General features: G+C 59.1%; 54 protein-coding genes and 1 pseudogene (1 of these 55 cut by a window edge). 23 read left to right on the top strand and 32 right to left on the bottom strand.

What is annotated here, in order from left to right; all coding sequences use genetic code 11:
• On the top strand, nt 1–165 hold the 3' end of the coding sequence (locus VB780_RS19855) for a helix-turn-helix domain-containing protein (RefSeq protein ID WP_323352911.1). Its footprint begins 480 nt before the window's first position; the window shows 165 of its 645 coding nt (coding positions 481–645); the start codon falls outside the window, past its left edge; its stop codon occupies nt 163–165.
• Nucleotides 166–169: 4 nt separating this feature from the next.
• Here the strand turns inward: VB780_RS19855 and arsS are convergent, their stop codons facing one another.
• The 3 genes from arsS to VB780_RS19840 all read right to left on the bottom strand — a co-directional run bounded on the left by arsS (nt 170) and on the right by VB780_RS19840 (nt 3,489).
• Nucleotides 170–1,174, bottom strand: coding sequence for an arsenosugar biosynthesis radical SAM (seleno)protein ArsS (gene arsS, locus VB780_RS19850; protein ID WP_323352910.1), 1,005 nt, complete (start codon nt 1,172–1,174; stop codon nt 170–172).
• A gap of 334 nt (nt 1,175–1,508) precedes the next feature.
• Nucleotides 1,509–3,059: a diguanylate cyclase domain-containing protein gene (locus tag VB780_RS19845; protein ID WP_323352909.1), complete on the bottom strand. Its 1,551-nt coding sequence runs from the start codon at nt 3,057–3,059 to the stop codon at nt 1,509–1,511.
• 22 nt (nt 3,060–3,081) lie between these two features.
• Nucleotides 3,082–3,489, bottom strand: coding sequence for a hypothetical protein (locus tag VB780_RS19840; protein WP_323352908.1), 408 nt, complete (start codon nt 3,487–3,489; stop codon nt 3,082–3,084).
• Between the two features lie 345 nt (nt 3,490–3,834).
• Between VB780_RS19840 and VB780_RS19835 the strand changes: the two genes are divergently transcribed.
• Nucleotides 3,835–6,330: an endonuclease MutS2 gene (locus tag VB780_RS19835; protein ID WP_323352907.1), complete on the top strand. Its 2,496-nt coding sequence runs from the start codon at nt 3,835–3,837 to the stop codon at nt 6,328–6,330.
• Between the two features lie 52 nt (nt 6,331–6,382).
• Here VB780_RS19835 and VB780_RS19830 read toward each other — a convergent pair whose 3' ends face one another.
• Entirely contained in the window at nt 6,383–6,754 is a 372-nt protein-coding gene (locus VB780_RS19830) for a DUF86 domain-containing protein (protein ID WP_323352906.1), read from the bottom strand.
• On the bottom strand, nt 6,747–7,058 hold the full coding sequence (locus VB780_RS19825; protein WP_323352905.1) for a nucleotidyltransferase family protein: 312 nt from the start codon (nt 7,056–7,058) through the stop codon (nt 6,747–6,749). Before VB780_RS19825 ends, VB780_RS19830 begins: the two co-directional genes overlap by 8 nt.
• A 199-nt stretch (nt 7,059–7,257) precedes the next feature.
• Here VB780_RS19825 and VB780_RS19820 point away from each other — a divergent pair, with 199 nt between their 5' ends.
• The gene (locus tag VB780_RS19820) at nt 7,258–7,995 is read left to right on the top strand and encodes an SIMPL domain-containing protein (protein WP_323352904.1); all 738 of its coding nucleotides are present in this window, start codon (nt 7,258–7,260) and stop codon (nt 7,993–7,995) included.
• Nucleotides 7,996–8,130: 135 nt separating this feature from the next.
• Here VB780_RS19820 and VB780_RS19815 read toward each other — a convergent pair.
• Nucleotides 8,131–8,342, bottom strand: a pseudogene (locus VB780_RS19815) (Tn3 family transposase); the annotation flags it as partial.
• 273 nt (nt 8,343–8,615) lie between these two features.
• Here VB780_RS19815 and VB780_RS19810 point away from each other — a divergent pair.
• Together VB780_RS19810 and VB780_RS19805 are read left to right on the top strand one after the other, a co-directional pair.
• On the top strand, nt 8,616–8,780 hold the full coding sequence (locus VB780_RS19810; protein WP_323352903.1) for a transposase family protein: 165 nt from the start codon (nt 8,616–8,618) through the stop codon (nt 8,778–8,780).
• A gap of 70 nt (nt 8,781–8,850) precedes the next feature.
• Nucleotides 8,851–9,192, top strand: a complete 342-nt coding sequence (locus tag VB780_RS19805; protein WP_323352902.1) for an ISAs1 family transposase — start codon at nt 8,851–8,853, stop codon at nt 9,190–9,192.
• Nucleotides 9,193–9,762: 570 nt separating this feature from the next.
• Here VB780_RS19805 and VB780_RS19800 read toward each other — a convergent pair.
• From VB780_RS19800 to VB780_RS19765, 8 genes are all read right to left on the bottom strand, one after another.
• Nucleotides 9,763–10,233, bottom strand: a complete 471-nt coding sequence (locus VB780_RS19800; protein ID WP_323352901.1) for an orange carotenoid protein N-terminal domain-containing protein — start codon at nt 10,231–10,233, stop codon at nt 9,763–9,765.
• A 272-nt stretch (nt 10,234–10,505) separates the two neighbouring features.
• Nucleotides 10,506–11,192, bottom strand: coding sequence for an isochorismatase family cysteine hydrolase (locus VB780_RS19795; protein WP_323352900.1), 687 nt, complete (start codon nt 11,190–11,192; stop codon nt 10,506–10,508).
• 83 nt (nt 11,193–11,275) lie between these two features.
• The gene (locus tag VB780_RS19790) at nt 11,276–11,620 is read right to left on the bottom strand and encodes a cupin domain-containing protein (protein WP_323352899.1); all 345 of its coding nucleotides are present in this window, start codon (nt 11,618–11,620) and stop codon (nt 11,276–11,278) included.
• Between the two features lie 131 nt (nt 11,621–11,751).
• Nucleotides 11,752–13,293: an ABC transporter ATP-binding protein gene (locus VB780_RS19785; RefSeq protein WP_323352898.1), complete on the bottom strand. Its 1,542-nt coding sequence runs from the start codon at nt 13,291–13,293 to the stop codon at nt 11,752–11,754.
• A gap of 123 nt (nt 13,294–13,416) precedes the next feature.
• Nucleotides 13,417–14,097 (bottom strand): isochorismatase family cysteine hydrolase, encoded by a 681-nt coding sequence (locus VB780_RS19780; protein ID WP_323352897.1) that lies wholly within the window; start codon nt 14,095–14,097, stop codon nt 13,417–13,419.
• Nucleotides 14,098–14,211: 114 nt separating this feature from the next.
• On the bottom strand, nt 14,212–15,141 hold the full coding sequence (locus tag VB780_RS19775; RefSeq protein ID WP_323352896.1) for an ABC transporter permease: 930 nt from the start codon (nt 15,139–15,141) through the stop codon (nt 14,212–14,214).
• A 38-nt stretch (nt 15,142–15,179) separates the two neighbouring features.
• On the bottom strand, nt 15,180–16,274 hold the full coding sequence (locus VB780_RS19770; protein ID WP_323352895.1) for an ABC transporter permease: 1,095 nt from the start codon (nt 16,272–16,274) through the stop codon (nt 15,180–15,182).
• Nucleotides 16,275–16,447: 173 nt separating this feature from the next.
• Nucleotides 16,448–17,608 (bottom strand): BMP family ABC transporter substrate-binding protein, encoded by a 1,161-nt coding sequence (locus tag VB780_RS19765; RefSeq protein WP_323352894.1) that lies wholly within the window; start codon nt 17,606–17,608, stop codon nt 16,448–16,450.
• A gap of 289 nt (nt 17,609–17,897) precedes the next feature.
• Between VB780_RS19765 and VB780_RS19760 the strand changes: the two genes are divergently transcribed.
• Nucleotides 17,898–21,719: an NB-ARC domain-containing protein gene (locus tag VB780_RS19760; RefSeq protein WP_323352893.1), complete on the top strand. Its 3,822-nt coding sequence runs from the start codon at nt 17,898–17,900 to the stop codon at nt 21,717–21,719.
• Nucleotides 21,720–21,859: 140 nt separating this feature from the next.
• Nucleotides 21,860–22,090 (top strand): regulatory protein SipA, encoded by a 231-nt coding sequence (gene sipA, locus VB780_RS19755; protein ID WP_323352892.1) that lies wholly within the window; start codon nt 21,860–21,862, stop codon nt 22,088–22,090.
• A gap of 35 nt (nt 22,091–22,125) precedes the next feature.
• Here the strand turns inward: sipA and VB780_RS19750 are convergent, their stop codons facing one another.
• Nucleotides 22,126–22,515: a hypothetical protein gene (locus tag VB780_RS19750; protein WP_323352891.1), complete on the bottom strand. Its 390-nt coding sequence runs from the start codon at nt 22,513–22,515 to the stop codon at nt 22,126–22,128.
• A 137-nt stretch (nt 22,516–22,652) separates the two neighbouring features.
• On the opposite strand from VB780_RS19750, the gene VB780_RS19745 reads away from it, so the two are divergent.
• Entirely contained in the window at nt 22,653–22,904 is a 252-nt protein-coding gene (locus VB780_RS19745) for a hypothetical protein (RefSeq protein WP_323352890.1), read from the top strand.
• A 43-nt stretch (nt 22,905–22,947) separates the two neighbouring features.
• On the opposite strand, the gene VB780_RS19740 is transcribed toward VB780_RS19745, so the two are convergent.
• Nucleotides 22,948–23,124, bottom strand: coding sequence for a hypothetical protein (locus VB780_RS19740; protein WP_323352889.1), 177 nt, complete (start codon nt 23,122–23,124; stop codon nt 22,948–22,950).
• A gap of 302 nt (nt 23,125–23,426) precedes the next feature.
• On the opposite strand from VB780_RS19740, the gene VB780_RS19735 reads away from it, so the two are divergent.
• The 4 genes from VB780_RS19735 to guaD all read left to right on the top strand — a co-directional run bounded on the left by VB780_RS19735 (nt 23,427) and on the right by guaD (nt 27,978).
• Nucleotides 23,427–23,900 (top strand): hypothetical protein, encoded by a 474-nt coding sequence (locus VB780_RS19735; RefSeq protein WP_323352888.1) that lies wholly within the window; start codon nt 23,427–23,429, stop codon nt 23,898–23,900.
• A 146-nt stretch (nt 23,901–24,046) separates the two neighbouring features.
• A complete protein-coding gene (gene glgA / locus VB780_RS19730; protein ID WP_323352887.1) occupies nt 24,047–25,522 on the top strand; it encodes a glycogen synthase GlgA in 1,476 nt (491 codons plus the stop codon).
• Between the two features lie 165 nt (nt 25,523–25,687).
• Nucleotides 25,688–26,530 (top strand): tetratricopeptide repeat protein, encoded by an 843-nt coding sequence (locus VB780_RS19725; RefSeq protein WP_323352886.1) that lies wholly within the window; start codon nt 25,688–25,690, stop codon nt 26,528–26,530.
• A gap of 101 nt (nt 26,531–26,631) precedes the next feature.
• On the top strand, nt 26,632–27,978 hold the full coding sequence (gene guaD / locus VB780_RS19720; protein WP_323352885.1) for a guanine deaminase: 1,347 nt from the start codon (nt 26,632–26,634) through the stop codon (nt 27,976–27,978).
• A gap of 202 nt (nt 27,979–28,180) precedes the next feature.
• On the opposite strand, the gene VB780_RS19715 is transcribed toward guaD, so the two are convergent.
• Together VB780_RS19715 and ureE are read right to left on the bottom strand one after the other, a co-directional pair.
• The gene (locus VB780_RS19715; protein ID WP_323352884.1) at nt 28,181–28,894 is read right to left on the bottom strand and encodes an urease accessory protein UreF; all 714 of its coding nucleotides are present in this window, start codon (nt 28,892–28,894) and stop codon (nt 28,181–28,183) included.
• Nucleotides 28,881–29,321, bottom strand: a complete 441-nt coding sequence (ureE, locus tag VB780_RS19710) for an urease accessory protein UreE (RefSeq protein WP_323352883.1) — start codon at nt 29,319–29,321, stop codon at nt 28,881–28,883. Before ureE ends, VB780_RS19715 begins: the two co-directional genes overlap by 14 nt.
• A 196-nt stretch (nt 29,322–29,517) precedes the next feature.
• On the opposite strand from ureE, the gene VB780_RS19705 reads away from it, so the two are divergent.
• Nucleotides 29,518–30,870, top strand: a complete 1,353-nt coding sequence (locus VB780_RS19705; RefSeq protein WP_323352882.1) for a hemolysin family protein — start codon at nt 29,518–29,520, stop codon at nt 30,868–30,870.
• 35 nt (nt 30,871–30,905) lie between these two features.
• On the opposite strand, the gene VB780_RS19700 is transcribed toward VB780_RS19705, so the two are convergent.
• The 10 genes from VB780_RS19700 to petB all read right to left on the bottom strand — a co-directional run bounded on the left by VB780_RS19700 (nt 30,906) and on the right by petB (nt 37,818).
• Entirely contained in the window at nt 30,906–31,304 is a 399-nt protein-coding gene (locus VB780_RS19700) for a DUF1622 domain-containing protein (protein ID WP_323352881.1), read from the bottom strand.
• Between the two features lie 8 nt (nt 31,305–31,312).
• Complete coding sequence (locus VB780_RS19695) at nt 31,313–32,104, bottom strand: peroxiredoxin-like family protein (protein ID WP_323352880.1); 792 nt, start codon at nt 32,102–32,104, stop codon at nt 31,313–31,315.
• Nucleotides 32,105–32,220: 116 nt separating this feature from the next.
• Nucleotides 32,221–33,108: a M23 family metallopeptidase gene (locus VB780_RS19690; RefSeq protein ID WP_323352879.1), complete on the bottom strand. Its 888-nt coding sequence runs from the start codon at nt 33,106–33,108 to the stop codon at nt 32,221–32,223.
• A gap of 101 nt (nt 33,109–33,209) precedes the next feature.
• Nucleotides 33,210–33,407, bottom strand: a complete 198-nt coding sequence (locus VB780_RS19685; protein ID WP_323352878.1) for a hypothetical protein — start codon at nt 33,405–33,407, stop codon at nt 33,210–33,212.
• A gap of 75 nt (nt 33,408–33,482) precedes the next feature.
• On the bottom strand, nt 33,483–34,052 hold the full coding sequence (def, locus tag VB780_RS19680; protein WP_323352877.1) for a peptide deformylase: 570 nt from the start codon (nt 34,050–34,052) through the stop codon (nt 33,483–33,485).
• A gap of 87 nt (nt 34,053–34,139) precedes the next feature.
• Nucleotides 34,140–34,535, bottom strand: a complete 396-nt coding sequence (locus VB780_RS19675; protein WP_323352876.1) for a hypothetical protein — start codon at nt 34,533–34,535, stop codon at nt 34,140–34,142.
• A gap of 78 nt (nt 34,536–34,613) precedes the next feature.
• Nucleotides 34,614–35,822, bottom strand: a complete 1,209-nt coding sequence (locus VB780_RS19670) for a glycosyltransferase (protein ID WP_323352875.1) — start codon at nt 35,820–35,822, stop codon at nt 34,614–34,616.
• 101 nt (nt 35,823–35,923) lie between these two features.
• Nucleotides 35,924–36,382: an anti-sigma regulatory factor gene (locus VB780_RS19665; protein WP_323352874.1), complete on the bottom strand. Its 459-nt coding sequence runs from the start codon at nt 36,380–36,382 to the stop codon at nt 35,924–35,926.
• 132 nt (nt 36,383–36,514) lie between these two features.
• The gene (gene petD / locus VB780_RS19660) at nt 36,515–36,997 is read right to left on the bottom strand and encodes a cytochrome b6-f complex subunit IV (protein ID WP_275332192.1); all 483 of its coding nucleotides are present in this window, start codon (nt 36,995–36,997) and stop codon (nt 36,515–36,517) included.
• Between the two features lie 152 nt (nt 36,998–37,149).
• The gene (gene petB / locus VB780_RS19655; RefSeq protein WP_073608531.1) at nt 37,150–37,818 is read right to left on the bottom strand and encodes a cytochrome b6; all 669 of its coding nucleotides are present in this window, start codon (nt 37,816–37,818) and stop codon (nt 37,150–37,152) included.
• A gap of 470 nt (nt 37,819–38,288) precedes the next feature.
• On the opposite strand from petB, the gene ctpA reads away from it, so the two are divergent.
• Both ctpA and VB780_RS19645 read left to right on the top strand, forming a co-directional pair.
• A complete protein-coding gene (gene ctpA / locus VB780_RS19650; RefSeq protein WP_323352873.1) occupies nt 38,289–39,530 on the top strand; it encodes a carboxyl-terminal processing protease CtpA in 1,242 nt (413 codons plus the stop codon).
• Complete coding sequence (locus VB780_RS19645) at nt 39,520–40,830, top strand: HD domain-containing protein (RefSeq protein WP_323352872.1); 1,311 nt, start codon at nt 39,520–39,522, stop codon at nt 40,828–40,830. The genes ctpA and VB780_RS19645 overlap by 11 nt, the downstream gene beginning before the upstream one ends.
• Nucleotides 40,831–40,839: 9 nt before the next feature.
• Here VB780_RS19645 and VB780_RS19640 read toward each other — a convergent pair whose 3' ends face one another.
• Complete coding sequence (locus VB780_RS19640) at nt 40,840–41,895, bottom strand: hypothetical protein (RefSeq protein ID WP_323352871.1); 1,056 nt, start codon at nt 41,893–41,895, stop codon at nt 40,840–40,842.
• 324 nt (nt 41,896–42,219) lie between these two features.
• Here VB780_RS19640 and VB780_RS19635 point away from each other — a divergent pair, with 324 nt between their 5' ends.
• The 5 genes from VB780_RS19635 (at nt 42,220) to VB780_RS19615 (ending at nt 47,390) form a co-directional block, all read left to right on the top strand.
• On the top strand, nt 42,220–44,820 hold the full coding sequence (locus VB780_RS19635; protein WP_323352870.1) for a DNA polymerase III subunit alpha: 2,601 nt from the start codon (nt 42,220–42,222) through the stop codon (nt 44,818–44,820).
• Between the two features lie 267 nt (nt 44,821–45,087).
• Complete coding sequence (locus tag VB780_RS19630) at nt 45,088–45,330, top strand: hypothetical protein (RefSeq protein WP_323352869.1); 243 nt, start codon at nt 45,088–45,090, stop codon at nt 45,328–45,330.
• A 48-nt stretch (nt 45,331–45,378) separates the two neighbouring features.
• Nucleotides 45,379–45,642, top strand: a complete 264-nt coding sequence (locus tag VB780_RS19625) for a hypothetical protein (protein ID WP_323352868.1) — start codon at nt 45,379–45,381, stop codon at nt 45,640–45,642.
• Nucleotides 45,632–45,985 (top strand): type II toxin-antitoxin system PemK/MazF family toxin, encoded by a 354-nt coding sequence (locus VB780_RS19620; protein ID WP_323352867.1) that lies wholly within the window; start codon nt 45,632–45,634, stop codon nt 45,983–45,985. Before VB780_RS19625 ends, VB780_RS19620 begins: the two co-directional genes overlap by 11 nt.
• 52 nt (nt 45,986–46,037) lie before the next feature.
• Nucleotides 46,038–47,390, top strand: a complete 1,353-nt coding sequence (locus VB780_RS19615; RefSeq protein ID WP_323352866.1) for an OB-fold nucleic acid binding domain-containing protein — start codon at nt 46,038–46,040, stop codon at nt 47,388–47,390.
• Between the two features lie 149 nt (nt 47,391–47,539).
• Here the strand turns inward: VB780_RS19615 and VB780_RS19610 are convergent, their stop codons facing one another.
• The 3 genes from VB780_RS19610 to VB780_RS19600 form a co-directional block, all read right to left on the bottom strand.
• Complete coding sequence (locus tag VB780_RS19610; protein WP_323352865.1) at nt 47,540–47,872, bottom strand: TMEM14 family protein; 333 nt, start codon at nt 47,870–47,872, stop codon at nt 47,540–47,542.
• Between the two features lie 38 nt (nt 47,873–47,910).
• On the bottom strand, nt 47,911–49,218 hold the full coding sequence (locus tag VB780_RS19605) for an AmpG family muropeptide MFS transporter (protein WP_323352864.1): 1,308 nt from the start codon (nt 49,216–49,218) through the stop codon (nt 47,911–47,913).
• Nucleotides 49,219–49,537: 319 nt separating this feature from the next.
• Nucleotides 49,538–50,326, bottom strand: coding sequence for a pentapeptide repeat-containing protein (locus VB780_RS19600; RefSeq protein WP_323352863.1), 789 nt, complete (start codon nt 50,324–50,326; stop codon nt 49,538–49,540).
• 171 nt (nt 50,327–50,497) lie between these two features.
• On the opposite strand from VB780_RS19600, the gene VB780_RS19595 reads away from it, so the two are divergent.
• The 3 genes from VB780_RS19595 (at nt 50,498) to VB780_RS19585 (ending at nt 56,185) form a co-directional block, all read left to right on the top strand.
• Complete coding sequence (locus VB780_RS19595) at nt 50,498–52,321, top strand: hypothetical protein (protein ID WP_323352862.1); 1,824 nt, start codon at nt 50,498–50,500, stop codon at nt 52,319–52,321.
• Entirely contained in the window at nt 52,318–54,261 is a 1,944-nt protein-coding gene (locus tag VB780_RS19590) for a DUF3685 domain-containing protein (protein ID WP_323352861.1), read from the top strand. The genes VB780_RS19595 and VB780_RS19590 overlap by 4 nt, the downstream gene beginning before the upstream one ends.
• Before the next feature lie 370 nt (nt 54,262–54,631).
• Nucleotides 54,632–56,185, top strand: coding sequence for a glycosyltransferase family 2 protein (locus VB780_RS19585; RefSeq protein ID WP_323352860.1), 1,554 nt, complete (start codon nt 54,632–54,634; stop codon nt 56,183–56,185).
• Nucleotides 56,186–56,286 lie beyond the last annotated feature (101 nt).

Raw genomic sequence — 56,286 nt, 5'->3', positions numbered from 1 at the left:
GTCTACCAGCGGACGTTTATTCAGCCCTACACCCTGAGGGCGATCGAGACCGGCAATTTGCAGCAGCTGCCAGAACCGTTTTACATTCGCGCCTTTATTCAGAAATATGCCTCAGCCCTGGGGTTAGAGGGGGCTACCCTAGCGGCGGATTTCCCGATGTCTTGACGACTTAGGTTAAAGCCCCGCCACAGCTTGACCCGCTACCGGCAGTGCAGCCGTAGCAGTAGGGACGGGTTTGCACCGTTTCGATCGCATCCAGGGAGTTGGCTGCCAGCAGGTCAGCCACAGTCAGGGGGTGGCCGCTGCGCCCCAGGCTGGGCAGGGCTTCCATTTGGTTGAAGTCGCAGTCGTAGATGTTGCCTTCGTAGTCGATGGAAAGCTCCTGGCGACACATCAGATGGGGGACGGTAGCGGAGTTGTGGTGGTTGGACAGGAATTGCAGGTAGGAAGCATAGAGATTTTTACCCTTCAGATATTGCTTAACCCGACCAATCGGTAAGTTGGTAATGGTGTAGAGCTGGTTGAAGGCGATGTCGAAGTGCGATCGCAGATAGGCCTCATAGTCACCCTGTAGCGCCGTCTGGCTGGGGGTGAGGGAAAATTCGGCGCTGCGCGGCACGGGCGGGTTGTAGACCAGATCGAGGCGCAGGGCCGGGTCGTGGCCGTAGCCCAGCTGGTTGAGCCGCTGTAGAGCGCGAATAGATTCGGTGTAGACCCCAGCGCCCCGCTGTTTATCGACATTGTCTTCGAGGTAGCAGGGCAGCGAGGCCACCACGTGCAGCCGGTGGCGGGCAAAGTACTCGGGCAGGTCTTCAAAGCCGGGCACAAAGAAAATCGTCAGGTTCGATCGCACCATCACCGTTTTGCCCAACTGTCGTGCTGTCTCCACTAGGGGGCGAAAGCCATAGTTCATCTCGGGGGCACCGCCGGTCAGGTCAACGGTGGTGATCTGCGGAAACCGGCGAATCAGCTCGATCAGCTGATCGCAGACCTCGGCAGAGAGTTCTTCGGTGCGCTTGGGGCCAGCTTCTACGTGGCAGTGGGTACAGGCCAGGTTGCACTTGCGGCCCAGGTTGACCTGTAACACGGTAATCGGCAGCTTGGTGAGGGGTTGCCCCAGCCGCTGCTCAAAGGACGTAACTGCGATCGCCGGAGATGGAGGAGACTGAACCATGAACCTTAGGATAATTAAAACGGCGTCTATCACACGATTGCCAAGGCGATTTGGCTTTGGCCCAGGCTCTAGCTCCCGGCAACCTCCTTGCCATTACACCCTACAACCCTGAAAAGCTCCTGAGAACTAACCATTGGCAAGAGATCCGATATTAGGACGTTAGGCGATGGAAGAGTCCCCTACCTAGGCACTATAGCCACAGGCACCTAGGTTAAGACATTCACAAAACCTTCTAACATTAGAACGTTCCAACGTTTAGAGGGGACATGTCTTATTTTCCTCAGCCCTAGGCACCGACCCGGCTACCACCTATTGACGACCCAGACGTCAACAATTAGTCCTCTCGTAGGGGATGAGCCACCTGAACCTGGTCGCGGCCATTATTTTTGGCGGTGTAGAGCGCCTCGTCGGCCTGTTTAATGAGACTGGCCGTGCTGCCGCCGCGGTTGGGTAGGGCACTGGCTACCCCCAGGCTCATGGTGACAACCTTGGCCACCGTCGAAGACTCATGGGGAATGCGGTGGCCGCGCACCAGCAGCCGAATGTCTTCGGCGACGGTTTCTGCTCCTTTGAGGTCGGTGTTGGGCAGCACAATGACAAACTCTTCACCGCCGTAGCGGGCCACCAGATCGCCGGGGCGCTTGGCGGCCCGTGTCAGCATACGGGCGACTAGCCGCAGGCAGTCATCTCCGGCCTGGTGGCCGTAGCGATCGTTAAAGCCCTTAAAGCAGTCAATATCGGCCATAATCAGCGCTATAAAGCCGTTCTCTCGGCTCATACGCCGCCATTCTTGGTCGAGGTACTGCTCTAGCCGACGGCGGTTGGCCACCTGGGTCAGTCCGTCGAGGTAGGCCATACGCCGCAGCCGCTGGTTGGCCAGAGTGAGCTCTCGGTGCATTTTGGCCTGCTGAATGGCAATGCCCACCTGGGTCGCCAGGTTTTGCAGCAGTCGGACATCGGCCATGCGCCAGACCCGAGGTGCCTGGCACTGGTGGGCAATCAGCAATCCCCACAGGGTTTCATCTTGCAGCAGGGGCACCACAATCTCGGCCTGAATTTGGAAGTATTCTAGAAACCCTAGCTGGGAGGTCGGCAAATTCTGGCTGTAGATGTTCTCTACCGCCAGTCCCCGCCCGGCTTTGTAATGGGCCAAGAATTTTTCGCCCACCGACCACGGATCGCGCATGGCCCAACCCAGCATCTTTGGATAGGCCGACGAGCACGATTCTTGAATGACCTGGCCGCTCATATCGGCCTCGCACTGCACAACAATGACGCGATCGGCCTCAATGAACTCCCGAACCGAGGCCACAGTTTGCTCCAAAATGCTGTCTAGGTCGAGCAGGCGGCGAATGCGCTGGGCGATTTCGGTCACCAGCCGCTCCCGCTGTGACTGGAGCTTAATTTCAGCCTCAACCCGCTTTTGCTCAGAAATATCAAGGGTGACCCCGGCCAGCCGGGAGCTATCTTCGTCGTCTTTAAATACCTGCCCCCGCGATGACAACCAACGCGTATGCCCATCGCGGTGCTGCACCCGAAACTCAATGCCGTAGTGCTGTCCTAGGCAAATCGCCTGCTGGAGGGTCTGTCGTACCGTGGCCTGGTCATCGCTGTGTAGATGGGTAAATAGCGTGTCGTAGCTGCCATCGAACTCGCCCGGAGCTAGCCCTAGCAGCCGCTCTTGCTCCTCAGAGATCACAATTGACCCCTGGGATAGATCCCAGTCCCAGGTGCCCATTTGGGCCCCCTTGAGGGCCAGCGCCAGGCGCTCTTGCTGCTGCTGAAAGAGGGCTACGGAGTAGTGGCAGGCGGTGAGTTCAGTGTGGTCGGCAAAGGCCACATCCGCAGAGCGAGGGAGGGTGTAGAACCCGTCGGGGGCCAGCAATCCCAGCCAGTGATTGGTCTGGTCAATAACGGGCAGATAGAGCTGATTGGGATACAGGGCGCTCAGGGCCAGGGGCCAGGCCAGGGATGGACTCAGGGGTTGCAGCTGACTGAGGGGGGGTCATCCACTGTCCGGCGATCGCCCGCTTAAAGTCGGCCAGTTCAGCCGTGGCCCGAGCGGCGTTGGCGTAGCAAAAGACTCCAGCTAACGCTTCCCCGCCATACACCAGGGCGTAGGTTTTGACGGCCATGGCCATAGCCTCGACAACCCCCTGTACCGTGTCATCTGTGCTGACTCGCAGGGGCGATGGGTCGATGGTTGCCGTCGAGACGGTGGCGTTAACCAGGTGGTTTTCAGGCACAGATTCAGGGGCGGGGATAGGTGGGAACTGAGTCACTCGGGCAATTCCCCTCCGGGGAGGCTGCGCCATCGCATTGAGGGGGTATTGCCTGGGCCCTACAGGCCAGTTGGTCTACTCTAGAGAAGTCAGCGTGACGGTCGTCACATGCTGGTGCCGTAACAGTATGCTACTGGCAGCCGGTTTTGATCTAGCATTCCCGATGGTGGTGGTGAGAGGTCATTTATTGAGGGGGCTTAACAACACCGGGGGCTTAGGGTTCGGCAATGGCGATGGTGACCTGGAACAGGGTGCAGAACCGTGGCGAAGCTCGGTCGATGGCGACTCCTAGGTTTCGGCAGCGGGAGTTCTTTATACTGAAGAGATGCCCCTAGGGCAATGCACTGAGCGAGCGTAATTCTTCTGTCTGAGCTGCCGTTGATTCACCACGAAACCCTGGATCTGCTGGAGTGGCCCCGGCTTTGCCAGCACCTATCGACCTTTGCCGCCACCAAGCGGGGCACCCTAGTGGCCCAGGCTCTGCAACCTCCTGAAACCCAGGCGGCTAGCGTTAGCCTGCTGACTCAGACCCAGGAGGCCGACTGGCTAGAGCAAAACAATAGCGGCCTCAATTTTGGCGGCATTCGCGACATTGGGATGGCGGTGGAGCGGGCCTACCGCCAGGGGCTGCTCGGCGGCGAGGAGCTGCTGGCCATTGCCACTACCCTCAACGGGGCGCGCCAGCTGCGCCGCACCATTGACGCCCAACCGCCAGAAGATCTGCCGGTGCTGCAAGCTCTGGTGGCCGACCTGAGCACCCATCCTGAGCTAGAACAGCAGATTTACCACTGCATCGACGATCGCGGCGATGTCACCGACCGAGCCAGCCCCAAGCTGGGAGGCATTCGCGATCGCCTCAAATCGACCCGGCAAGACATTCAGCAGCGGCTCCAGCGAATTTTGCAGCGCCAGTCGGGGGCCATGCAGGAGCTGTTGATTACCCAGCGGGGCGATCGCTTTGTGCTGCCGGTCAAAGCCCCGCAAAAAGACGCGGTGCCCGGCATTGTGCACGATGCCTCGGCCAGCGGCGCGACCCTCTACATCGAGCCCCAGGCGGTGGTCGAACTGGGCAACCGCCTGCGCCAGCTGCTGCGCCAGGAAAAGACCGAGGAAGAGGTGGTGCTGCGGCAGCTCAGCGACGCCGTGGCGGAGGTCTATGATGACTTGGCTCACCTGCTGGCGGTAGTTACCGAGCTAGATCTGGCCCACGCCCGCGCCCGCTACTCGCTGTGGCTAGAGGCCAACCCGCCCCGGTTTATCGAACCCCAGGAGCAAACCACTCTGCGTCAGCTGCGCCATCCGTTACTGGTGTGGCAGCAGCGTCATGAACAGGGGCCAGAGGTGGTGCCCATTAACCTGCTGATTCGCCCCGAGCTGCGGGTGGTAGCAATTACCGGCCCCAATACCGGCGGCAAAACCGTCACCCTCAAAACCCTGGGCCTGGCGGCGCTGATGGCCCGCGCTGGCCTCTACGTACCCGCCCGTGAACCGGTGGAAATTCCCTGGTTTGGGCAGGTGCTAGCTGACATTGGCGATGAGCAGTCGATTGAGCAGAGCCTTTCGACATTTTCGGGTCATATTCGGCGGATTGGGCGGATTTTGACGGCACTAGGAGGTGGGGAAGGTGAGGTAGGTGGAGAAGGTGAGGTGAGTGAGGAAGAGATGGATGAGTTGTCTGCTTTTTCCCCTCACCCACACACCCACACACCCACACACCCACACACCCACACACCCACCAACGCCCTCATCCTCCTCGACGAAGTCGGCGCAGGCACCGACCCCACAGAGGGCACCGCCCTGGCCATTGCTCTGCTCAAGCACCTAGCCGATCGGGCGCGGCTGACGATGGCGACGACCCACTACGGCGAGCTGAAGGCGCTGAAGTACCAGGATGGGCGGTTTGAGAATGCGTCGGTGGAGTTTGATGAGGCGACGCTGTCACCGACCTATCGACTGCTGTGGGGCATTCCGGGGCGATCGAATGCGCTGGCGATTGCCCGTCGCCTGGGGCTGAATGCGGGGGTGATCGATGCCGCGGCGACCCTGATGGCCACAGGATCCCAGGATGATGTCAACCAGGTGATTGCGGGGCTGGAGGCCCAGCGTCGCCAGCAGGAGGAGCGATCGCAGGAGGCCGCCGAACTGCTGGCCGCCACCGAAAAGCTCCACCGTGAGGTGCAGCACAAGGCTGACATGCTGCGCGATCGCGAGCAGGAACTCAAGCTCCAGCAGCAGGCGGCGGTGCAGCAGGCAATCGCCGACGCCAAGCGCGATATCGCCAAGGTGATTCGCCGGTTGCAGCAGGGCGATGTCACCGCTCAAGATGCCCAGCGAGCCACAGCGGCGGTGGATGCGATCGGCCAGTCACATCTGCCTGCTGCTGCTGCGACCCCAGCGAAACCGGGCTATCGACCGGCGGTGGGCGATCGCGTCCGCATTCCCAGCCTGGGGCAGACTGCTGAGGTGCTGACTGCCCCCGACGACGACCACCGCATTACCGTGCGCTTTGGGCTGATGAAAACCACCGTCAGCCTGGCCGATATCGAGTCGCTGCGGGGCGAAAAGGCGGAGGTGCCGGTGAAGACTAAACCCGCCGACACCGTGCCCGCTGCCCAGGCTGCGCCCCCGGCCCCGGCCATTCGCACCAGCCGCAACACCATCGATCTGCGCGGCATGCGGGTGGCCGAGTCGGAGGCGGTGCTGGAGGAGGCGATCGCCCAGGGCAGCGGTGCCCTGTGGATCATCCACGGCCACGGCACCGGTAAGCTCAAGGCGGGGGTGCACGAATACCTCAAGCGTCACCCGCAGATTCAGCGGTTTGAGCCTGCCGCCCAAGCCGATGGCGGCACTGGGGTAACGGTGGCCTATTTGTAGAAAATCGGTTTAATCCGCAACGGCATCTAAATTTTCAAGCTTGCGATTAAGACTAAAAAATGTCGTTGCGCATTCTTTCGAGTTCGCGCTTGAGAATGCCAATATCAGTAGAGCAGATTTGATAAACCTCCTCTGGGTCAATATCGAAATAGTCGTGAGCCAGTATGTTTCGAATACCTTTAACATCCGACCAGTTGACGTCAGGATAGCGATCGAACCATTCATCGCCGACGATTTTGTGAATTCTTCTAATATTTTCGCTAATGGCAATCAGCATCATACCGATGGCGTCGAGCCGGTCAAGGCCGTCATCGCTGGCTACAAAATCATAGGGTCGAGCGATATCTGTAAAGCGGCGCTCAATTCTACGAATCGCTTCTTCTACTTCGAGCAGCAACTCTAGAAGAAGGGAGCGATCAGACATAGATGACATCTTGCTGAATTCTGGCCTTGAGAAAAGGATTCATTGACTCTCTGTATCGAATGATATCGACCTCTGTGCCAAAGATTTCCTCAAGCTCGGCTTTGAGACGTGCGCGTTTTAACAGATTTGGCTGCATGTAAACCACCACATCAATATCACTGTTGTCGTGAGCTTCGTTTCTGGCCACTGAACCAAAAATGCCGATTTTGCTGATTGAATACTGCTTTACTAGCTCAGGCTTAATTGCCTTGAGCCGGGTCAGCACCTGCTCTCTATCGATAGAGTTTTTCGGGTGTATCGGCATAAAAGCCCTCTCAGGTGCTGCTTTCTAAGCAGACGTGATGGTACTGCAACGGCAATTCCTGTAAAAAAATCATAACCCCTTAGCTCAAAATGCTCGATGGGCCTCGGCAGTCTGTATCGAAATTGGTAACAACGCCGCTGGTCTAGGAGTGCCGTGGCACAGTGAATGGACTAGCTTCTATAAATGAGTGTGAGGCCCCATGAAAATCAAATCTTTTGCCCCTAGACGGTTGGCGGCGGCGGCGGTGGTGTCGGCGACCCTGGTGTCGGGGCTCGGTTTTGTGCCTGTCTTTACCCCCACCGCGATCGCCCAGGAGGCGGCCATGAGAACGCTTACCGTAACCGGCCAGGGCGAAGAGTCGGTACCCACCACCAAGACCCAGATCGACCTGGGGGTCGATGTGCAGGGCACCGATGCTGAAGCCGTGCAGCGCGAGGTGGCCCAGCGCACGGCGGCGGTGGTCGAACTGCTGCGATCGCGCCAGGTCGAAAAACTCGAAACTACCGGCATTCAGCTCAGCCCCCGCTACAACTACGAGAATGGCCGCACCGATGTGATCGGCTACAGCGGCAGCAACACCGTCAGCTTTCGGGTGCCCACCGAGAGCGCTGGCTCCTTGCTCGATGATGCGGTAAATGCCGGGGCCAACCAAATTCGCAGCGTCAGCTTTGTGGCCGAAGACGCGGCTCTAGAGGCGGCTCGTCAGCAGGCGCTGCGCGAGGCCGTCGAAGATGCCCAGTCTCAGGCGGGAGTGGTGCTGGGGAGTTTGAATCTGCGATCGCAGGAGATCGTCAGCATTCAAATCAACGGGGCTGCCCCGCCTGTGCCGGTACCGATGCTGCGACGGGCCGAGTATGCACAGGCCGATGCCTCTACCCCGGTGGTAGGGGGCGAGCAAACGGTACAGGCCCAAGTGACCCTACAGATTCGCTATTAAGCAAGCCGCTCACAAAGAAACAGGCGTTTTGGTGCTGCCGCGATCGCAGCCATCTGCGATCGCGGCAGCGCCCCAGCACAAGCGAGATGTTCTCAACGAGCAAGGGAGTGTAAGCCCAGAAACCAGAAATTTCTGTCAGCCCAAATCTAGCCCTGCCGCGATCGCATCCAGGGCGATCGCCTGCCCCGTTCTGGAGAGGTGTGGTGCCCATTCAGATGGATGTGTCGCCAAACCGCTGGTGAGATCTGCGTGATGATGGATAAGGCTTTCGCATTCCCACTGACCTCGTACTTGGCGAGTAGACGCGACAGAATAGCGGAGTTGTCGTCTACGACAGCATTCGCGATCTACCGTAGATATTGATCGCTGATCTCAGGGGTGAGCCAGGGTAAGCGCAAGAAAAATAGGTCTGTGACATGCTAAGGGCATCCTATCACTGCGACCTTTAGCGAGTCCCCATGAGCCAAGGCTTTGTTCCCAACGAAGAGACCGCTAAAGCCGGTTAGCCCAAATCGCCCTTATGCGCAGCCACTGGTGCCGCCTCAATTCAACAGCAGTGGAAGTCACACTTTGCTGAATTAGAAGATCCACGCGGCAGTCAGGGGATAGAGCACCCGTTCTTGAGCATTGTGATGATTGCGATTTTAGGCGTCATTGGGGGAGCGACGGGTTGGGAGGACATCGAAACCTATGCCGAGAGCCACGAGGCATGGCTGAGCACCCTGTTCTCGTTACCGAACGGGGTGCCCTATGCCGACACCTACCGTCGGCTGCGCCTGGGCTAGCGAGCATCGGCTGTTGTTAGGCCTGGTGAAGGTGGTCTCCAAGAGCAATTAGATTACCGCCATTCCCGCGTTGTTCAAGTTGCTCGATATTAGCGGCTGCATCATTACCCTAGATGCCATGGGCACCCAGAAGGAGATTGCCCGTGAAATCATTGGGCACGGTGCTGATTACGTCCTCTGTCTTAAAGCCAACCACCCTATTTTGTGGGCCGAGGTCATAGCGTGGTTTGAGCAGGCCGAGGCCACACACTTTGAGGGGCTAGAGCACAGGTCTGACGCTCGAGTAGAGTCGGACCATCATCGACGAGAGCATCGTCACGTGTGGGCCGTACCGGTTGCCGTCGTAGGAGACTTACACCAAATCGGGCAATGGGCGGGACTCAAAACCCTCGTCCTGGTGAAGCGGGTCTGACACTTCTGGAATAAGATCACCCGAGAGACGATGGTTTATCTCACGTCGTTGCCCTGCGATGCAGCGGTCATTTGGTCGGGCGATTCGCACTCATTGGGGCATCGAGAATCAACTCCACTGGGTGCTTGTGTCACTTGGGGTGAGGATCACTCTCGCATTCGTCGGGGCCATGGGGGTGAGAACATGGCGCTCTTGCGTCGCTTGGCTATCAGTGTGCTGAACCAGGAAACCTCAAAGAAACGAAGTCTCAAGTAGAAGGCGAAGCGAGCTTCGATGAGTCCTGATTACATGCTCACTGTCCTCGCCGCAGGGCTCGCAACCTAGCACAATTTTTCGATGGTTTTCTTGCGCTTACTCTGCTTAGGGGCTGGCTCCTAAAATCTACGACTGTTCTGTCAAACTTAAATGTGCAGGTTGGGAGTGTAGCTGAGCAAAACCTGGCAAGCCAATTGCTGCTCAGCTACACTCCCTTTACCTGCCTACAGACATCTCGATTTTTGATGCCCAACAGATTAGCAGCAGCTAACGCTAACGTGTTTGTTGGCCGGCGCCTGTCGAGGGCATTTGCTGTTACCCGAGAGTGGTCTTTTGCAGGCCCATACCGGTGACCGCGTTGCGGGTAAAGTTAATCCGCTGCTCAAAGTCTAGGGCTTTGATTTGGTCAACAAATCCCTGGGTGTGCTCAGGTAAAGAGTAGTCGCTAGGGACGTTGATGATCTCGCCCGACTCCATACCCTGGGCCAGCAGAAGCCAAAACTCTAGCTTCGACGAGGGGCTGAGGGCACCATATTGGTTGCTGATATCGGTATCTGCCCGGTTGGCGACGTCGCGCTGGGCCTGAAGCTGGTCGTCTTTAGACAAAACGACTACATGGTCGTAGAGGGTTTGGCCCATTCCTTCTACCTTGCTGTCGGGGTTAGGATTGAGCTGATCTTTGATGTCTAAATAGCCGTACCACAACAGAGCTAGCTGGGTGTCAGCATCAAAAGTTTCGAACTGTTTTAGAGGCTCTTTAATCGAGTCTAGGGTTAAGTAGGTCATGGAGACCTCCTGTGTAAGGTTCTGCGCTGCGCTTTGCCAAAAAACTAAGTTCAAGCTGAGCTTATGTTTTGAACAGGCTAAGGCTAATAACGCTTTCGTTACAGACTTTAACGATTTGAACCGAGTGATGTTGTCTGCCAGAAGGGATAACCCCAAAACCCCCGATTCGACAGAGTGACAAGGTGACAACAGGACTATTTAGGGGCTTGAGAGGCGGCGATCGCCCCTAAAAACTCTCCAGCGGTTCGCTTGTGCTCACCTCTGCCCCATCCCTAAGCCATTACCGGAGCCCCGTACTGAGCCGCTAGGGCGCTGAGCAGGGCCTCAGTCAACCCCGTCCAGCCGATGATGCCATCCTGGGCGCGCACCATCTCTAGGGTAGACTGCTTGAATTCGGGAAAGTAGCTCTCGGTGGCGTCTTCGACCAGCAGGCATTCGTAGCCGCGATCGTTGGCTTCCCGCATGGTGGTCTGCACGCAGACTTCGGTGGTCACGCCGGTAATAATCAGGTGGGTAATGTCCTGGGCTTGGAGGTGGGCTTCTAGTTCGGTGGCGTAGAAGGCTCCCTTGCCGGGTTTTGGAATAATCACCTCGCCGGGCAGGGGCGCGAGTTCGGGGATGATGCTGTTGCCCGGTTCGCCCAGCACCAGAATGCGCCCCATGGGGCCGTGATCGCCGATTTTGAGGGAGCCACGGCCGCGATCGCGCTTCGACGGTGGACAGTCCGACAGATCGGGCCGGTGCCCTTCTACGGTCTGAAAAATCGGCAGGTTGTAGCGCCGAAACGCTTCCTGCAACGCCTTGACGTTGGGAATGATCGATCGCAGCAGACTGACATCGTTGCCCAGGGCATCGCCAAAGCCGCCCGGCTCGATGAAGTCGCGCTGCATATCGATGATGATCAGCGCCAGGCCGGTGGAGGGTAGGGGGTAGGGGTAGGGGAGGGCAGGGAGGGGCATGGGGGTAACGGGTGGATGGGTGGATAGGTGGATAGGTAGGGGCTTAGCACTGCTAAGCCCCTACGGATAATCTGTTGGGCTGGTTATTCCTCGATGTGGACGGGTTTGGCCCAGATGGCAAGGACGATGCAGCCGTCGGTGCTGCTGACGGTATGGTGGGTACCGGGGAGGTTGACTACCAAGGTGCTCGCTGGGTAAGTGCCGTTATCGTCGGTTTGGGAGCCGGAGAGCACCAAAATATGCTCAAAGCCGGTGTGGCGGTGGTGGGGAACGCTGGCTCCGGGCTGGTAGCGCAGCAGGGCGGCAGCGGCCCCATCGGGCTCAGCGGGATAGAGCCGATGGATCTCCACACCAAGCCGAAACGGCTCCCAGGCCAGGTCTGGGTCAAGCGCCATCGCCTTCAGATCGGGTAAAACAATTGGTTGCATCAGAGTTTTCTAATCATCATGTATGCATCATTCCTGGTTACGGCAGCCCTGTTAGAGCTGGTGCATTGCTTTGCGAATGCACCCTACAATTGCTCATCACAATTGCTCATCCACCCATCGACTCTTCACTACTAATGTCCGGCCATTTTGTGACCCAGGGTTTTGATGTCGGCGGTGGCGGTGGGGCTTTCGTAGACCAGTTCGCCATCGCTGATCACAACAATGCGATCGCTCAGCTTTAGCAGCTCGTCCAGGTCTTCACTCACCAACAGCACCGCCACGCCGCGATTGCGGGCGGCGAGAATCTGGGTATGAATGTAGTCCACCGCCGAAAAGTCGAGGCCAAAGCAGGGGTTAGCAGCAATCAGCAGGTTGATTTCCGTCGATGACAGCTCGCGTGCCAGCACGGTGCGCTGTACATTGCCGCCCGAGAGATTGCCCACCGGAGTATCCACCGACGGGGTTTTGACCGAAAATACCTTGACTAGGCCCTCCGCCATGCGGCGAATGTTGATCAAGCTCAGTAGCCCACGTTTGGCCTGAGGCGGCTTGTCAAAGGTGCGCAGAGCCATGTTTTCGGCCACGCTCATGTGGGGCACGCAGGCGTTGCGCAGCGGTTCTTCGGGCAGGGTGTAGACCTGGTGGCGGGCCATTTCTTTGCGGGTCGACTGGTAGGGCTCGCCGTTGACGAGAATGTCGCCGCTGTGGCGGGGGCGCTGACCCGCCAGCACTTCCACCAACTCGCGCTGGCCGTTGCCCGAGACACCCGCAATGCCGACGATCTCGCCGCTGTTGACGACCAGGCTGGCGCTGCACACGGCGGGCAAGCCGTTGTCGCGATCGGCGCAGAGTTCCCGCAGCTCTAGAACGGGGCGCGAGTCGGCGATCGCCACCTTTTCGACCGGGGTGGCCTCAGTCTTTTCGCCCAGCATCATGTGGGCCATGTCATCGACGGTCAGGTCGCGCACGTAGCCGTGGCCCGCCAGTTTGCCCTTGCGCAGCACCGTCACCTCATCGGTAAAGGCCATCACCTCGCGAAACTTGTGGGAGATCATCAGCACGCTGAGGTGACCTGCGGTGACTTCTTCCCGCAGCAGGCCCAGCACCTCGTCGGCCTCGTCGGGGGTGAGCACCGAGGTGGGCTCATCGAGAATCAGCACCCGGCTATTCAGGTAGAGCTGCTTGAGAATTTCAAGCTTCTGCTTCTGGCCCGCCGCCAGTTGAGCAATGGGAGTACGCAGATCGATTTGAAAGGGCGAGGTGGCCATAAAGGCGTCGAGGCGATCGTACTCGGCCTTCCAGTTGATCCACTGGGGGCTGTCGTAGCGCGAGAGCACCAGGTTTTCGGCCACGGTCATGGCGGGCACTGAGGTGAAGTGCTGGTAAACCATGCCCAGACCAAAGTGGTGGGCATCCTTGGGGCTGGCGATATCGCGGCACTGCTTGTCAACCAGCACTTCCCCCGAGGTGGGGGTGTAAAAGCCCATGATGCACTTCACCAGGGTGCTTTTGCCCGCCCCGTTTTCCCCCAGCAGGGCGTGGAAGCTGCCGGGGGTGACTTTGATCGAGACCTGGTCGAGGGCGGTGAAGGTGCCGAAGCGTTTGGTGAGGTTGATTACCTCTAGCTCGGGCGGGGCGGTTTTAGTTTGCGGAGCAGCAATTGCGGTTTCCATAGGGGAGTGGGAGGTGATGGGGTAATGGGGAGATAGGGAATGTAGGGTGGACTGGTGGAGGTACCGTAGGGTGGGCACTGCCCACCATTTCCCCAACGTCCATCTCAGATCAGACTTCTCGGCCTAAACCAACGCTTCGATCAGCGCTTCGGAATGGGCCACCGCGCCAAAGACGCCGCCCTGCATTTTGACCATTTTTAGCGCGGCCAGGTGGTTGCCGTAGTCGGTGGCGCCTGTACAGTCGGACAGCAGCAGGCACTCGTAGCCGCGATCGTTGGCGTCGCGCATGGTGGTGTGGACGCAGACATCGGTGGTGATGCCCGCCAGAATAATGTTGCGAATGCCCTTGCGGGTCAAAATTAAATCGAGGTCGGTGGCGTAAAACGAGCCTTTGCCAGGTTTGTCGATCACCACTTCGCCGGGCAGCGGTTGCAGCTCAGGGATGAGTTCCCAGCCGGGTTCGCCGCGCACCAGAATGCGTCCGCAGGGGCCGGGGTCGCCAATGCCTGCGCCAATCTGGCGCGATCGCCACTGTTTGTTCTCCGGCAGGTCTGAGAGATCGGGGCGATGGCCCTCGCGGGTGTGGATGATGGTGAAGTGGCGATCGCGCAGCACGTCTAGCAGCTTGGCGATCGGGGCGATCGGGGCGCGGGTGAGCGACAGGTCATAGCCCATCTTGTCGACATAGCCGCCGATGCCGCAAAAATCGGTCTGCATGTCAATCACAATCAGCGCCGTGTTTTCGGGACGCAGCTCCCCGTCGTAGGGGTACGGGTACGGCTCGGCTTCAACGAAAATTCCCATGGCGGTTCTCCAATGATCTCAAGGGGGCTGGCTAACGTTTCATGCTTCGCTCTTCGCTCTTTTGCCTTGCACTCTTCAGCTCTTCATCATGCTCTAGGCAACCGGATAGAACTGTTACTCCTGAGCTTGTCCCAAGGCTCCCGGTGCGCCGGTTAGCGTGCGCTTGGGCGAGCAGGTGATCACCATAATCAGCAAGGTCAGAATGTACGGCGAAGCGTTGAACAGATAGTAGTAGGCGTCAATGCCCACCGACTGCATCGCCGGGCCAATGGCCTGGGCACCGCCAAACAGCAGCGAAGCGTAGAGGCACTGAATCGGGTTCCAGCGGGCAAAAATCACCAGGGCCACGGCCATTAAACCCTGGCCGCTGGAGATGCGCTCTGACCAGCTGCCGGGGTAAAACAGCGAGAGAGATGCGCCGCCGATACCGGCCAAAAAGCTGCCCGCCACAATGCTGGCCATGCGCACCTTAAAGATCGAAATACCCATCGCCTTGGCGGCATCGGGGCTGTCGCCCACGGCGCGCACCAGCAGCCCCCAGCGGCTCGAGCGAAAGAACCACTGCATCAGAGGCGCGATCGCCACCCCCAAAATAAACAGCGGGCTAATGCTCAACGCCGACTCCAGCTGAGGAATTTGGGTCCACCCCGCCAAAGACAGCGTCGGCAGCTGGGGAGCCGAGGGCTGAATAAACGGCTTGCCCAAGAAGAACGCCAGCCCGCTGCCAAAGATGATCATGGCAATGCCCACCGCCACGTCGTTGACCCGGGGCTGCTGCGACAGCCAGCCATGAATCAGGCCTAGAAACATGCCCGCTACCCCCGCCGTAATCACCCCCAGCCAGGGCGACCCGGTCAGGTACGACACGGCGTAGGCGCTCATCGCCCCCATCAGCAGGGTGCCTTCGAGGCCCAGGTTGATCTTGCCGCTTTTTTCAGTCAGACATTCTCCCAAACTGACAAACAGAAACGGAACGCTGCCCCGCAGGGTGCCAGCAATGATCGCCAGGGGCACGCCCCACAATCCCAGTGCTTCAGTCGCCATGGTTCTCACTCTCCGTGGGTGTGGTTAAACAGTGGACACTAAACCGGTGTCGCCGTGGCCATAGGGGGGCTGGCGGGCCGCGCCGGGCGCGCTTTGAAGATAGGCAGTCGCCCGTAGAGCGAGTCGCTGTACAGCACCGACAGAAAGACAAGACCCTGGAACACCATGACCGTGGCGTCGGGAAGACCGTGGCTGCGCTGTAAAATGCCACCGCTGGCGAGAATGCCCCCCAACAGCAGGGCCACCAGACTGGCCGCGATCGGGTTGTGGCGGGCAATAAAGGCTACCAGCACGCCGCCATAGCCGTAGTTCGCGTTCAGCGATTCGTTGGCGCGACCGTGGACAGCCGCCACCTCAACCATCCCCGCCAGGCCAGCGCAGGCTCCACCCAAAAAGCAGATCGCCAGGGTGAGCTTGCCCACGGGCAGCCCCGCCACCCGCGCCGCCCGAATGTTGCCCCCGGCGGTGCGGGCCGCAAAGCCAAAGGTGGTGCGCTGAATTAAGAAGTAGGCCAGACCGCAAGCCACCAGGCCTAGCACCAAACCGTAGTGCACCCGACTGCCAGGCAGATTGCCCAGCATGTGCATTTCGGGAATCGGGTAGGTGGAGGGCTTATTGAGGGAGCTGGGGTCCTTCATGGGGCCGTTGACCATGTGGTTGAGCAGGGCGATCGCAATGTAGTTCATCAGCAGGCTGCTAATGGTCTCATTCACCGCCCGGTAGTGGCGCAGCGCCCCCACAATGGCAATCCAGATGCCCCCCGCCAGCATGCCCGCCAGGGCCATACCCAGCTGCACCCCAGGCGTGGGCAGGCCCCAGCCCCCCAGGGTGAGACCACCCGCCACAGCGGCCAGTCCCCCCAGCACCAATGCCCCCTCGTTGCCAATAATCACCAGCCCCAGCCGCGCGGGCAGGGCGGTACAGAGGGCGCTCAGCATCAGCGGCGAGGCCTGGATCAGGGTGTTTTGAAACGAACTCCAGCTGCCAAAGGCGGCGCGGTAGATCGAGTAATACACCCCAAAGGGGTTGGCCCCCGCCAGGGCGCAAAACAGGCCAAACAGCACCAGCGCCGCCACCAGCGCCCCAATGGGAATGCAGATTTTTTCGAGAAGACTCCGCCAGCGATCGCTCATGATTTGCTCCTTCGTTTACCGGATGCTCAATAACGTTGCTAGGGATGGGTTTGGGTCAGGACGGTTAGGGATCCTCAAGAGAGGCATAGGTTGGATGGTGGGCAATGCCCACCCTACGGGAGTTTCTTCCTGCTTCCCAAAATCCAAAATCGCCAATCCAAAATTCCTGCCCTCTACCCCACACTGCCCATCACCCCTTCCGCCAGCCAGTTCATCTGCTCTAGCTCCACCGCCGTTTGCCCTAGTTCTTTACCGCCAGCAATCACGGTCTTGCCCTGGTTGTCTTTAATTTCGCCCTTGTAGATCACCAGTTCCCCAGAGACCAGCTGGGTCTTGGCGGCCTCTGCCGCCTGCTGGGCTTCGGCGGTGACGGCGGGGCCGTAGGGCGACAGCTTCAAAAAGCCGTCCTTAAAACCGCCCCGCACCAGGTGGGGAATGCCGCCGTTCATCAGGGTCTTGCCCTCCTGCATGAGGCTGACGTAGTTTTTGTACACGTTTGACCAGTCCCACTCGGCCCCGGTGAGGTAGCCCTGGGGGGCCAGCTCCGCCTGGTTAGCGTGGTAGCCCGAGGCAAAAATGCCCCGGCGTTCGGCGGTCTCGATCACCACCTTGGGGCTGTCCACATGGCAGGTGAGCACGTCTATCCCTTGGTCGGCCATGCTGTTGGCGGCCTCAGCCTCGCGCACCGGGTCGGCCCAGTCGCCGGTAAAAATCACCTGGGTGGTGACGCTGGGGTCAATACTGCGAGCCCCCAGGGTAAAGCTGTTGACGTTGCGCAGCACCTGGGGAATGGGCTTGGCGGCAATGAACCCCAGCCGCTTGCTATTCGAGGCGTGGGCGGCGACCACCCCCGCGACGTATTGGGCTTCGTCGATGTAGCCAAAGTAGCTGCCGACGTTTTCGGGGTGAACACCCTCTTGGTACAGGCCGCCGCAGTGGAAAAACTGCACCTCGGGGAAGTCCTTGGCCAGAGCCAGCACGTGGGGGTCAAAGTAGCCAAAGGAGGTGGCAAAAATTGCCGTGGCCCCGTCCAGGTCGATCATGCTGCGGATGCTTTCCTGCACCGCGTTGGTTTCGGGCACGCTGGCTTCTTCGGAGGTTTTGACCCCGTCGATGCCGTCGAGGCTAGCGCGGCCTTCGGCGTGGGCCTGGTTGTAGCCGTAGTCATCCTTGGGGCCGACGTAGACAAACCCCGCCGTGAGGGTGTCGCTGCCCCCCGCCGCCGTGGGGGAGGTGCTGCAGCCGCTGAGCTTTACCGTGAGGCCAAAGGCACCGGTGGCCAGCAATCCCCGGATCGCCTGGCGACGGGTCACCTGAAACGTAGGGTTTCGCATGGGGTCTCCTTTAAGTTGGGAATTTCGGCAAGTTAGAAATCTGAGTCTGAAAGCTCGTCAGATCGAAGCTGAACTTAGAGAGAGATTACCAACGGAGTCTGGATAACCAGGTTCGAGGAAAGTTCGCCAAAGGTACGTTTCTCAAGGGCACAGGCCGAGCGACCCAGAAAAATGTTGCCTAAGGTACAAAGTTGGCGGTAGGGCTTGGCTAGTATCAAGGCCAAAGCAATGCCTCTATGCCCTGTCACGCTTTAGTTTTAGAGATGTGGGTAGCATTGGATACACCACCATGACCGCCGACGATGCGTTAAGACTGGTTGAGCGAGTTCTCGCCGAGCGCGGGGTGGAGTCGCTAAGCCAAATTCAGGCGACCTTATTTCACCAGGCCTGGGGCGATCGCGCCTACCAGGACACGGCCCTGGAGCTGGGCTATGAGGTGGGCTACATCAAGCAGATGGGGTCTGACCTGTGGCAGTGCCTCTCCGAAAATCTGGGCGAAAAGGTCACCAAGCGCAACCTGCGGCAGGTGCTGGCCCGCCAGCTCAAAACCTTGTCGGTCACAGGCTCTGACTCAGACCCGCGCCTGTCCACCTCAGCCCCCGGTTGGCGACGCCGCGACTGGGGGGATGCCGCCACGGCCACGGCATTCTACGGGCGCACCGCTGAGCTGGCCCAGCTGCAAGACTGGGTGCTCGCCAATAATTGTCGGCTGGTGGGCATCTTTGGCATGGGCGGCATGGGCAAAACCACCCTGGCGGTGAAGCTAGCCCAGCAAGTGCAAGACCATTTTGAGGTGGTGATCTGGCGATCGCTGCGCCATGCCCCAACCGTCAATGACCTGCTGAGAGACCTGCTGGGGGTGTTTTCGGCAACCGTGCCCGAGCCTACCGGGGCCGAGTTTGACGGCCTGCTGCGATCGCTGCTCGATCAGCTGCGCCAGCGCCGCAGTTTGATTGTGCTCGACAACGGCGAGACCATTTTGCAGCCGCGCGATCGCACCGGCACCTACCAGCTGGGCTACGAAAACTACGGGGCACTGTTCCACAGCCTGGGCAATGTTGACCACCAGAGCGCCATCGTGCTCACCAGCCGCGAAAAAATTAAAGAAATTGCTCAGCAGGAGGGGGCTGCATTCCCCGTTCGCTCCCTGCGCCTGGGGGGGCTGCCGCCGACCGTCGGGCAGTCGATCTTCCAGGCCAGGGGTCAATTTACCGGCACCGCTAACCACTGGCAGCAGATGGTCAACCACTACGCTGGCAACCCCCTGGCCCTCAAAATGGTGGCCGCTGTGGTGCAAGACTTCTTTGACGGGCAGTTGGGGCCGTTTGTGCAGATTTTGGCCCAGGGCGACTCAGTGTTTGGCGATATTCGCGATCTGTTGACCCACCAGCTCGATCGCCTCACCACCGTTGAGCAGCAGGTGATGGCCTGGCTGGCCATTCACCGCGAACCGGTCACCCTCGTCCAGATTCGTGCCTCTCTGGTGGAGCCGCTGGCCCTGGGAGAGTTGATCGAGGCCCTCACCAGCCTAGAGCGGCGATCGCTGATCGAGCGCGATACCCCCAGGGCCAGCCCCATCCGCTTTACCCTCCAGCCCGTGGTGATGGAATACATCACCGACTGGCTGGTGGAGCAGATCAGCCAGGCCATTTTGGCACCGCCCACCACCGACGCCAGTGCGCTGCACACCCATGCCCTGGTGTTGGCCCAGGCCAAAGACTACCTGCGCGACAGCCAAACCCGACTAATTTTGCAGCCAGTGCTGCGACGGCTGCGGCTGCGCCCTAGTGATTTAGCCGATCGCCTGCGCCACCACCTCGACGCCTGGCGGGGGCAGGGTCTGCAAAGCTACGCTGGCGGCACCGTGCTCAACCTGCTCCAGCAGGCCGACATTTCCCTGACGGGCTGGGACTTTTCTGAGCAGACAATCTGGCAGGCCGATCTGCAAGACAGCACCTTGCACAACGCCAACTTTGCCCAGGCCGACCTGGCGCGATCGGTGTTTAAAGACACCTTTAGCCAGGTGCTGGCGATCGCCTTTAGCCCCGACGGCGAGCTGCTCGCCGCCAGCGATGTCAGCTACGAAATTCACCTGTGGCGGGTCAGCGACGCCCAGCCCGTGCTCACCCTCCAGGCCCAGGACGGCTGGTGCTGGGCGGTGGCCTTTAGCCCCAACAACCAGACCCTGGCCAGCAGCGCCAACGGCACCATCGACCTGTGGGATCTCAAAACCGGCGATCGCTATGGCCAGCTCAAAGCCTCCTCCAGCCGAGTTTTTTCCCTGGCTTTTAGCCCCGACGGGCGCTTTTTGGCCAGCGGCTGCGAAGATCACCAAATTCGGGTGTGGGATGTGAGGACTCAAACCCTAGTCCACAGTCTGGTGGGCCATACCGACGAGGTGCGATCGGTGGCATTTTCGCCCCAGGGCTACCTGGGCGGCGGTCTGAGTCTGGGCGATGCGCGTCGCGTCAGGCCTGCGGCATCGCAGCCAGGGCAGCCAACTCAGAACGGGTATCCCTTCCAGACTCGCCCAGCCCCCCTGGCCAGCGGCAGCTACGACGGCACCCTGCGCCTGTGGGATCTGGCCAGCGGCGACAGTACCGTGATGGCCGTCGGGTCGCCCGTGTGGTCGATCGCCTTTAGCCCCGACGGCCAGACCCTGGCCAGCGGTCACCACGACGGTAGCATCGGCATCTGGGATGTTGTTACTCAGGTGCAGGTGCGATCGCTACAGCCCGATCCGAATGGGCTTTTGATCTCAGCCCACCACCAAGCGGCGCGCTCCGTGGCCTTTAGCCCCGACGGGCGCACCCTGGCCAGCGGCGGCGATGACCAGATCCTGCGCCTGTGGAACTGGCGGGCCGGGCAGGTTGACTGGGCCATCAAGGGCCACAATAGCTGGATTTCAAACGTGGCCTTCAGCCCCGTCGGCGGTGCGACGGCCGAAGAGAGCGGCTACATGTTGGCTAGCGCCAGCGAAGATCAGTCGGTGCGCCTGTGGGATAGCCAGACCCACCAGGCTCTGCGGATGCTGAGTGGCCACAACAGCGGCGTGTGGTCGGTAGCCCTGCATTCCCAGGGACACTATCTGGTCAGCGGCGGCCAAGATCGTCAGGTGCGCCTCTGGCCCCTGCCATCCCAAGAGTCTTCCCGCTTGGCACCGCGAACCGTGGGCGAGCACGATGGCTGGGTGTTTGCCGTGGCCGTCAGCCCCGACGGTCGCTGGATTGCCAGCGGCGGCGACGATCGCACCGTTCGCCTGTGGGACAGTGAAACTGGTCATTGCCGCACCACCTGGGCCGACCACAGCCACGAGGTCTGGGCACTGGCCTTTAGTTCTGACAGTTGTCGCCTGGTCAGCGGCAGCCTAGATGGCACCCTACGCCTGTGGGATCTGGCCAGCTCTACCTGCCGGGGCATTTTCACCGGCCACACCAGCGGCGTGTGGACCCTTGCCATCAGCCCCGACGGCCGCCGCCTGGCCAGCGGCAGCCAAGACCAAACCGTGCGCCTGTGGGATCTCGACACCCAGACCTGCCTGCAAACCCTGCCCTGCGAGGGCAGCTGGGTGCGGGGGCTGGCCTTTAGCCCCGACGGTCGGTTTCTCTCCAGCGGCGGCTCTAACGGCTACGTCATGCTGTGGGATTTGAAATTGGGCCATCGCACCGTCATTGGCACCCACCCCAGCCTGGTTCTGGCCGTCGCCTTTAGCCCCGATGGCCAATGGCTGGCCAGCTGCGGCGGCGATACCACTATCAAGCTGTGGAACCTGGGCAGCCGCCATTCCCAAAAGCCCCAGTGCCATCAGACTCTCTGTGGCCACAACAAATGGGTGCGCTATGTGACCTTTAGCGCCGACGGCGATCGCCTGATCAGCTGTAGCCAAGACGAAACTATCCAGGTCTGGAGCAAACTGCTCACCCCCGATGGCTTTATCTACTGCCACGAGTACACCCTGCGGGTACCCCGCCCCTACGAAGGCATGGCGATCGCCGGGGTAAGAGGCCTAACCGAGGCGCAAAAAGCTGCCCTAATTACCCTGGGAGCCAGCGAAACTCCTATCCTCAGCGGAACGGAGCAGCCCTCTATTTCGCCGCTCTATTGCCCCTAGAGAGTTGTCCTGTCCCCGGGACGTTGTTCAAACGGGGCGATCGCACATTAGACTACACTCCAGATATAGCAACAGCCCTAGCCCAACGGCGACCCAGCCTCGGGCGCGGTTGTTTCGCCCCCATTGCCCCAGAGGTTGCCATGACCAGTGAATTTGCCGTCGGCGATCGCGTCCGCCTTGCCGCCCCGCCCCCCTACTTTAAAACCGCCGACCCCATGCCCATGCTGCGCCCGGCCGATACGCTCCCGGTGGGGGCCGAAGGGATCATTCTCAGCCGTCGCCCCGGCGGCTATTGGGGCATCAAATTCGACAAAGGGTCTTTTTTAGTCGACAGCCAGTTTTTAGAGTCAGCAGAAACCCCGGCAGACTAATCTACCGGGGTTTCTAAGTCATCTCTTACCGTTTACTAGGCGGGCGATGCTTCAGATGCGGGTTCAGCATCAGCGGGGGTAGCTTCGGCAGCTTCGCCTTCGGCAGCTTCGCCTTCGGCAGCTTCGCCTTCGGCAGCGGTTTCTTCTGCAACCTCGTTGGCTACTGCTTCGACAGGGGTTTCCTCGGCAACTTCCTCGACGGCCTCGACCTTAGGCTTGGGTTTGGGGCCGCGCATGAGCGCAGGGGGCACCGAGGGCTTGCGATCGCGATCGTCGCGATCGCGGCCCCGACCACCGCCACCACCCGCGCGCTTGCCCTTGCTCCTGGGGCGATCCTCGCCGCCGCCGCCGCTGTCTTCTGTTACTCCAACGGTAATAATTTTTTTCTTGGGCTTCTCGGGGGAAGCGTCCGGCGTGTCTGTCATGACTTTACAGTAGTTAACGTCGTGGAGATCTTACCCCGAATCTGACCCTGGCCCAATGCTGGAGTTGCGCCAGAGGGCTCAGGTGGTCGCTATAGGCCAATAGTTAGGCACTCCCCATAGCGATCGCTCCAGGGGCTATGCAAAATGTCCTTATCGATCTTGCAGATCTGGCAATGGCTATAGATAAACAAGGCGCTTCTATCGCGATAGAAGCGCCCCTGCCAATGGATTATCAATATGAATGCTCTGAAAAAACCCAGCGTTTAGCCATGCATCAGGCCATCAGGAACTCAGTCAAAGCCAGGGATACAATGCCCAAGCCAATCAATTTAATTAGTGCCGATATGGGGAAGACCGATCGCAGATTACCTGGCATCGGCCATACCTGACTCCTTTCTGCTAAGCCAAGTAGTGATCTATTGTCTAAAAACGTCAGTCAACGACCCGTAGTCGTCCCTGGCTGAGCGCTTCATAGACCCGATTGATCATAGCGGCATCCTTGGGGCTTAAATCGCGCTGAGAAAACATGGCCATCAACTGCTGTTGGTCGTTTCGGGTTAGGCGGCGGGCCGCAAACATTCGTTCGATGGTCTGCTCAAGGTTTGACATGGTAACGCACTCTGATTGGTCGAACCGTGGCTATTCCGGAATAATGTGTAACACAACTTGGTTGTTACTCCCGGAAACTATAACGCTTTGTATAGTACCTCGATTTTACTGAGGGGTTAAGGGGGCGGCATCGGCGGGATAACTTAGTTTATTCATGAAACATTGTGTACCAGGGAGAGTATACGTCCGTATTCTCACGGTCAGAGCCAGGCCATCAGTTAATAGGCTCTGCCACGGCACTGCTCTGAGATCAAGAGCTCACCGGGTATACTCGTGCCATAGGGGTATAGAGTCAACCGCAAATGCAATACCTGGCGAAGGTTCAAAAAAAAGCATTCCTAGGCGGGGCAGAACTGCTGCTGCTGGCCGAACAGACCTCTGAATCAACCTGGGCGCGGCTGTCCTCAGAGCGGATTGTCGAAACCACCCGTCTCCTTGCTTTTCAGGAAGGAAACTTGGTGCTGGTTGACCTCGACAACCTCAACCAGATTGTAACGGTGCAGGATGCTACCCCCTGGGTGCTGGGCCTAGTGGAGCACTATCTGACCTACGGCGTTACCCCCGAAGCCCTTGAACAGGAGATTGAGCGCGCCGAGCGGTGGCGGCAGTCCCTCACCCTCAAAAGCCAGGAGGTCGATCGCCGCGCCCTCGAAACCGCCGCCCGCCGCGACGAAATTCAAGAGCTAGAGCGCAGCCTCAAGCTGGAGCGGGAGGAATTGGAAACTCGCTGGCAGGCGCTGCAACAGATGCAGGCTGAGGGAGCGGATGAGGAGTAGGTGATGTAGGTGGGCTAGAGTGAATTTCCCTACTACTCACTCACACCACCCACACCACTTTCATCCCCCCTCGGACGCTTGCCTATGCCCCAACATCCTGATTGAATAGGGGCATTAAAAATGAACTTTTATGTCGGGGAAGCCCTATGTATATTGTGCAGGTTGCTTCGGAATGTGCCCCGGTCATTAAGGCTGGGGGGCTGGGCGATGTGGTCTACGGTCTCAGCCGTGAGCTAGAAAACCAGGGCCACTGCGTCGAGATCATTCTGCCCAAGTACGACTGCATGCGGTATGACCACATTTGGGGCCTACACGAGGCTTACCATGACCTGGTGGTGCCCTGGTACGGTACCGACATTCTCTGCGATGTGCTCTGCGGCTGGGTGCACGGGCGGCTGTGCTTCTTTATTGAGCCTAAGTCGTGGGAGATGTTCTTTAACCGGGGCTGTTACTACGGCTGCGATGATGACCCCATGCGGTTTGCTTTCTTTAGCAAGGCGGCGATGGAGTTTTTGTTGCGCAGCAACAAGCGCCCCGATGTAATTCACTGCCATGATTGGCAGACCGGGCTGATTCCGGTGATGCTGTTTGAAATTTATAAGTACAACGGCATGGAGTTTCAGCGCACGCTGTACACCATTCACAACTTTAAGCACCAGGGGTTTGGCGGCAGCGAGATTTTGGCGGCGACAGGTCTCAACCGGCCAGAGTACTACTTTCAGCCCTACCGGCTGCGCGATGACTTTAACCCCTTTGCCATCAACTTTATGAAGGGGGGCATTACCTACGCCAACCACGTCAACACGGTGTCGCCCTACCACGCTTGGGAGGCCCAGCATACCGACCAGGGCTTTGGTCTGGGGCATACCCTGCACACCAATCAGCACAAGTTCTCGGGCATTCTCAACGGCATTGACCCGGAGGTGTGGAACCCGGAGAGCGATGCCTACATTCCTCACCACTACGGTCTGACGACCTTCGAAGATAAGGCGCTGAATAAGAAGGAACTGCGCGATCGCCTGCTGCTGAGCCAGAGCGACAAACCCCTAGTGGCCTTTATCGGCCGTTTAGATGACCAAAAGGGCGTCCATCTCGTTCACCATGCCATGTACTATGCTCTGGCGAGGGGGGCGCAGTTTGTGCTGCTGGGCTCGGCCACCGAGAAGAGCATTAACGACTGGTTTTGGCACGAAAAGCTCTTTCTCAACGACAACCCCGATGTCCACCTGGAGCTGAGCTTTAACGAGGAGCTGGCCCACCTAATCTACGCCGGGGCCGACATGATTGTGGTACCCAGCAACTTTGAGCCCTGCGGCCTCACCCAGATGATTGGCCTGCGGTACGGCACGGTGCCCATTGTGCGCGGCGTGGGCGGCCTAGTGAACACCGTCTTCGACTGGGACTACGACACCCTGCACGGGCCGGAGGAGCGCAATGGCTTTGTCTTCTTCCAGAATGACACGGTGGCTTTAGAGTCGGCCATGAACCGCGCCTTTGACATTTGGAACCAGGAGCCCGCCATATTTAAGCAAATTGCTCAGCAGGGCATGGCCTACGACTTTTCGTGGAATCATCCGGCCCAGGCCTATGTAGACCTGTACGAGTATGTGCGCCACAAGTAGTGCAGGTTACAAAACTTTTGATGGCCGGGGCCGGGTTAACGGTAGCTTAACGGTTGTAAAGCTGAGGTAGAGCCGCTATTCTGCCCTTAGCGATCGCCCCGGGGAAATGGGCAAGCTTGGGGATAGGTCTACCACCCAGCACCCTAAACGGTGTCTGTTGAATGAATGTCTGCCGGATCTGACGCCACCCTGTCTAAACTCACTCGCGCTAAGCTACTCCGGGGTCAGGGGGATGCCCTCTACGCCATCGGTCGATATAGCGAGGCGCTGTCGCGGTTTCAGACCGTACTCATCCTGCACGACGACGACTATGAGGTGTGGACGCTACAGGGATTTTGTCTGGCGGCCCTAAAGCAGTTTGAGGCCTCGATTGAAAGCTTTAACCAGGCGATTGCCCGCTGCCCCGACTACGGCCTAGCCTGGCACGGCAAGGGCCATGCTCTAGCCAAGCTCAGCCACTTTGAAGAAGCTGCCACCCACCTAGAGCGGGCCGTCAAGCTCAGCCCTGGTGACAATAAGGCCTGGTATAACCTGGGCACCGCCCAAAACCAGCTGCGCCGCTACCGCGACGCCGTCGCCAGTTTTGAGCACAGTATCAAACTCAACCCCCAAGACCATCGGGCTCGCTACAACCAGGGGGTTGCCCTCTGCGGCCTGCACCGCTACGAAGACGCTATTCAGGTGTTGGGCCAGGCCCTGGCCCAAAAGCCCAACGCCCACTATATCTGGAACCAGCAGGGCACGGTGCTGATTCAAATGGGGCGCTACGGCAAAGCCATCCAGAGTTTTGACACCTCTCTCAGCCACCAGACGCAAAACCCCAATGCCTGGTACGGCAAAGCCCGCGCCTGCGCCATGGCCGGGGATCTGGAGCAAACCCTCAAAAATCTCTACCGCACCTTTGTGCTCAGCCCCTATGTGTATCGGGTAATGGTGCAAATTGATGCCCACTTCGACAGCATGCGCCACCACCCCCGCTTTAAACAGCTTGTCGATGGGGCACAGTAACTTACTCTGTGCTGGCCGAGCGTCAGCCAGCCGGTAGCTGTTTACGCTGAGCACCCCGAAATGGGGTGCTATAGTGTCCTGCGAAGCAACTGAGACAGGCTATGGGGCAAACACCGGCATCTACTGGCGGTACAGTGGCTATTCGTGGAGCGCTGTTAGACTGCGTAGCCGACCCCTTCTACGAACCTGAAGCCCAGGCGATGCGGTACATCCCCGATGGCTTGCTGGTGGTGCGGGAGGGGCACATCGCACACCTGGGCAATTACGAAGAGGTGGCTCCTGGCCTGGGCGAGATCCCTATGGCCGACTATAGGGGCAGGCTGATTACCCCTGGCTTTATCGACACCCATATCCACTATCCCCAAACCGGCATGATGGCGGCCTACGGGGAGCAGCTGCTGGAGTGGCTCAACCGCTACGTCTTTCCCACCGAGGGCAAGTTTGCCGACTCGGCCTATGCCTACCGTGTGGCTTCGCTGTTTCTCGACGAACTTCTTAAGAGCGGTACCACCACTGCTCTGGTATTTGCGGCGGTGTTTCCCCAGTCGGTAGACGCGTTTTTTGAAGCTGCCGATCGTCGCAACCTGCGCATGATCAGCGGCAAGGTGATGATGGATCGCAATGCCCCCGATTACCTCAGCGATACAGCCCAGTCGTCCTACGACGACTCCAAGGCGCTGATTGAGAAGTGGCACGGGCGGGGGCGATTGCTCTACGCTGTCACCCCGCGCTTTGCGGGTACCTCCAGCGAAGCCCAGCTCAAGCTGGCGGCAAAACTGCTGGATGAGTTTCCCGATGTCTACCTGCACACCCACCTGTCGGAAAATGTCAATGAGGTGGCCTGGATTCAGGAGATGTTTCCCCAGTACCAGGGATATTTGGATGTCTACGACCAGACGGGGCTGGTGCGGGAGCGATCGCTGTTTGCCCACGGCGTACAGCTGACCGATGCCGAGTTTCAGCGGCTCTCGGAAGCCAAGGCGGCAATTTCCTTCTGCCCCACCTCGAACCTGTTCTTGGGCAGCGGCCTGTTTCGCATCGAGCAGGCCAAAAATCCTGCGCATCCGGTCAAGGTGGGTCTCGGTACCGACGTGGGGGCAGGCACCAGTTTCTCAATGCTGCAAACGACCAACGAAGCCTACAAGGTCGCCCAGCTGCGGGGACAAAAGCTTTCGGCTTTTAAGGCGCTGTTTTTAGCCACCCTGGGCGGAGCCAGGGCGCTGTGCCTGGAGGATAAACTGGGCAGCTTTGACCCGGGCAAAGAGGCCGACTTTGTGGTGCTCGACCCGCAGGCTACGCCCTTACTGGCGCTGCGTAACGAGGCGGGTATACCTGATTCGTTAGAGGACTTGGCAGATCTGCTATTTTCGCTGGTGATTATGGGGGGCGATCGCGCCGTCACCGCCACCTACATCATGGGAGAGCAGGCCTATGGAAATGCTCTTTGAGCCGAGCCGCTAGGGCGTGTCATCAATTATGGCCAAAAGCCCGGTGTATCAAGCCTTGCCACGCCCGACCCAAAACCCAGGCTAGGGGCTGTAACCCTTGATATTTGAGCGTTCAGCAGCTAATTGATGACAGCCCCTAGTACTAGACGCTGAAGCAAATATACTTTACACCGACTTTCTCAACCAGCTCTTTGCGCTCAACCTAGCTGCGAAATAGGCGCGTGTAGAGGGCTTCGTGCTGCATGGTGGCCAGCGATGTGCCCCAGCTGCTGAGGGAGATTGCGTCGAGAGCCTGGGCGGCAAGGGCGCGATCGCACGCCTCCTCCAGCGTTGGATACAGCCCCAGCAGCATTTCCTGCCCCACGGTTTGCCCCAGGGGAATTAGCTTTACCGCGTTGGTAATTAAGTTGGCGGCCCAGCTGTGTAGGTAGCCCAGCACCGCCGACGCAGCATCGATCTCCCACCGGGCTGCTACCAGGGCAAAGGCGACGGCAAAGTTGCAGGGGCTGCCCGCCGCCCTAAACCAGGGCTTGAGCTCGGGGTGGAGGTGGCTACCCACGCGCACCAGGGCGCGGCCCATGTCCCAGCTTTGCTGACGGGTTTCTTCGCTGTCGCGCAGGGCCGAGAGTTGGTGGTTGAGGCGGGCGATCGCCGCCACCGTGGCAACCCCCTGGTGGCGGCCCAAACCGGCCTGGAAAGCCGCGTGGTGAACGAGCCCCACAGCGGCACCGTCGAGGATGACGAGGCCGTAGGTGAGTTCTTGGGTCAGCCAGCGCAGCATGTCGTTAGCGGTCACGATCGCGCGCTGCTCGACCAGGGTTTCTAGCCCTTCAGAATAGCTGTAGGCCCCCACCGGCAGCGCCGGGCTGGTGAGCTGTAGCAGCCGCAGCAGAGCCTGGGCCTTAGTTGTGGTCATGGCCGTGGCTAGGAGAGTAACTGTGGGTGGCAGAGCGGTAGGCCCCCGCCTCGGGCTCAAAGGGCAGGGTGGCGGTCGAGAGTGCTAAGCCACCCAGCTGGTGCAGCATGGCTTCGAGCACGGCGTCTGGCTCTAGGGTGAGGTGGTCTGGGGCCAGCTCTAGCGAGACATGGCGGTTGCCCAGGTGGTAGGCGGCCCGCAGCAGGTCGAAGCTCGATTGGGCCTTGACCACTACGACGGGCTCTGGCTTAGCCACAATCTCAATCACCGTTTCATCGTCGCCGCCCAGTCGATCGCCCCCGCGCAGCACCGTGCCGCGCGGTAGATTGAGGTAAATCGGGGTGCCATCGTCTGCGGTGAACCGGTGGCGCGATTTGGCGCGATCGCTCGCCGTCAGCGACAGGGTAGCTACCACAGGGGCAGCCACATCTGGAGGCAGTATACGATTAACAGTCAGCAAAACAACTCAGAGAGAGAATCAGGTAACCAGCAACTCAATCGTTTTACCACAGCAGGCGGATATGCCGTTCAATACAGAGTGATAAACCTGCTATAGATGTCATACGGTTTTGTGGCCCAGGCTGGCCCACAGTGTCTTTTTTTCTTGTCGTTAACCTCCCCCTATGTCCGACATTGCCCTCGAAAGTGCGTTCATTTTTCTGCTGATTGTGGCCAACGGGGTGTTTTCAGGGTCAGAAATTGCCCTGGTGTCAGCCCGCAAGGCTCGACTCGAACACCAGGCCCGGCGAGGGAACGCCAAGGCGCGGCAGGCCCTCAAGCTGGCCAACAACCCCAACGACTTTCTCTCAACGGTGCAGATTGGCATTACGCTAATTGGCATTCTCAGCGGTGCCCTGGGGGGGGCCACCGTGGCCACCAGCCTGAGCCAGACGCTGAACCAGGTGCCGGCCCTGGCTCCCTACAGCGATGTGCTCGGGTTGGCGATCGTGGTGGGGCTGATTACCTACCTATCGCTGGTGGTGGGCGAACTAGTGCCCAAGCGCATTGCCCTCAGCTATCCCGAAGCCATTGCCCGCCAGGTGGCTGGCCCCATGAAGGGGCTGTCTCGACTGGCGACCCCGCTGGTGGTGCTGCTGGGGGCGTCCACCAGTTTTTTGGTCAATCTGCTGGGCCTCAAAGAACGCCCCGATGCCGCCATTACCGAAGAAGAACTGCGCCTGTTGATCGACCAGGGCACCGAGGCAGGCAACTTTGAGGTAGCCGAGCAGGAAATTATGGGCCGGGTGCTGCAACTGGGCGATCGCCCCATTCGCTCAATTATGACCCCCCGTACCGACATTGAATGGCTCAATGTCAATGCTTCCTTTGCCGAACACAGCGAGTTGGTCATGCAGAGCGCCCACTCCCACTTTCCGGTGTGCGAAAACAGCATTGATGACTGCATAGGGGTGGTGTCGCTCAAGGCACTGCTGCCCAACTACCTCAGCCAAAACACCGAGCCGACCACGCTGCTCAGCCTGGTGCAGCCGCCCCTGTTTATGGCCGAGAGCACCTACGTACTCAAGGTGCTAGAGCTATTTAAGACCTCGGGCACCCACTTTGCCATGGTGCTCGATGAGTACGGCGGCGTAGAGGGGCTGGTTACTCTAAACGATGTGGTAGAGGCAATTGTGGGCGATTTGCCCTCCATGGAAGATGCCGACGACCCGATGATGACTCAGCGGGACGATGGCTCCTGGCTGCTCGACGGGCTGCTGCCGGTGGACGACCTCAAAGACCTGCTCAACCGCGAACAGCTGACCGCAGACGAAGACAACTACCACACCCTGGCGGGCTTTATCATTCGCCACATGGGCCGCATTCCCAATGCGGGCGATGCCTTTGAATGGGAGGGGCTGCGGTTTGAGGTGGTCGATATGGACGGTCGCCGGGTAGACAAGGTACTGCTGGAGAATCTGCCGCCGCGATCGGAGTTAACGTCGTTCTCTGGGGAGAATGAGGACGGGGCGAGATAAGCCAGTGACCCCTTTACACTCCTCCAGCCCTCGACTTACCTACCCTTGATGGTGTCTTCGTCTAACTTTTTCTGTTCTTTCACCAGGGCCAGCTCAGAGGCCATCTCTCGATCTAAGAAGTAGTTGAGAAATGTGCGAATTACGGCAATTACCGCCAGTTTAATCAAATCTTGGTTGGTGGGTGCCACGGTGGTCGATAGAATATCGGCCCCCAGTTGAAACTCTAGGGCTAGGGCCAGCCAGGTGCCAAACCGCAGCCGCACCTGGTTAAACGGAAACTCTTTTCCTCGGCGATGGCGATTGAGTCTGAAGGCCAGGAGCGCGGTTTGGCATAACCCGGTTACCACACACAGCACCGAGATTGCCTCCAAACAAAGGGTGGCAACTAAGACAATATCTTCGAGCAGCACTTCTAAAAGTTCAATCCATGCCATAGCCGCCCTCAAGCCTGGGTAGCCGCAGGAACCCGATCGTCCAGGAAGGCCAGGGGATTGGCCATGGTTTCCGCAAAGCCAAGAATGCCGCGATCGCGATGTTCGTACAGCAAATTCCCCTGCCCATCCAGCAAAAACGTGCCGCCCCGCTGGGTGAGGTAGGCGGCGTTGGGCACGTAGGTGCTCCAGTGACTCAGCACCTCAGTCATGTTGCGCAGCCGCAGGGTGGCCAGTTCTATGGGTCGCTGAAAGCCGCTGCCCCCAACCAGGTTAAAGGCTTTGCCGGTCAGCGGCGGCAGTGGCCCGGCTTTGACCACTTCGTCGTCACCGATGAGCTGGGGCGCACGGCGATCGCCCGTATAACCGCGCAACACCTCGCGCAGCGTGCCTGGACTGGCGATTCCCGCACACATCAGCATTAGATTGAGCCAAGCGGCCTGTCTAGGTTGCAGACCCGGTGGATTGAGGGTCAACCCCTGGTAAAGCCCTAGCTCGCGGTGCAGGGCGGCGGTTTCATCGACAAAGAGAGAGTCTGCAGGGAAGCCGGTGTAGGTGCAGAACTTTTGGCCGGAGGCGCGATCGCCAATGCCTACCGCCCGCACTACAATGCCTCGCTGGCTGAGGGTTTCAGCCTCCCGCTGCAACCACCAGGCGTACTCCAGGCTATCGAAGTCACCCAACTGGGGCCACACCAGTACCAAAATTTGGGCCGATCCCTCACAGCCTTTCAGCAGCGACACCGTCTCGCCGTCGCTTACCCGCTGCCGCTGGGTCTGGGCCAAGATCTCGTAACTGCTCATCGAATTATCCCTAGGGCGATGGTTTGAAAATGCTGTTTTGGACGGTGGGCCGTGCCCACCCTAGGCAGCACATTCACCCGCCCACCCTTACTCACCTACTCATCCACTCCTTCGCTCTACTCAAATCCCCGGCTGCTCCACGGACCTGGGTCTACACAGACCCCATGTACATACAGCCCCCAGTGCAGGTGTGGCCCGGTCGATGCCCCAGTGCTGCCCACGGCCCCAACCACCTGCCCCGCCTGCACCATGTCGCCTTCGTTCACGTCGATGCGGCTGAGGTGAATCATAATACTGAGCACCCCCTGGCCGTGGTCGATGCCGACGGTGTTGCCGTGGAGCTCAAATCCGTCAGACACGCGGCCCACCAAGGCAATGCGCCCGGCAGCGGGGGCCGCCACAGGGGAACCAGTGGGAGAGGCGTAGTCGAGGCCCCGGTGGTAGTAGTCTTGGGCAAAGACGCCGTTGTAATAGCGACGCACGCCGTACTGGGTGCTAGGGCGACCCTGGTTGGGGCGCACCATCGGCCCATTCCAGTAGCGCTCAGGGCTGACGATATTCTTAAAGGCAGCGACCCGGTCAAACTCGTGCTGGGTACCCAGGTCGCTCTGGCTGGGCGACAGAGTAATGCGCTGGGTGGGGAAGTTGCGGTTTTTGAGGCCCACCGCCAGGTTACGGGTTTCGCCCGTGCCGATCACCCGAATCACCATGCGACCCGGTGGGTTGAGCGGGCTGGTGGGCACCAGCGCCCGAAACCGATTGCCGCTGATGGGGAAGGTGGGATATTCAAGGCTATCGTCGACGGTGACTTTAGGCTGGGTTGAGGCCGGCGTACGCGGAATAGCGATTACAGAAATGGTGTCGCCTAGTTCGGGGGCGGTAGGGTTGAGCACCACATCGTAGGCTTGGGCCGGGCGACTCACCAGCACCGCCACTGAGCCAGCAGCGGTGGCGGCCAGCAGCGATCGCCGGGTCAGCAAGGGAATCTCTCGGTTCGGCTCCATAGCTCCGTCCTCTGTCGATGGTTTCTATAGTAGACGCTGCTTTGGAGAGGAAGATGCCAAAAATTGCCAGGATTTCCAAGCAGGCAGCGGCAACTATCTACCTACTCTTGGTTGGCTTTAGCGTCTTGAACAGCCGCATAGAAAAATATCCCCACCAGAGGCACGCAGAGGCCGAGGATGACTGTGGTGGGCACCGTGCCCCAGTCGGGGCTACCGGAGGATAGCTCAAAGATAGAGCCTACGGCGGCGATCGCAGCCACGCAGGAACCAGCTAACAACAGGCCACTCTTGGGGGTCACAGGATTTCTCCTAAAACGGCTAAGGGGGCCAATTTCCTGGCCCTAACGAGGCAGCATACCACGGTGCTAAAGCGATTAATGGACGGTTACAGGCTGCACGTCTTTGGCGTAAAAGCCGTTCTTTTTCAGCTCTTGGTTGAGGGCCAGGGCATTCTCTACTCGATCGACAAACAGCACCCCAGCCAGGTGATCCATCTCGTGGAGAATGCAGCGGGCCAGCAGATCGTTGGCCTGGAGCTTTTTAGGGCGACCGTTTTCGTCTTTGTAGGAGACCTCTAGCGCCGCCGGGCGAACTACGTCCAAGTAGACGCCGGGAATGCTGAGACAGCCTTCCTGCCCAGTGGCAATGTCTTTAGAGACTTTAACGATTTGGGGATTGATCAGCACCAGGGGCTGGTTGGCCGCGTCTTCGGGGTCAATATCGATGACCAGCAGCTGCTTGTTGACCGCCACCTGGGGGGCCGCCAACCCAATGCCGTCGGCACTGTACATGGTTTGCAGCATCTCCTTTACCAGGGCGCGAATTTCATCGTCGACCTTGGCCACCCGCTTGGCGGGATGGCGCAGCACGCGATCGCCCAGGGTATGAATTTCCAGGGGCGGCTGCTTGAGCTTGGTTTTTTCGACTTGAATGGCGGCGGGCATAGGGATGGGTTCCAGGGTTATTTATGGTTGTGGTATCTATCCTAACAACACAGACTCACTTCGACATAGCGGTTAACCGTAGTCGGGTTAATCCCCCTCGGGCAAGATGGGTTTGGCTTCAACGGTGACATCCACCGCTGTAATGTCAATGGTGCCTTCTTCTGCCACCCGCGAAAACCCATCTAACTCGGTGTGCAACGGGGTGCCGCAGTTAAGGCAGCGGGTCTCGGCCCCCTTGATGCCGGTCAGTGGGGTAGAACACACCGGACAGGACGCCTGCACCAGGTTGCGCCGCAGCCAAAATCGCAGCCCAATAAACCCCAGCACCGGGGCCACCAGCAGCAGCACCACCAGCACCGCCAGCGATTTCACCAGCCAGCCCAGGCCAACCGCCCCCAGCAGCCAGATCACCCCAAATAGGGTGAGCCAACAGCCCAGGCCCGAAAAGTTAATTTGAACTTGTTTAGAGCTATTTGGGTTCACAGGGGCATTCTCCACACGGCACCGGCAGGGGCTGAAAACGTCTGGGCCAGGCCCTAGCCTTAGCTTTCTATTCTATCGCTACGCTACCGAATAGCTGGCCAGAGCCCGCTCCAGGTGTCCGGATAGGGCTTGAGTACCGAAGGCTGCCAATGCCTCTTGCCGCAGCCACACCCCCTGGCAGCGCGGGTCGTGGCCCGCCAGCATTTCGATACAGGCAGCGGCGACCGCTTCGGGATCGCGGTGGGGCACTCGCCAGCCAAGTCGCCCATCTTGCAGGGGGTCGGCGGAGCCATCCTGGTCGCCAGACAGCACCGGCACCCCGCAGGCCATCGCCTCCAGGTAAACAATGCCAAAGCCCTCCTGGGAAGGCATCACGTAGGTATCGGCCAGGCGGTAGTGGGCGACCAGGGCCTCGGTGGGCACAAAACCGGCAAACACAACGCGATCGCTCACCCCCAATTCTTCAGCCAAAGCCACCAGCCGTAGCTGGTCATCGCCCCGGCCAATCACCAGATATTTCACCGTGGGCACGGCAGCGGCAATGGTCGGCAGCGCCCGAATCGTGACATCCACACCTTTGTAAATATCCCCCGACCACAGACGGGCGACGGTCATTAGCACCCGGCAGTCGACCAAACCGTAGGTCTCCACCAGGGCTGGATTAGCGGGGCCAGGGCTAAAGCGATCGCCATCGACCGCGCAGGGAACCATGAACGCCCTAGCCGGGTCTAGACCATTGGCGGTGCAGGCGCGATCGCGGCTGTAGCGGCTGTTGGCCCAAATCCAGTCGGCCTGGCGCAGCGCCCGCTGCTCGCGCTCAGGCAGCGGTTCCCACACCTCTTTGCCATAGATCATCACGGTGTAGGGCAGCCTGAGCCAGCGGCAGAGGGTCGAAACCAGCGGCAGCAGCAGCACGTGACCGCAGATTACCTGGCGCGGTCGGTGGAGCATCAAATATTGTAGCAGTGCCGTCACCAGCCGGACACGCCCTAGCGCTGGAGATGCCGACGCCAGATAGTGAAACCGCAGTGGAGGGTGATCGTAGGGGTTCGGACAGTCTGGCCCATCCCGCAGCAAAAAAACATCGGCGGGGAAGGGGTGTAGCTGCTTTAGATAGGCCGCCAAAACGTCCTTAACGTAGGATTGAATGCCCCCCTCCCAGGAAAAAATTTCTAGGAAAACAAAGACCAGCGATCCCCCTACTTCAGGGGCAGAGACTGGGGAAATTTCAGCAGGCATGTTCCCCGTAGGCTCGTGGACAGCAGCTAGATTAGTGGTTAAACCCATGCAGAAAAAGACAGCACAACAGTCGCCAAGTGCCCTCTAGGCTACCCAAAACAGGGGTCTAGGCTACGACTAAGAACTTTCTTTGTAAGGGCAGGCTAGGGCTAACAGGTAGGAAAAGTACCGTACTTGACGATAGAAAGACAGTTGCGCCCATCCTTTGAGCGGTGGTAGGTGACCTTATCGGCCAGGCGACGCAGCAAAAACCAGCCGTAGCCGCTGTCAAGCAGCTCGCCGGGCTGGGGTTCGGGCAGCAGCTCTGGATTGAAGGGGTCGCCGTGATCCCAAATGCGAATTTCAACGCAGTCGGCAGCTAGGGAGAGATCAATATCAATGTCGGTATCGGCGGGCAGGTGGGCATGGGCGTGGCGCACAGCATTGGTAAAGCCTTCGGTGAGAGCCAGGGCCAGGCGATCGCAGTGGTTGCTCACCCAGGCCGACTCTCCTTCTAGAGATCGGCAGGTATCGCGAAACCAGCGCTGCACCTGAGCTACGACATCTAGCTTGCTTGCTACCTGTAGGTGTTCTTGTCTGAATTCTTGTCTGGTGCCCACCCGTGCCATAGCCACTCCTGTATCAACGCCTACCAGAGTTCCCTAACCGTAGCTTAGCGAAAGAGTACGCCCCCAGCAAAAAGACCTGCGCAAAACGATACAGTTCTACGCAGGTCTTGAATGATAGATAGAATTAGCCGCCTAGAACAGGCCCAGGGTCAGCGATTCTTGAATGGGGAAGGTGGCCCCAATACCCAGCCACAGGGTCACAGCCGTACCAAACAAAAACACGGTGGTGGCCAAGGGACGGCGGAAGGGATTTTGGAACTTGTTGATGCTCTCAATAAAGGGCACCAGCATTAGCCCCAGGGGAATAGCGGTCATCGCGCCAATGCCAAGCAGCTTGCTCGGCACAATCCGCAGAATCTGGAAAGTGGGATACAGATACCACTCCGGCAGAATCTCTAACGGGGTCGCAAAGGGGTCAGCGGGTTCACCCACCAGGGCGGGGTCTAGCACAGCCAGCCCAACACAGCAGGCGATGGTGCCCAAAATCACCACGGGGAAGATGTAGAGCAGGTCGTTGGGCCAGGCGGGTTCGCCGTAGTAGTTGTGGCCCATGCCCTGCTTGAGCAGATCTCTTAACTTAGGATCGCTTAGATCCGGTTTTTTAATGGTCGCCATTGAAAAAACTTCTCCTGTTACAGCCAGTTGGGCCAGGCCCAAAGTCTAAACCATTCAGCCAGGGCAATCGGTATAGCCGAAACCAAACGTCATGCCCTCAAACAATTGTCCAGGAGCCTGCCTCAGCAACGGCTCCATCCATTGCTCAAACCCTAGAGAGGGCCGGAGATACCCTGCTTGCGAATCATCAGGAAGTGCAGCAGCATGAACACCGCGATCGCCCAGGGCAGAACGAAGGTGTGCAGGCTGTAGAAGCGAGTCAGGGTTGATTGCCCAACGGCCTCGCCGCCGCGCATCAGCTCAACCACGGTAGAGCCCACCACAGGAATGGCACCGGGCACCCCAGACACAATCTTCACCGCCCAGTAGCCCACCTGATCCCAGGGAAGGGAGTAGCCGGTAACGCCAAAGGTCACGGTGATCACAGCCAGCACCACGCCAGTCACCCAGGTCAGCTCGCGGGGCTTCTTGAAGCCGCCGGTGAGGTACACCCGAAACACGTGGAGAATCATCATCAGCACCATCATGCTGGCCGACCAGCGGTGGATAGACCGAATCAGCCAGCCGAAGTTGACGTCGGTCATCAGGTACTGCACAGAACTGAATGCTTCGGTGACCGTGGGTTTGTAGTAAAAGGTCATCGCAAACCCAGTGGCAAACTGGATCAGGAAGCAGGTCAGGGTAATGCCGCCCAGGCAATAGAAGATATTGACGTGGGGCGGCACATACTTGCTAGAGATGTCGTCAGCCAAGGCCTGAATCTCTAGCCGCTCGTTAAACCATTGGAAGGCCTTAGAGTCGGTAACTTGCTTGGTAAACATGAAGCGGGTAACTCTATATATTCAATAATTGCCGTCAATGAAAAATGTAACATAGCCGTAATGGCAACGCTAAGTTCTCTGTCCTAGATTTTAAGCCCTAGGGCGCATCCTGCCATCCCAAGAATTGACAATTGGGGCAAAAGGCTCACCCCAGGCCACACGCCAGCCTTAGGAGATAAATTAGACCCCCACCACAATTTCACAACATTCCGTTACATTGCCTCGACGGTGACGCAGAGCCAGTGCTAGGGATCTGCGTCACTGTGGGGCTGGACAAATTCGACAGGCCAGCACTATTTCTGCGGGTTGGGCGCAATCAGTAAAAAAATGATCAGAATAAACTAATGTGAAGCGCTGACCGAATGGCTAAGGATATCGTTGATCCTTAACCCAGGCCCCCTGCGGGCTAGAAACGCTGGTCAACACTGATTTCTGACCCTCAATTCACTGCCTGCCTCTGCCCTGCGTTTATGATCAAACCCCTGTTGCGTCTTTCTATTCTGAGCCTTTGCCTGATCGGGTTAGTGGTGGGTGGGGTGTCAGCAGGCCCTGCTCTGGCCCTCACCGGAGAGCAAACCCTGGTGGCAGAGGTATGGCGCATTGTGAACCGAGCCTACGTAGACGAGACTTTTAATCACCAAAACTGGTGGTTTACCCGCCAGCGAGCCCTAGATCGTCCCCTGGCCAGCCGAGACGACACCTACCAAGCGATTCAGGATATGCTGGCCGGGCTAGAGGATCCCTACACGCGGCTGCTACCCCCTGAGCAGTACCGCAGTTTGCAAACCAGCACCGCTGGGGAGCTGACCGGAGTAGGGCTACAAATTTCTAAGGATGAGCAACCCGGCTGGCTGCGGGTGATCGCCCCCATCGAAGGCTCTCCGGCAGAGCAGGCGGGCATTCAGCCTCAAGATATGGTGCTTGAGATCGATGGCGTCGCCACAACAGAGCTAACGTTGGACGAGGCCGCTGCCCGGATGCGGGGCCAGCGCGGCACTACCGTTACCCTACAACTGCGCAGCCCCGATGAGACCACCGCCCACCAGGTTTCTCTCACCCGCGATGTCATCACCCTCAACCCCGTAGTGGCTGAATTGAAGACAATGCCAACCGGGCAGCGGGTGGGCTACCTGCGGCTGAGCCAGTTCAACGGCAATGCGTCAGAAAAAGTGGCCGCTGCGATTCGCACGCTGGCCGACCAGGGGGCGGAGGGTTACCTGCTCGACCTGCGCAATAACCCCGGTGGGCTGTTGCAGTCGGGTATCGAAATTGCGCGGCTGTGGCTACCCCAGGGCACGATTGTCTACACGGTTAATCGCCAGGGCATTTTAGATAGCTTCGAGGCGTTTGGTCAGGCGATTACCGATGCGCCCCTGGTGGTGCTGGTCAACGAAGGCACCGCCAGCGCCAGCGAAATTTTGGCCGGGGCGCTGCAAGACAATGGCCGAGCTACGCTGGTGGGCAGCACCACCTTTGGCAAGGGACTAATTCAGTCGCTGTTTGACCTGTCGGATGGGGCGGGGCTGGCGGTGACGGTGGCCAAGTACGAAACCCCGGCCCACCACGACATCAACAAATTGGGGATCAAACCCGATCGCATCGTCGCCAGCGTGCCCCTCAACCGCGACACCGTCGCCACCGATGCCGACCCCCAGTACCAGGCTGCCCTAGAGATGCTGAGCCAAGCCAAGGTACTGGCCAGTGCGTCCTAAATCCTTGCCCCAGGAAGGGCCGCTCAAGGCTAGCCGCTCTTACCACGACCCCCTACACGGGGCAATTACGCTGCACGCCAGCGATCCCGATGAAGCGTTGCTGACCCAGCTCATTGACACACCCACCTTTCAGCGGCTGCGGCGGATTCGCCAGCTCGGCCCCGCCAGCCTTACCTTTCACGGGGCCGAAAGTTCGCGCTTTACCCATTCCCTGGGGGTGATGGCGATCGCCCGTCGCGCCTTTGAGCAAATTCAGCGGCGCTACCCGGAGCTGGCCCCCTACCGGGCCACGGTGCTGGTGGCGGCCCTGCTCCACGACATTGGCCACGGCCCCTTTAGCCACACCGCTGAAGAGGTGTTTGGCCTCCAGCACGAGCACTGGACCCGGCGCATGATTGGTGAGCTGCCGGAGATTCACGATGCCCTAGAGGCGCACTCGGAGGGGCTGGCGGCAGCGGTGGATCAGGTCTATACCCATGAGCACCCGATCGCGCTAGTGTGGCAGTTAGTCTCCAGTCAGCTGGACTGCGATCGCCTCGACTACCTGCTGCGCGACAGCTACTTTACCGGGGCCAGCTACGGCCAGCTCGATTTAGACCGCATTCTCATGGCCCTGCGGTTTGAACCAGTGAGCGGTCGCCTGGTGGTGGCCCACAAGGGTCTGTCTGCGATCGAGCACTACTTGGTGGTGCGCCACTTTATGTATGTGCAGGTGTACAACCACCCCAAAAATATCGCCGTCACCTGGCTGCTAGAGCGGGCCTTCGAGCGGGCCCGCTCTGACTTGCATGTGGGCAAGCTAGAGGCCGATCCGACGGTAACGGCTTGGCTGCTGACACCTGATCATCCCCTGTCGTTAGAGACTTACCTGGCCGGGGACGACATTGTCTTTACCTACCACCTCCAGCGGTGGCGGCACAGCCCTGACCTACTGCTGGCCGATCTGTGCCGCCGTTTCCTCGATCGCGACCTGCTCAAGACTTTGGAAGTGACCCGACTCTCGACAGATCAGCAGAATGACTTTCTCGATGCAGTTCGCACCCATTTAGAGCAGCAGGGCTACAGCGGCGAGCACTACAGCGGCCTGCGCCGCACCTGGAGCCGAGGCTACACTACCTATAACGAAGGCATTTGCCTCCACAGCGACAACGCGTTTGTTGACATCAAAGACCTATCGCCCCTGGTGCAGGCCCTCAGCCAGCCCTACGAACGCACCTGGTTACTCTACCCGCGAGAAATTCACCCCTGGCTGCGGCAAACTTGGGCCACCTACAGCCCCGCTGCCTCAGAGGTCGAGTAGGCTACCCAGCTATAGCTCAGGCTCAATTTGCTGGCGCTGACGATGCGGGATTGGCGGCATTAATTCAACCAGCGCTAAGAGCGTTAGGCTCAAGGGCCACAAAAAATACTGCAAAAACAGCACCGAATTGAAATAGAGAAACACCATCATCACTAGGGCAGCACAAGCCAAGATGCTGACTTTTTCCGTCAAAAAGCTCAAATAGACTAGCCCCATTAGCAACATCATGGGCAGCTTGGCTTTGAGACCTACCAACCAGGGCAAATCCTGCGAAAACATCACATCTAAGGAAGGGGCAGCTTCAACATGGGAACTGCCTGCTCGAGTAGCAGAAAAAAGAATGGATTTGATAAAGCCTTCGGCATCCCAAGCCAGAAAAGGCAGCGACGTTAAAACTGGGATACTCAAAATAATCAAAAGACCCAGACCTACCTCCTTGAACCGTTTGGTTTCAGGGGCCACCTTCCAAAGATAAACGAGGTAAAGCGGTAGCAAAAAGATGGCAATCTGCTTAATTCCCAAAGACAGGCTAAAGACAAGTAGTGCCCATGTCACTCGATCCTTAAGCAGCAACAGGGAGAGTAGCAGGAAGAAGACGGCGGCAAACTCAAGGTGATGAACCCGCGTAATATAGACACTCCATCGACCCAATAAAAGAATGCCAGCAGCAGAAAAGCCAAAGAGCCACAGCCCCCGAACGTAGAAAAATCTCAGCGCCAGAGCAACTATCCCCATGTGACATAAAAATGACAGGGGACGCCATAGATAGAGCCAGTTTAAAAACTCTGGAAAGCCAAGTTTTTGAAGCAGCGCAGAGACGAGATAGGCTAGCGGAAAGTAAGTCGCGTACTTATCGTTAGCCCGCATGTCGCTGGCTAAGACCCTGGAGTAGGGGTTTTCTCCGACAATAATTCTTTTGCCTTCTAGCCAGATGTAGTAAATATCTTGACCCATTAAATCGGCAGCGGGCGTAAACCAAAAGCTAATATGCATCAGCAGGCCCGCAACCAGTAACAGCAGGAGCGTGAGCCAATATCGTTTATCCCGTCTGTGCAATCCTGGCATGGCAAACTACTGACTCCTGGATGATTGTGATTATTTAATCGCTACTCTTAGCGGCCAATCGGTTTAGGCCTTATCTCTGGGGCTGAGCTGACTGGCAATCGCATGTTGAGCTGTTTAGCTCACGCTGGGCATAGTCTAGGAGAATAATCGCTACTAGCCTCGCCCCTACATATGGGGGATATTGTTTTCTATCTTTCTCAAGAATCGCTAGATGTAGGCCGACAGATCCGCTAACCTAAGGGTCAGCTTGAGTATTCTGGGCAAGAGTTGCCTAGCCGCAGGGATGCTCAAAATGGTAAAATTGTACTAATGAGCCGCTGCGCTATGTCCTTTGTTGGTCTCCACATCCACAGTGCCTACAGCCTGCTCGACGGGGCCAGCCAGCTGCCCCAGCTAGTGGCGCGGGCTAAGGAGTTGGACATGCCCGCGATCGCCCTCACCGACCACGGGGTGATGTATGGCGCGATCGAGCTGATCAAAGTCTGCAAGGGGGCGGGCATCAAGCCGATCATCGGCAACGAGATGTACCTGATCAACGGCGACATTTCGCAGCAGCAGCGCCGCCCCCGCTACCACCAGGTGGTGCTGGCCAAAAATACCCAGGGCTATAAGAACCTGGTCAAGCTCACCACCATCTCCCACCTCCAGGGCGTCCAGGGCAAGGGCATCTTCTCGCGCCCCTGCATCAATAAGGATTTACTGGAGCAGTACCACGAGGGGCTAATCGTCACCAGCGCATGTTTGGGGGGCGAAGTGCCCCAGGCCATTCTGCAGAAACGGCCCGATGTGGCCCGCAAGGTGGCCCAGTGGTATAAGGACCTATTTGGCGAAGACTACTACCTGGAGATTCAAGACCACGGCTCCCCCGAAGACCGAGTGGTGAATGTGGAGCTGCTGAAGATCGCCCGCGAGATGGACATCAAGGTGATCTGCACCAACGACTCCCACTACATCTCCTGCAACGACGTGGAGGCCCACGACGCTCTGCTGTGCATTCAGACCGGCAAGCTGCTGACCGAAGATAAGCGCTTGCGTTACAGCGGCACAGAATACCTGAAGTCTGCCGATGAGATGCGGCAGCTGTTTCGCGATCACATCGAGCCGGAGGTGATTGAGGAATCGATCGCCAACACCCTTGAAGTTGCCGACAAAATTGAAGACTACACCGGCATCCTTGGCCAGTCGCGCATCCCCGACTTCCCCATCCCCGCCGAGTTTAACGAAGATGCTGGGGCCTACATGGGCCACGTGGCGCGGGAGGGGCTGGTCAAGCGGATGAAAACAGCCAGCTATGAGGAGATTGATCAGGAGTATCGCGATCGCCTCGAATACGAAATCGAGATGATGATCCAGATGGGCTTCCCCACCTACTTCTTGGTGGTGTGGGACTACATTCGCTTTGCCCGCGACAACAATATCCCCGTTGGCCCCGGTCGCGGCTCGGCAGCGGGTTCCCTAGTGGCCTATGCCATGGAAATCACCAACATCGACCCGATTCACCACGGGCTGCTGTTCGAGCGCTTCTTGAACCCCGAGCGCAAGTCAATGCCGGATATTGACACCGACTTCTGCATCGATCGCCGCGACGAGGTGATCAAATACGTCACCCGCCGCTACGGCGAGGAGCGGGTCGCCCAGATCATCACCTTCAACCGCATGACCTCCAAGGCGGTGCTCAAAGACGTGGCGCGAGTGCTCGATATTCCCTATGCCGAGTCAGACCGGATGGCGAAGCTGATCCCCGTCGCGCGGGGCAAGCCCACCAAGCTCAAGGTAATGATCTCCGACGACACCCCCGCCCCAGAGTTCAAAGAAAAATACGACAACGATCCCCAGACCCACCGCTGGATAGATATGGCCCTGCGGATCGAAGGCACCAACAAAACCTTCGGCATGCACGCCGCCGGGGTGGTGATTTCCAAAGACCCCCTCGACGAAATTGTGCCCCTCCAGCGCAACAACGACGGCTCGGTCATCACCCAGTACTACATGGAAGATGTCGAAGCCCTGGGCCTCTTAAAGATGGACTTTTTGGGCTTGCGCAACCTCACCATGATCCAAAAAACCCTGGATCTAGTCGAGGCCACTCACGGCATCAAAATTGACCCCGACGACCTGCCCATGGATGACCCCGCCACCTACAAGTTACTGGAACGGGGCGATCTGGGCGGCGTGTTTCAACTTGAGTCTTCCGGTATGCGCCAGATTGTGAAGGATCTCAAGCCCTCCGGTTTGGAAGATATTTCCTCGGTGCTGGCCCTCTACCGCCCCGGCCCCCTCGATGCTGGCCTGATCCCCAAATTCATCAACCGCAAGCACGGGCGCGAAAAAATCGACTTTGCCGACGAAATTCTCAAGCCGATTCTCAGTGAGACCTACGGCATCATGGTCTACCAAGAACAGATCATGAAAATTGCCCAGGATATGGGCGGCTACTCCCTGGGCCAGGCCGACCTGCTGCGGCGGGCCATGGGTAAAAAGAAAATGTCGGAAATGCTCAAGCACCAGGAAAACTTCGTCAATGGCGCGATGGAGAAAGGCGTCGCCAAGAAGGTGGCGACGGAACTTTGGGATCAGATGGTGAAATTTGCCGAATACTGCCTCAGCGCTGATACGGAGTTGCTAACGTTGGAATATGGCCCTCTCACCATCGGTGAAATTGTCGCCAAACGCATCCCTTGCCATGTCTTCAGCGTGGATGACCACGGCTATGTGTACACCCAGCCCGTGTCCCAATGGCACTGTCGCGGCCAGCAAGAGGTGTTTGAATACCACCTCGACGATGGCACCACGATTCGCGCTACCGCCGACCACCAATTTATGACCGAGACGGGAGAGATGGTTGCGATCGACGAAATCTTTCAGCGCGGGCTAGAGTTGAAACAAGTGGAAGCCCCTTGGCCGCATGTGCTGCGCTGCGCATGATTGGAAATTGCCCATTGTGGCCAATCAATTTCTTGAGTCTTGAACGCGTAGCGTAGCCAGTTTTTGAGAAGACATTGTGGGTAAGAAAAAGGAGTATCGCAAGCAACTAGAAGGGCACAGGCGAGCGTTAGCTGAGCACCTTGATAAAATTGCCCAAGAGCAAGAGAAACCCTCCGCTACACAAGATCAAGGATTGATCGGTCATTGGGAGAAAACTGTAGCTAACTGCCGACAGCAAATTGCCAAGCTCGAAAGGAGACTTAAGCTATGACTCAAGCTACCTCGCAATCATCTCTGATGCGACTCAAACGATATTTGGCTGAGTATCGGCCTCAGCTTGAGAAGGCAATTACGGCAATACAAATTCTTGAAGCTCCGTATTCTGACGCTGACGAAGAAGTCTTTACCCAGGCTTTAGCAGATCTCCATGTGTGTGCCACTGTTTTAGAGTCTTACTCTGAAGGAATGGTGGATGCGATCGACCAGTTCACCGAAGAACTGCCGAACTAAAGAGTTGTCATACTCAGGTGAGAAAGTTGTCTAAAGAAGGTGGATATCATGCTTCAAGCGGTTGAAGGGGTTTATCGCAACGGCAAAGTAGAGCTGCTCGAAGTTCCGGCAGCATCGGAAGGAATGCGGGTAATAGTAACTTTCCTAAACAGCTCAGAGGAATTGGCAGTTTCTGTTAACAAACCAGATTTATCTGTGGATTTAGCGAGCCGAGGGATAAGCCCTGAGCAGGCTGAAAATCTGCGATCGCGCCTACAAACCTTCGCCGAAGACTGGGACAGTCCCGAAATGGATGTCTACGATGATCTATAGCCGCGGTGAAATTGTTCTTGTTCTGTTCCCCAACTTCAACACGAGAACAGCAAAACGCCGCCCTGTTTTGGTTGTTCAAGCTACGGAATTGAACACTGGATTGCCCCAACTGATTATGGCCATGATTAGCAGCAATATGAAACGGGCAGGCCATCCCAGCCGAATAGCGATTCAACTCAACAGTCCTGAATCTAGCCAGAGTGGATTGCTTACGCATTCTGTAATTATGGCGGATAATCTAGCGACGATTCTAGAATCAGAAATTGACCGTAAACTAGTTATCTGGTCAGACATGCTAGCCGTTGATCTCGCTCTATGCCACACATTAGGAATTGGTCGGTAATTAGCGCAGGCGCGAAGTCTTTAGTAAATTTGTAGTGAGATAGAGGTTAGTCATGGCCAAGATTATCAGCCGTCAGTCTTTGGGAGTGCAGCCCGTCTACGACATTGGGGTGGCCCATGACCACAACTTTTTGCTAGCTGATGGTCAGGTGGCCTCTAACTGCTTTAACAAGTCGCACTCTACTGCCTACGGGTTTGTCACCTTCCAGACCGCCTACCTGAAGGCCAACTACCCCGTGGAGTACATGGCGGCGCTGTTGACCTCCAACAGCGGCGATCAGGACAAGGTGCAGATGCACATTGGCAACTGCATCGCCATGGGCATTGAGGTGCTGCCGCCGGATATCAACCGATCGCTGGTTGACTTCACCCCCGAGGGCAAGAGCATTTTGTTTGGTCTCTCGGCGGTGCGCAACGTGGGTCTGGGGGCGATCGAGTGCATTCTGAAGAACCGCGAGGAGGACGGGCCGTTTAAGTCGTTGCCGGAGCTATGCGATCGCGTCGATCTCCACTCCGTCAACCGCCGAGCCTTAGAATCGCTGATTCTGGCGGGGGCTCTAGATAAACTTGACCCCAACCGCAACCAGCTGATGCAGGATCTGGAGCTGGTGATCGACTGGGCCCAGGGCCGGGCGAAGGATCGCGAAATTGGCCAGGGTAATCTGTTCGACATGATGCTGGGCGGTGGCGATACCCAGGCTGCATCCCCAGCTAGCGGCTACGAAACTGCACCCAAAGCACCCTTGGTCTCTGACTTTGAGTCCCAGGAAAAGCTGCGGCAGGAGAAAGAACTGCTGGGCTTCTACATCTCTGACCACCCGCTTAAGTCGGTGCAGCGATCGGCGCGGGTGCTGGCCCCGATTAACCTGGCCGAGCTGCACGAGCAGCCCGATAACGTGACCCTGAGTGCGATCGTGATTCTGGCCAGCGTCAAGCCGGTGGTGACGAAGAAGGGGGACAGGATGGCGATCGTTCAGCTCGAAGATCTAACTGGCCAGGTGGAAGCGGTGGTGTTTCCCAAATCCTTTGAGCGGATTAGTCAGCACATTGTCGCCGACAAGCGGCTGATGATCTGGGGCAAGGTCGATCGCCGCGACGATCGCGTGCAGTTCATCATCGACGATGCTGAGTCGATCGAGGACGTGCGCATGGTGATGGTAGAGTTGGATCCACGCTTGGCGGGCGACATTGAGCAGCAGCACCGTCTGCGTAACGTGATTCGCAGCAACCAGGGGGATGACCCCAAATATGCGAGGGTGCCGGTGATCGCGGTGATTGGCGGCAACCAGCAGCGGCAGTTTGTGCGGCTGGGGGCACAGTTTCGCGTTAAAGACCCTGAGGCGACGGTGACGGCCCTGGTGAATGCCAACTTCCAGGCCAAGGCGACGCCGTTGATTAGCGCGTGAGATTCCTTTCGGCGAGAGACCCGCTCCCTTTTACGTGTAGCCGATGAGCTTAGCATTGCACAGAAGGGACCGGATCTCTTTGCATGCACTAGGCGCTGGGCAATTCAGTTCAGTGGCGATCGCATAAATCAGCTGATCTCAGGTCAGGTTTATACGGCCAGCGCAATGCCAAATAGAACTGCACAAAACAGGCTCACGATCGCCATCAGTCCGGCAGGCATGAATTTATTGGTCTTGCGAAAGCGCAGGCCAAAGACGATCAGAAGCGCGATCGCCAGGCAGACGGCCAACCCTATCCCAGCGCTGTAGCTGTTTCTCAAGGCGATCCACCAGGCGATCAGCAAGGCAGCACCGCTGATCAGCCCAGAAATGAGGGAGGGTTTACTGCGGGCTTTCACATAGCCCATCACCCCGCCAGCTATGACCAGCACGGCGTAGAGCAAGAGCACCCAGGGGGCGATCGCCACGATCAAAAAGAGCATATCCGCATGTCAGCAACGTCTTGCTTCAGGGTACTGCGTTAATCGATCTCCTCACGGCTATGCCAGGGGGCGAATACGGGCAACAGCAGCAGGCCGGGGAGGGCGGCAATCAGCGTAATGCCAAAAAACAGCGGCCAGCCCTGCTGAGTGGCTCCGCCCAGGGCGGGTGTTGCGGCAATGGCCGGGTTGCTCTGCACAAACTGTTGCAGGCGTTGGGCCAGTTCGCCGCTGGCGGGGCCAGCAATCAGATCGCGCCCTACCGCCATCAGGCTAGAGAGCAGGGCAAACTGAGTGGCCGAAAAGCGAGGATTGCACAGGCTCATCAGAAAGCCAACAAAACCCGCCGTCCCTAGCCCGGCGCAAAAGTTTTCAACGTTGATGGCCAGCACCATGACCAGGTAGTTTTTGCCGGCGATCGCCAGGATCAAATAGCCCAGGTTGCTCAGGGCCTGAAGCCCGCCAAAAATCCACAGAGAGCGGTTGATGCCCAGCTGGCTGAGGGCTGCCCCGCCCGCCAGGGTGCCAACGATGGTGGCCACCAGCCCCAGCCCCTGACGAATCGCGCCAATGTCGGTATCCGAAAAGCCCAACCCCTGGTCGCCCAAAAAGGGAATGGCCATTTTCGCCGTCAGGTTGTCGCCCAGCTTGTAGAGCAGAATGAACAGCACCACGGCGATCGTCCGCTGCACCCCCAGGCGGCTAAAAAACTCGGCAAAGGGCTGCACCACTGCCTGTTCCAGCGAATCGGGCGGATGTACGGCGCGCACTGGCTCCGGTGCCCACAGCGAGACCAGCACCCCCAGCCCCATCAGCCCGGCCATCGCCCCGTAGACCCAGGGCCAGGTGATGCGATCGGCCAGAATAAAGGCCATTGCCCCGGTCAGCAAAATGGCGATCCGATAGCCCAAGACGTAGGTGGCGGCTCCGGCCCCCATTTCGCGCTCTTCTAGCACATCGGTGCGGTAGGCATCGATGGCGATATCTTGGGTGGCGCTGAGAAAGGTAATCCCCAGGGCGATCAGGGCAACGAGCTGTAGCACCGAGGCTGGGGTGGGTATGGGCCCCTGGGCGATCGCAGCCATCTGTAGGGCGAGAATGGCGATCGCCACCACCAGCCCCAGCTGCCCGATCACCATCCAGCCCCGCCGTCGGCCTAACCGGGGGGGCACGAAGCGATCTAAAAAAGGCGACCACAGAAATTTGAGCGAGTAGGGCAGGCTAATCAAACTGAACCAGCCGATGGTGCGGAGATCTAGCTGAGCCTTGGTCATCCAGCCCCGAAAGGCATCATCCATCAGGGCGTAGGGCAACCCCGAGGCAATGCCCAGCAGCAGAATAGCCGCCATCTTGCGGCTCTGAAAAACCCGAACTAAGGACTGAGTAACTTTCACAATGTTGCAGACCGGAGGCTGGCTGGGGATGACATCAGAGCAAGATACTAACAGATCAGGTCGCTTAGCTCGGGATAGCCTTTGCCAATCAATCCGGTGGTCAGACGCTGGGGCAGCAGTCTGACCGTTTCCCCCAAGACTGGCTTGAGGGTTAAGCAATAGGAACAACCAGCAGCTCGATGTAGCGATAGTAAGCCAGCTGAGTGGGGTCTTACAGCAAATTGTGGTTGAACGCCCCGATTAATGCGATCGCTGCGCTGACCTGGCCCGCCCTCTAGGGCGCAGGGCGATCGGGGCTCAGCCCTAGCTCAGCGCAGTGCTCGTTGTTGATGTCGCCGTTGGCCATACGGGTGTTGCAAAACTGCGCGGTGCTGAGGTCGGTGCGCCTGAGGTTGGCATCCCGCAGGTCGGCGTTGGTAAAGTTGGCCCCGGCCATCTGGGCATCGCGCATGAGGGCCTGGCGCAGGTCGGCCCCGGTGAAATCGGCCCCCGCTAGCTGAGCACCAATAAAGTCGGCCCGAAAAAATTGACCGTTGGTCAACGTGGTGTTGGTCAAATCGGTGGCCGACAGACTGGCGTGGTTCAACACGGCCCCATCCAGACGGCTGCCGCTGAGGTCGCTGCCGTACCAGTTGCTATCGCGGGCTTCGGCGCGCTCTAGATTGACGTTGGTAGCATTGACATCTCGCAGCTGGCTGCCGGTGAGGGTGGCCTGGCTGAGATTGGCCCCCGCCAGGTTAGCCCCAGACAGGTCAGCGCCGCTGAGTACCGTCTGTTGCAGGGTGGCCTGGCTCAGGTCGGCCTGGGTCAACTGGGCTCGGGGCAGGCGGGCCTGGCTCAGGTTGGCCCCCGCCAGGTTGGCATTGGTCAGGTCGGCATCTTCGAGGTTGGCGCGGGTGAGCACAACGCCGCTCAGGTCGCAGGCGATGCAGATGCGGCTAATCAGCAGCTGCCGCAGGGGGTCGTTGGCGACACCGGGTGCGGTCAGGGCGAAGGCGAGGCCAACCGCTGCGGCTACCCCCATGGGCCGGAGATTTCGGGGTGGGTAGGTGGGGTGTGCCATAGCGTGCAGATTCCGATAGGTTTGGCTCAAAGATCTACGATCAAGTTTATAGATTGCCTCTACAATGTGTCAGCATCTTCTGGCCCACTGGTTCCCAAAGCCAGTGAACATGCTGGTTATCACCGCCCAGGCAGTCGAGATGCTGCTGCTCGCTCTCGGTAGTTTGACGTCATGGCATCGACACCAGCTTCACCGCCTCTGAGATCTCGACACCGGCAGCGCCCTGGGCCCAGCCAGGTTAAACCTTGGGAATGGTTTTGGCTGACGCTGTGGGTGCTCTTGCTCACCGGGTCGGGGATATTTTGCGGCTGGGCGCTGATCTGGCTGACGCGGATTCCGCCGCTGCCCGACTGCGAACAAATTACCCCCTTTCATTCGGCCAGCGATCTGCTGTACTGCGCCAAGGCCCAGGCCCGCACGGGTGAGCCCAACAACCTGGTGCAGTCGGTGCTGCTGACCGCCAACTGGCCCAAAACCCACGCTAACTACGACGACTCCCAGGAAATTCTCAAGGATGCCTCGGAGCAGATCTTGGTGCTGGCCAACCGCTGGGCCCAGGCGGGTAAGCTCGACGATGCGGTGGCCCTAGCCGATCAGATTCCTCTGAATACGCCGCTGCGCAAGTCGGCCCAGTCGGTAATTTTTGAGTGGCAGCAAGACTGGGAGCAGGGCCAGGCCATTGAAGCCAAGCTCAAGCCTGCCCTGGCCGCCAGCGATTGGGATCTGGCCAAAACCCACCTGCAAGCGTTCAAAACCCTCAAGACCGACTACTGGCTGACGACGCGATACATGTTTTGGCAGCGGCAGTTTCAAGTGGAGCACCAGGGGTGGGATCAGCTCTTGCAGGCCCGCGAGCTGGCAAAAACCAACCAAATTGAGAATTTGCGCCAGGCGGTGGTGCTGGCCCGCGCCATCGACCTGCGCAGCCAGGTGTGGCAGGCGGCGGAAAGCGACGTCGATCGCTGGAGTGAGACCGTGCTGGATGTGGCCCTCCAGCGCTGGGACGTGGGCGATCGCGCCGGAGCCCTAGAGCTGGCCAGCGTGGTACCTCCCACCCCCGATCTGGCCCCCGAGGCTCAGGCCTTGCTATCCCTCAGCCATGCTCAAACCCTTGCCCGCCAGGCTGAGCCGGTGGGTGACGGTCTGGCCCCGCGCTACAGCCACCTATTTGGGCTGATGGAGGCAATTAGTGCCGTCAATCAGCTCCCGGCGAACAGTCCCTACGCCGCCGCTGACCTATCCTCAGAGGAGCAGTGGAGCGAACAGCTCACCGATCTGAGACGGCTGAAGTTTAGCGATATGGTAGCCAGGCTAGGGCAGCAAACCACCTACGAATGGGCGATCCACCAGGCCCAGCGCGTCGAAGTCGGCCGACCCCGCCGCATTCAGGGGCAGACGCTGATTGCCCAGTGGCAGTTCAACCTCCAGCGCATCGAAGACCGCCCGATTTTAGCCGAAGCTCGCAGTTTGGCCCGACCCGGCACCGTTGCGGCGCTGCAAACCGCCATGGCCAAGGCTGGCGAGGTCGAGCTGGGGCGCGCCCTGCGGGTGGAGGCCCAAACCCTGGTCGCCGAGTGGCAGCAAGAAATTCAGGTGATCGAAGACCGGCCCATTCTCGATGCGGCGGTGGCCCTGGCCAATCAGGGCAAGCTGCCCGAGGCGATCGCCGAGGCGAACAAAATCGAGCCCAGCCGCGCCCTCCACAGCCGCGCCCAGGGGCTAGTGCAGGAGTGGACAGCCACCATTCAAATTGCCGAAGACAAGCCGATTTTGGATGAGGCCAAGGATCTGGCCTACGGCGGCAGCCTGTCGGCGGCGATCAACCTGGCCAGCCAGATTGGGGCAGGGCGAGCCCTCTCCGACGAGGCCAAAGCGGCGATCGCCCTCTGGACGGCTGAGCGAGCCTACATCTGGTCGATCTGGGAGGCCGAAGGTCGCCCCGTACCCGGCGGCAACGGTGCCCCCGCCGACAGCCCTTCCACCGAGCCCCAATGACGACGGCCCCCCTGCGACTCATGCTGGTAGACGAAGACCCGGTGTTTCGCCTGGGCCTGCGCATCTGGCTAGAGCAAACCGCTGGCTACACCGTGGTGGCCGAAGCCACCCAGGCCAGCGACGCCCTGGCGATCTTGGCCAGTCGAGCCAGCCTGGGGACGCCTGCCGACGCCCCCCCGGACTGGGCTCCAGAGCCCGCCCCAGCTTGGGCCGATGCCTGGGCAACCCAAGACCCCAGCCACCTTCCCGATATCGACCTGGTGATTCTCGATCTGGGCCTGGGGGCGGGTCGCCCCGACCAGCTGCCGGGGCTGCGCCTCTGTGCCGATATCAAAGCGCGCTACCCGACGCTGCCGGTGCTGGTGCTCAGCGCCCAGGCCGAACCGGTGCTGGCCGCTGCCGCCCGCCAGCTGGGGGCCGATGGGTTTGGGGCGCGCAGCATGGCCGTGGCCGACCTGGGGCGGCTGATTGAACAACTGGTCGCGCCGCCGCCAGCCCGTGGCCTGCGCCCGATCGCAGGCGGGCAGCGCCCCCCAGTCACAATGGGGGAGAACGACGTTGCTAGAACACTTTCACCGGAACCCAATGCCCTGGCGGCGCTGCGCATCAGTATGCGGCGATCGTCCGTACAGCAAATTGAAGCGGCGATGGCCCAGATCGAGGCCGAACGGCGGCGCGGGCGCGGCTCGCTGCTGACCGAGGCGGTGCTGGCCGGGCGCTACCGCGAACTGCGGGCCGCCCGCTGGCTAGTGCGTCGGTTGCTGGCCACCCCTAACTTCTCTGACCAGGGGCAGCCCATTGAGCGTCCCGTCGTGCGTCCTCAAACAGAGCCAGGGGAGCTGACTGCTCCCTGGGGGGGCAGGGTGCCGCCACTGTCACCGGAAACTAGGATGAGGCCAACCCAGCGGTCGGGGGATGCCCTGGCGGTAGCCACCGCAGACCGCCTCGCCCTGAACCAGGGCGACCTGTCCACCCTGGTGTTTGAGCGGGTGTTTCGCAAACTCCAGGGGCTGCTAGACAACACCAGCGACGTGCCGCTGGAGTCGGATATTCTGCGCGATGACAAAAAGCGAGAGCTGCTCTACCTGGTGCTGCGCAAAGTGGAGGACGCCCTCGAACACCTGCGCGAGGCGGGGGTGCTGCCGGGGCAGCTGCCTGAGAAAAGCCCCCTGGTGCTGCAAGACCTGTGGCAGGCGACCATCACCGATTTCTTTGGCCGCTACTATACCCTCCAGGTCGATACCCTAGAGCAGCCTGTGGTGCCCACCCTGCTGACCGAGGCCTCGGTGGTGCAGGCGGCGATCTTAGACCGGCTGCCCCTGGTACCGATGCTGCTGGGGCATCTGCTATTTAATGAGTCGATGGTGGTGGACGGCAGCCTCTACGAAGCCGCCACCCCCCAGGCCATGGCCCGTAGCCAGGAGCTGCTCGAGCACCTGTTGATTCAGCTGGCCAACGCCGTGGTGCAGCCGCTGCTCAACCATTTTGCCGATGTGGAGCTGATGAAGAAAAACCTCTACCACCGCCGTATGATCACCAGCCGCGACATTGAGCGCTTTCGCAACGATCTCTCCTGGCGCTACCGCTGGGACGGGCTGATCAACGAACCTCGGGCGATTTTTGAGAGCCAGCATCGGCTGTTTGGCTTTACCGAACGGGGCATTCAGCACCAGATCATCTATGCGCCCCGGCGGGAAGAGCTGGAGCAGCTCTCGGGCCTCCAGCGGGCAGTGACCCTGGCAGTGGAGGCTCGCGATGCGATCGCCCCTCGGTTTCGCTCAGCGGTTTCGCTGGTGGGCAGCGGCATTGTCTACGTGCTCACCGACGTGATTGGGCGCGGCATTGGGCTGATTGGGCGCGGCATTTTGCGCGGGGTCGGCGGGGCCTGGCGCGACCCTCGCTACCGCCGAGATACCCAAGAGAGCAACCTGCGAGACTAAACCCTGATCGCCGCCTGACTCATAGCACACAAGCTTTGTTCCCGCAGCCGACCAGGGCTGGAATAGCAATCGCCCTAAGGGGTCATACAAAATCCACTTTTTTTTGGGACAATCAGCAAATGAAAGCTGCTAATGAGGGATTTATCCCCAATCCTGCTCAAAAACTCCCGGATTCGTAGAAGCATACTGCTGCACAGCGTTACCATTTTTTGAATGGAAATTATTGAATTCGGACTTAGTATTAGCTGCTAGGGTTTGCCAACCCACCCCGACCGGGCTGGTAGAGTGTTGCAGGGTCGTTTGCGGTAAGAAGATGTCGTCGGTTTGCTGGCTTGCCTAACCTAAATAAGTAAGGAGTTAATCCCCGCCTATGAAGTCGAGCTTGGCGCTGTTTGCTGAGCCTGTTCTGGCCAATGCCAGACGGCTACTGTGGTTGAGCCTCTGGCTGCTGTGGATACCGATGGCGGTATACGTTGCTGCCCTTGACTACGGTCATAGCCTGGGGATACTGCAATGGGCCTTACTGGCCGTCTCGCTGATTGGTCTGGTGATCATCAACGCCGAAACCGCCGTTGTCATCTACAGTAGCCGTCGGTCTAACCCCTGGTTCGATCGGGGGCTGATTCAGCGCTGGTGCCGGGTGCGGCGACGGCGGCGACCGTCGGCCCTAACATTGCCCGCTGTGGTGCCAGAGTCGCTGCCGCTCCAGGGAACTCTGCCCTTGGTTGCGCGGCCCCTGGGGTCAGCGCCCTTGGCCTCGGTGCCCTTGGTCTCGGTGCCCTTTGTGTCGGTTGTTGTAGCGGCCTACCTGCCCAACGAGCAAGACATTATTGAAGACACCCTGCTCCACTGGTTGACCCAGGTGACGCCGCCGACTCAGGGGTGGGAAATTATTTTGGCCTACAACACCCCGACCCGGCTGCCAGTAGAAAACCGCTTGCAGGCTCTGGCCCGGCGCTACCCGGCCCTGGTGCTGCTGCCCGTGCCCCACAGCCACTCTAAGGCCGAAAACCTCAACGCCGCCCTCCAGGTGGCGGCGGGGGAGATGACGGGCATCTTTGACGCCGACCACCACCCGGCGGCTGACTGCCTCAGTCGGGCCTGGGCCTGGCTGTACCAGGGGCGCTACGACGTGGTGCAGGGGCGCAACATTATTCGCAACGCCCGAGACAGCTGGTTGACCCAGCTGATTGCCGTGGAGTTTGAGTGCATCTATGGGATCAGCCACTACGGGCGATCGCTGCTGGCCGATACGGCCCTGTTTGGCGGCTCTAACGGCTACTGGCGCACCTCGACTCTGCGCCAGCTGGGCTTTCACCACACCCGCCTGACCGAAGACATTGACGTGACGGTGCGGGGCCTGCTGGGGGGCTGTCGTCTGGTGCATGACCCAGCAATTGTCACCACGGAGCTGGCCCCCGACAACCTGCGCGGGCTGTGGTTTCAGCGCCAGCGGTGGAGCCAGGGCTGGCTGGAGGTGGCGGGGTTGCACCTGGGGCGCGTGGCGCGATCGCCCCGCCTAGACGCCGTGCAAAAGCCCTACTGGGTGCTGATGCTGCTGTTTAGCCAGTTTTTTTACCCGCTGGTGTGGCAGGTGGTGCCGATGCTGCTCAGCATTCACCTCAGCGGCCGCGATCGCGACCTCAATTTTGAAAACCTCAACCTGGTGCTGATGGGCTTACTCACCCTCAGCGTAGTGCTGCAAGTGGCGGTGGCGATGATGCTACGTCCCAAAGAATCGGCCTACACCCGTCGCCACGGCCTGCTCTACTGCCTGCTGTCGCCGGTTTACTTTTGGCTCAAGGCGCTAATTGGCATGGTGGCGGTGGTCAACCACCTCAGCGGCAGCCGGGTTTGGCATGTCACCGCCCGCACCAAGAGTAAGCCCAATCGGTGGATGGTGGCCCTGCGCGGGGCGAAGTAGCGGGGGGCAGTCAAGGCGGATTTAGTATGAGAAAAAAATCCCCTTTCACCGTTAGGCAAAGGGGAAATAGTTGGCGCAAAACAAATCGTCTTGGCTCTTTT

This window comes from Leptolyngbya sp. CCNP1308 (genome assembly GCF_034932455.1).
GTDB lineage: Bacteria > Cyanobacteriota > Cyanobacteriia > Phormidesmidales > Phormidesmidaceae > Nodosilinea.
This window is presented reverse-complemented; position numbering and strand designations above follow the sequence as displayed.

What these genes read in the sequence shown, in the direction of transcription:
- VB780_RS19705 (WP_323352882.1), top strand. Translation starts at nt 29,518, where the DNA reads ATGTCCGACATTGCCCTCGAAAGTGCGTTCATTTTTCTGCTGATTGTG.
- VB780_RS19690 (WP_323352879.1), bottom strand. Translation starts at nt 33,108, where the DNA reads ATGGAGCCGAACCGAGAGATTCCCTTGCTGACCCGGCGATCGCTGCTG.
- VB780_RS19625 (WP_323352868.1), top strand. Translation starts at nt 45,379, where the DNA reads ATGCTTCAAGCGGTTGAAGGGGTTTATCGCAACGGCAAAGTAGAGCTG.
- arsS (WP_323352910.1), bottom strand. Translation starts at nt 1,174, where the DNA reads ATGGTTCAGTCTCCTCCATCTCCGGCGATCGCAGTTACGTCCTTTGAG.
- VB780_RS19765 (WP_323352894.1), bottom strand. Translation starts at nt 17,608, where the DNA reads ATGCGAAACCCTACGTTTCAGGTGACCCGTCGCCAGGCGATCCGGGGA.
- VB780_RS19595 (WP_323352862.1), top strand. Translation starts at nt 50,498, where the DNA reads ATGGCATCGACACCAGCTTCACCGCCTCTGAGATCTCGACACCGGCAG.
- VB780_RS19745 (WP_323352890.1), top strand. Translation starts at nt 22,653, where the DNA reads ATGCAAAATGTCCTTATCGATCTTGCAGATCTGGCAATGGCTATAGAT.
- VB780_RS19820 (WP_323352904.1), top strand. Translation starts at nt 7,258, where the DNA reads ATGAAAATCAAATCTTTTGCCCCTAGACGGTTGGCGGCGGCGGCGGTG.
- VB780_RS19695 (WP_323352880.1), bottom strand. Translation starts at nt 32,104, where the DNA reads ATGAGCAGTTACGAGATCTTGGCCCAGACCCAGCGGCAGCGGGTAAGC.
- sipA (WP_323352892.1), top strand. Translation starts at nt 21,860, where the DNA reads ATGACCAGTGAATTTGCCGTCGGCGATCGCGTCCGCCTTGCCGCCCCG.
- VB780_RS19800 (WP_323352901.1), bottom strand. Translation starts at nt 10,233, where the DNA reads ATGACCTACTTAACCCTAGACTCGATTAAAGAGCCTCTAAAACAGTTC.
- VB780_RS19605 (WP_323352864.1), bottom strand. Translation starts at nt 49,218, where the DNA reads ATGGCGGCTATTCTGCTGCTGGGCATTGCCTCGGGGTTGCCCTACGCC.
- VB780_RS19610 (WP_323352865.1), bottom strand. Translation starts at nt 47,872, where the DNA reads ATGCTCTTTTTGATCGTGGCGATCGCCCCCTGGGTGCTCTTGCTCTAC.
- VB780_RS19740 (WP_323352889.1), bottom strand. Translation starts at nt 23,124, where the DNA reads ATGTCAAACCTTGAGCAGACCATCGAACGAATGTTTGCGGCCCGCCGC.
- VB780_RS19665 (WP_323352874.1), bottom strand. Translation starts at nt 36,382, where the DNA reads ATGGCACGGGTGGGCACCAGACAAGAATTCAGACAAGAACACCTACAG.
- VB780_RS19725 (WP_323352886.1), top strand. Translation starts at nt 25,688, where the DNA reads ATGTCTGCCGGATCTGACGCCACCCTGTCTAAACTCACTCGCGCTAAG.
- VB780_RS19640 (WP_323352871.1), bottom strand. Translation starts at nt 41,895, where the DNA reads ATGCCAGGATTGCACAGACGGGATAAACGATATTGGCTCACGCTCCTG.
- VB780_RS19585 (WP_323352860.1), top strand. Translation starts at nt 54,632, where the DNA reads ATGAAGTCGAGCTTGGCGCTGTTTGCTGAGCCTGTTCTGGCCAATGCC.
- VB780_RS19700 (WP_323352881.1), bottom strand. Translation starts at nt 31,304, where the DNA reads ATGGCATGGATTGAACTTTTAGAAGTGCTGCTCGAAGATATTGTCTTA.
- VB780_RS19830 (WP_323352906.1), bottom strand. Translation starts at nt 6,754, where the DNA reads ATGTCTGATCGCTCCCTTCTTCTAGAGTTGCTGCTCGAAGTAGAAGAA.
- VB780_RS19790 (WP_323352899.1), bottom strand. Translation starts at nt 11,620, where the DNA reads ATGCAACCAATTGTTTTACCCGATCTGAAGGCGATGGCGCTTGACCCA.
- VB780_RS19785 (WP_323352898.1), bottom strand. Translation starts at nt 13,293, where the DNA reads ATGGAAACCGCAATTGCTGCTCCGCAAACTAAAACCGCCCCGCCCGAG.
- VB780_RS19600 (WP_323352863.1), bottom strand. Translation starts at nt 50,326, where the DNA reads ATGGCACACCCCACCTACCCACCCCGAAATCTCCGGCCCATGGGGGTA.
- VB780_RS19795 (WP_323352900.1), bottom strand. Translation starts at nt 11,192, where the DNA reads ATGCCCCTCCCTGCCCTCCCCTACCCCTACCCCCTACCCTCCACCGGC.
- guaD (WP_323352885.1), top strand. Translation starts at nt 26,632, where the DNA reads ATGGGGCAAACACCGGCATCTACTGGCGGTACAGTGGCTATTCGTGGA.
- VB780_RS19750 (WP_323352891.1), bottom strand. Translation starts at nt 22,515, where the DNA reads ATGACAGACACGCCGGACGCTTCCCCCGAGAAGCCCAAGAAAAAAATT.
- VB780_RS19615 (WP_323352866.1), top strand. Translation starts at nt 46,038, where the DNA reads ATGGCCAAGATTATCAGCCGTCAGTCTTTGGGAGTGCAGCCCGTCTAC.
- VB780_RS19715 (WP_323352884.1), bottom strand. Translation starts at nt 28,894, where the DNA reads ATGACCACAACTAAGGCCCAGGCTCTGCTGCGGCTGCTACAGCTCACC.
- ctpA (WP_323352873.1), top strand. Translation starts at nt 38,289, where the DNA reads ATGATCAAACCCCTGTTGCGTCTTTCTATTCTGAGCCTTTGCCTGATC.
- VB780_RS19825 (WP_323352905.1), bottom strand. Translation starts at nt 7,058, where the DNA reads ATGCCGATACACCCGAAAAACTCTATCGATAGAGAGCAGGTGCTGACC.
- petB (WP_073608531.1), bottom strand. Translation starts at nt 37,818, where the DNA reads ATGTTTACCAAGCAAGTTACCGACTCTAAGGCCTTCCAATGGTTTAAC.
- VB780_RS19840 (WP_323352908.1), bottom strand. Translation starts at nt 3,489, where the DNA reads ATGGCGCAGCCTCCCCGGAGGGGAATTGCCCGAGTGACTCAGTTCCCA.
- VB780_RS19780 (WP_323352897.1), bottom strand. Translation starts at nt 14,097, where the DNA reads ATGGGAATTTTCGTTGAAGCCGAGCCGTACCCGTACCCCTACGACGGG.
- VB780_RS19735 (WP_323352888.1), top strand. Translation starts at nt 23,427, where the DNA reads ATGCAATACCTGGCGAAGGTTCAAAAAAAAGCATTCCTAGGCGGGGCA.
- VB780_RS19760 (WP_323352893.1), top strand. Translation starts at nt 17,898, where the DNA reads ATGACCGCCGACGATGCGTTAAGACTGGTTGAGCGAGTTCTCGCCGAG.
- VB780_RS19670 (WP_323352875.1), bottom strand. Translation starts at nt 35,822, where the DNA reads ATGGGTTTAACCACTAATCTAGCTGCTGTCCACGAGCCTACGGGGAAC.
- VB780_RS19770 (WP_323352895.1), bottom strand. Translation starts at nt 16,274, where the DNA reads ATGAGCGATCGCTGGCGGAGTCTTCTCGAAAAAATCTGCATTCCCATT.
- VB780_RS19620 (WP_323352867.1), top strand. Translation starts at nt 45,632, where the DNA reads ATGATCTATAGCCGCGGTGAAATTGTTCTTGTTCTGTTCCCCAACTTC.
- def (WP_323352877.1), bottom strand. Translation starts at nt 34,052, where the DNA reads ATGCCCGCCGCCATTCAAGTCGAAAAAACCAAGCTCAAGCAGCCGCCC.
- VB780_RS19635 (WP_323352870.1), top strand. Translation starts at nt 42,220, where the DNA reads ATGTCCTTTGTTGGTCTCCACATCCACAGTGCCTACAGCCTGCTCGAC.
- glgA (WP_323352887.1), top strand. Translation starts at nt 24,047, where the DNA reads ATGTATATTGTGCAGGTTGCTTCGGAATGTGCCCCGGTCATTAAGGCT.
- VB780_RS19630 (WP_323352869.1), top strand. Translation starts at nt 45,088, where the DNA reads ATGACTCAAGCTACCTCGCAATCATCTCTGATGCGACTCAAACGATAT.
- VB780_RS19590 (WP_323352861.1), top strand. Translation starts at nt 52,318, where the DNA reads ATGACGACGGCCCCCCTGCGACTCATGCTGGTAGACGAAGACCCGGTG.
- petD (WP_275332192.1), bottom strand. Translation starts at nt 36,997, where the DNA reads ATGGCGACCATTAAAAAACCGGATCTAAGCGATCCTAAGTTAAGAGAT.
- VB780_RS19775 (WP_323352896.1), bottom strand. Translation starts at nt 15,141, where the DNA reads ATGGCGACTGAAGCACTGGGATTGTGGGGCGTGCCCCTGGCGATCATT.